General features: G+C 41.9%; 53 protein-coding genes (1 of these 53 running past the window's edge). 47 read left to right on the top strand and 6 right to left on the bottom strand.

Features of this window, described 5'->3' with window-relative positions; all coding sequences use genetic code 11:
• The first annotated feature begins 88 nt into the window (after positions 1-88).
• The 34 genes from AABW11_RS07400 to AABW11_RS07560 all read left to right on the top strand — a co-directional run bounded on the left by AABW11_RS07400 (position 89) and on the right by AABW11_RS07560 (position 28,427).
• Positions 89-844: a hypothetical protein gene (locus AABW11_RS07400; RefSeq protein WP_340104168.1), complete on the top strand. Its 756-nt coding sequence runs from the start codon at positions 89-91 to the stop codon at positions 842-844.
• A gap of 307 nt (positions 845-1,151) precedes the next feature.
• Entirely contained in the window at positions 1,152-2,543 is a 1,392-nt protein-coding gene (locus AABW11_RS07405; protein WP_340104170.1) for a T9SS type A sorting domain-containing protein, read from the top strand.
• Positions 2,544-2,763: 220 nt separating this feature from the next.
• Complete coding sequence (locus AABW11_RS07410) at positions 2,764-3,699, top strand: TlpA family protein disulfide reductase (protein ID WP_340104171.1); 936 nt, start codon at positions 2,764-2,766, stop codon at positions 3,697-3,699.
• Positions 3,700-5,894: 2,195 nt separating this feature from the next.
• Positions 5,895-6,215 (top strand): hypothetical protein, encoded by a 321-nt coding sequence (locus AABW11_RS07415; protein WP_340104173.1) that lies wholly within the window; start codon positions 5,895-5,897, stop codon positions 6,213-6,215.
• 894 nt (positions 6,216-7,109) lie between these two features.
• Complete coding sequence (locus tag AABW11_RS07420) at positions 7,110-7,733, top strand: hypothetical protein (RefSeq protein WP_340104175.1); 624 nt, start codon at positions 7,110-7,112, stop codon at positions 7,731-7,733.
• A 146-nt stretch (positions 7,734-7,879) separates the two neighbouring features.
• Positions 7,880-8,338 carry a hypothetical protein gene (locus AABW11_RS07425; protein ID WP_340104176.1) on the top strand — a complete coding sequence of 153 codons (459 nt, stop codon included), beginning with the start codon at positions 7,880-7,882 and terminating at the stop codon, positions 8,336-8,338.
• Between the two features lie 146 nt (positions 8,339-8,484).
• Positions 8,485-8,943: a hypothetical protein gene (locus tag AABW11_RS07430; protein ID WP_340104176.1), complete on the top strand. Its 459-nt coding sequence runs from the start codon at positions 8,485-8,487 to the stop codon at positions 8,941-8,943.
• A 157-nt stretch (positions 8,944-9,100) separates the two neighbouring features.
• The gene (locus AABW11_RS07435) at positions 9,101-10,189 is read left to right on the top strand and encodes a hypothetical protein (protein WP_340104177.1); all 1,089 of its coding nucleotides are present in this window, start codon (positions 9,101-9,103) and stop codon (positions 10,187-10,189) included.
• A 196-nt stretch (positions 10,190-10,385) separates the two neighbouring features.
• Positions 10,386-10,628: a FitA-like ribbon-helix-helix domain-containing protein gene (locus AABW11_RS07440; RefSeq protein WP_340104178.1), complete on the top strand. Its 243-nt coding sequence runs from the start codon at positions 10,386-10,388 to the stop codon at positions 10,626-10,628.
• A complete protein-coding gene (locus AABW11_RS07445; RefSeq protein WP_340104179.1) occupies positions 10,625-11,026 on the top strand; it encodes a type II toxin-antitoxin system VapC family toxin in 402 nt (133 codons plus the stop codon). The genes AABW11_RS07440 and AABW11_RS07445 overlap by 4 nt, the downstream gene beginning before the upstream one ends.
• Before the next feature lie 165 nt (positions 11,027-11,191).
• The gene (locus AABW11_RS07450; protein WP_340104180.1) at positions 11,192-11,896 is read left to right on the top strand and encodes a hypothetical protein; all 705 of its coding nucleotides are present in this window, start codon (positions 11,192-11,194) and stop codon (positions 11,894-11,896) included.
• 154 nt (positions 11,897-12,050) lie between these two features.
• Positions 12,051-12,644 carry a hypothetical protein gene (locus AABW11_RS07455; protein ID WP_340104181.1) on the top strand — a complete coding sequence of 198 codons (594 nt, stop codon included), beginning with the start codon at positions 12,051-12,053 and terminating at the stop codon, positions 12,642-12,644.
• Between the two features lie 51 nt (positions 12,645-12,695).
• Positions 12,696-13,280, top strand: coding sequence for a hypothetical protein (locus tag AABW11_RS07460; protein ID WP_340104182.1), 585 nt, complete (start codon positions 12,696-12,698; stop codon positions 13,278-13,280).
• A 277-nt stretch (positions 13,281-13,557) separates the two neighbouring features.
• Complete coding sequence (locus AABW11_RS07465; protein ID WP_340104183.1) at positions 13,558-13,803, top strand: hypothetical protein; 246 nt, start codon at positions 13,558-13,560, stop codon at positions 13,801-13,803.
• Entirely contained in the window at positions 13,800-14,204 is a 405-nt protein-coding gene (gene vapC, locus AABW11_RS07470; RefSeq protein ID WP_340104184.1) for a type II toxin-antitoxin system tRNA(fMet)-specific endonuclease VapC, read from the top strand. The genes AABW11_RS07465 and vapC overlap by 4 nt, the downstream gene beginning before the upstream one ends.
• 199 nt (positions 14,205-14,403) lie before the next feature.
• Complete coding sequence (locus AABW11_RS07475; RefSeq protein WP_340104185.1) at positions 14,404-15,852, top strand: T9SS type A sorting domain-containing protein; 1,449 nt, start codon at positions 14,404-14,406, stop codon at positions 15,850-15,852.
• 5 nt (positions 15,853-15,857) lie between these two features.
• Positions 15,858-16,004 carry a hypothetical protein gene (locus AABW11_RS07480; protein WP_340104187.1) on the top strand — a complete coding sequence of 49 codons (147 nt, stop codon included), beginning with the start codon at positions 15,858-15,860 and terminating at the stop codon, positions 16,002-16,004.
• A gap of 1,495 nt (positions 16,005-17,499) precedes the next feature.
• Positions 17,500-18,078, top strand: coding sequence for a hypothetical protein (locus AABW11_RS07485; protein ID WP_340104189.1), 579 nt, complete (start codon positions 17,500-17,502; stop codon positions 18,076-18,078).
• A gap of 1,818 nt (positions 18,079-19,896) precedes the next feature.
• Positions 19,897-20,835 (top strand): hypothetical protein, encoded by a 939-nt coding sequence (locus AABW11_RS07490; RefSeq protein ID WP_340104190.1) that lies wholly within the window; start codon positions 19,897-19,899, stop codon positions 20,833-20,835.
• A 193-nt stretch (positions 20,836-21,028) separates the two neighbouring features.
• On the top strand, positions 21,029-21,745 hold the full coding sequence (locus AABW11_RS07495; protein ID WP_340104191.1) for a CPBP family intramembrane glutamic endopeptidase: 717 nt from the start codon (positions 21,029-21,031) through the stop codon (positions 21,743-21,745).
• A 401-nt stretch (positions 21,746-22,146) separates the two neighbouring features.
• The gene (locus AABW11_RS07500; RefSeq protein WP_340104192.1) at positions 22,147-22,905 is read left to right on the top strand and encodes an alpha/beta hydrolase; all 759 of its coding nucleotides are present in this window, start codon (positions 22,147-22,149) and stop codon (positions 22,903-22,905) included.
• Between the two features lie 187 nt (positions 22,906-23,092).
• A complete protein-coding gene (locus AABW11_RS07505; RefSeq protein ID WP_340104193.1) occupies positions 23,093-23,374 on the top strand; it encodes a type II toxin-antitoxin system Phd/YefM family antitoxin in 282 nt (93 codons plus the stop codon).
• Positions 23,371-23,664, top strand: a complete 294-nt coding sequence (locus AABW11_RS07510; protein WP_340104194.1) for a type II toxin-antitoxin system RelE/ParE family toxin — start codon at positions 23,371-23,373, stop codon at positions 23,662-23,664. Before AABW11_RS07505 ends, AABW11_RS07510 begins: the two co-directional genes overlap by 4 nt.
• A gap of 179 nt (positions 23,665-23,843) precedes the next feature.
• Entirely contained in the window at positions 23,844-24,242 is a 399-nt protein-coding gene (locus AABW11_RS07515) for a hypothetical protein (RefSeq protein WP_340104195.1), read from the top strand.
• Between the two features lie 490 nt (positions 24,243-24,732).
• Complete coding sequence (locus tag AABW11_RS07520) at positions 24,733-24,966, top strand: addiction module protein (RefSeq protein ID WP_340104196.1); 234 nt, start codon at positions 24,733-24,735, stop codon at positions 24,964-24,966.
• Positions 24,963-25,253 carry a type II toxin-antitoxin system RelE/ParE family toxin gene (locus AABW11_RS07525; protein ID WP_340104198.1) on the top strand — a complete coding sequence of 97 codons (291 nt, stop codon included), beginning with the start codon at positions 24,963-24,965 and terminating at the stop codon, positions 25,251-25,253. Before AABW11_RS07520 ends, AABW11_RS07525 begins: the two co-directional genes overlap by 4 nt.
• Before the next feature lie 191 nt (positions 25,254-25,444).
• Positions 25,445-25,660 carry an addiction module protein gene (locus AABW11_RS07530; protein ID WP_340104200.1) on the top strand — a complete coding sequence of 72 codons (216 nt, stop codon included), beginning with the start codon at positions 25,445-25,447 and terminating at the stop codon, positions 25,658-25,660.
• A gap of 6 nt (positions 25,661-25,666) precedes the next feature.
• Entirely contained in the window at positions 25,667-25,957 is a 291-nt protein-coding gene (locus AABW11_RS07535) for a type II toxin-antitoxin system RelE/ParE family toxin (protein WP_340104202.1), read from the top strand.
• Positions 25,958-26,014: 57 nt separating this feature from the next.
• The gene (locus AABW11_RS07540) at positions 26,015-26,734 is read left to right on the top strand and encodes a hypothetical protein (RefSeq protein WP_340104205.1); all 720 of its coding nucleotides are present in this window, start codon (positions 26,015-26,017) and stop codon (positions 26,732-26,734) included.
• Between the two features lie 66 nt (positions 26,735-26,800).
• Positions 26,801-27,043 (top strand): UPF0175 family protein, encoded by a 243-nt coding sequence (locus AABW11_RS07545; RefSeq protein ID WP_340104207.1) that lies wholly within the window; start codon positions 26,801-26,803, stop codon positions 27,041-27,043.
• Positions 27,021-27,377 carry a hypothetical protein gene (locus AABW11_RS07550; RefSeq protein WP_340104208.1) on the top strand — a complete coding sequence of 119 codons (357 nt, stop codon included), beginning with the start codon at positions 27,021-27,023 and terminating at the stop codon, positions 27,375-27,377. The genes AABW11_RS07545 and AABW11_RS07550 overlap by 23 nt, the downstream gene beginning before the upstream one ends.
• A gap of 26 nt (positions 27,378-27,403) precedes the next feature.
• A complete protein-coding gene (locus tag AABW11_RS20105) occupies positions 27,404-27,475 on the top strand; it encodes a hypothetical protein (protein WP_445263747.1) in 72 nt (23 codons plus the stop codon).
• A 303-nt stretch (positions 27,476-27,778) separates the two neighbouring features.
• Positions 27,779-27,910 carry a hypothetical protein gene (locus AABW11_RS07555; protein ID WP_340104209.1) on the top strand — a complete coding sequence of 44 codons (132 nt, stop codon included), beginning with the start codon at positions 27,779-27,781 and terminating at the stop codon, positions 27,908-27,910.
• A gap of 385 nt (positions 27,911-28,295) precedes the next feature.
• Positions 28,296-28,427, top strand: a complete 132-nt coding sequence (locus tag AABW11_RS07560; RefSeq protein WP_340104210.1) for a hypothetical protein — start codon at positions 28,296-28,298, stop codon at positions 28,425-28,427.
• A gap of 151 nt (positions 28,428-28,578) precedes the next feature.
• On the opposite strand, the gene AABW11_RS07565 is transcribed toward AABW11_RS07560, so the two are convergent.
• Positions 28,579-29,853, bottom strand: coding sequence for an ATP-grasp domain-containing protein (locus AABW11_RS07565; protein WP_340104211.1), 1,275 nt, complete (start codon positions 29,851-29,853; stop codon positions 28,579-28,581).
• Positions 29,854-30,511: 658 nt separating this feature from the next.
• Between AABW11_RS07565 and AABW11_RS07570 the strand changes: the two genes are divergently transcribed.
• The 3 genes from AABW11_RS07570 (at position 30,512) to AABW11_RS07580 (ending at position 34,074) form a co-directional block, all read left to right on the top strand.
• Positions 30,512-33,223 carry a cation-translocating P-type ATPase gene (locus AABW11_RS07570; protein ID WP_340104213.1) on the top strand — a complete coding sequence of 904 codons (2,712 nt, stop codon included), beginning with the start codon at positions 30,512-30,514 and terminating at the stop codon, positions 33,221-33,223.
• Between the two features lie 238 nt (positions 33,224-33,461).
• The gene (locus AABW11_RS07575) at positions 33,462-33,881 is read left to right on the top strand and encodes a hypothetical protein (protein WP_340104215.1); all 420 of its coding nucleotides are present in this window, start codon (positions 33,462-33,464) and stop codon (positions 33,879-33,881) included.
• The gene (locus AABW11_RS07580) at positions 33,871-34,074 is read left to right on the top strand and encodes a helix-turn-helix transcriptional regulator (protein ID WP_340104217.1); all 204 of its coding nucleotides are present in this window, start codon (positions 33,871-33,873) and stop codon (positions 34,072-34,074) included. The genes AABW11_RS07575 and AABW11_RS07580 overlap by 11 nt, the downstream gene beginning before the upstream one ends.
• Positions 34,075-34,178: 104 nt before the next feature.
• Here the strand turns inward: AABW11_RS07580 and AABW11_RS07585 are convergent, their stop codons facing one another.
• The 3 genes from AABW11_RS07585 to katG form a co-directional block, all read right to left on the bottom strand.
• Positions 34,179-34,928, bottom strand: a complete 750-nt coding sequence (locus tag AABW11_RS07585; protein ID WP_340104219.1) for a carbonic anhydrase family protein — start codon at positions 34,926-34,928, stop codon at positions 34,179-34,181.
• Between the two features lie 210 nt (positions 34,929-35,138).
• A complete protein-coding gene (locus AABW11_RS07590) occupies positions 35,139-35,438 on the bottom strand; it encodes a hypothetical protein (RefSeq protein WP_340104221.1) in 300 nt (99 codons plus the stop codon).
• Positions 35,439-35,622: 184 nt separating this feature from the next.
• Positions 35,623-37,866: a catalase/peroxidase HPI gene (gene katG, locus AABW11_RS07595; protein ID WP_340104222.1), complete on the bottom strand. Its 2,244-nt coding sequence runs from the start codon at positions 37,864-37,866 to the stop codon at positions 35,623-35,625.
• Between the two features lie 435 nt (positions 37,867-38,301).
• On the opposite strand from katG, the gene AABW11_RS07600 reads away from it, so the two are divergent.
• From AABW11_RS07600 to AABW11_RS07625, 6 genes are all read left to right on the top strand, one after another.
• On the top strand, positions 38,302-39,600 hold the full coding sequence (locus AABW11_RS07600) for a M20/M25/M40 family metallo-hydrolase (RefSeq protein ID WP_340104223.1): 1,299 nt from the start codon (positions 38,302-38,304) through the stop codon (positions 39,598-39,600).
• A 343-nt stretch (positions 39,601-39,943) separates the two neighbouring features.
• Complete coding sequence (locus AABW11_RS07605) at positions 39,944-40,330, top strand: TraR/DksA family transcriptional regulator (RefSeq protein WP_340104224.1); 387 nt, start codon at positions 39,944-39,946, stop codon at positions 40,328-40,330.
• A gap of 21 nt (positions 40,331-40,351) precedes the next feature.
• The gene (gdhA, locus tag AABW11_RS07610) at positions 40,352-41,707 is read left to right on the top strand and encodes an NADP-specific glutamate dehydrogenase (protein WP_340104225.1); all 1,356 of its coding nucleotides are present in this window, start codon (positions 40,352-40,354) and stop codon (positions 41,705-41,707) included.
• 108 nt (positions 41,708-41,815) lie between these two features.
• Entirely contained in the window at positions 41,816-42,475 is a 660-nt protein-coding gene (locus AABW11_RS07615; protein WP_340104227.1) for a hypothetical protein, read from the top strand.
• Between the two features lie 98 nt (positions 42,476-42,573).
• On the top strand, positions 42,574-43,944 hold the full coding sequence (locus AABW11_RS07620) for an amidohydrolase family protein (RefSeq protein WP_340104229.1): 1,371 nt from the start codon (positions 42,574-42,576) through the stop codon (positions 43,942-43,944).
• Positions 43,945-44,138: 194 nt separating this feature from the next.
• On the top strand, positions 44,139-45,248 hold the full coding sequence (locus AABW11_RS07625; protein WP_340104231.1) for a hypothetical protein: 1,110 nt from the start codon (positions 44,139-44,141) through the stop codon (positions 45,246-45,248).
• Positions 45,249-45,355: 107 nt separating this feature from the next.
• On the opposite strand, the gene fabF is transcribed toward AABW11_RS07625, so the two are convergent.
• On the bottom strand, positions 45,356-46,597 hold the full coding sequence (gene fabF / locus AABW11_RS07630) for a beta-ketoacyl-ACP synthase II (RefSeq protein WP_340104233.1): 1,242 nt from the start codon (positions 46,595-46,597) through the stop codon (positions 45,356-45,358).
• A 381-nt stretch (positions 46,598-46,978) separates the two neighbouring features.
• On the opposite strand from fabF, the gene AABW11_RS07635 reads away from it, so the two are divergent.
• The gene (locus AABW11_RS07635; protein WP_340104235.1) at positions 46,979-50,230 is read left to right on the top strand and encodes a T9SS type A sorting domain-containing protein; all 3,252 of its coding nucleotides are present in this window, start codon (positions 46,979-46,981) and stop codon (positions 50,228-50,230) included.
• Positions 50,231-50,343: 113 nt separating this feature from the next.
• Here AABW11_RS07635 and AABW11_RS07640 read toward each other — a convergent pair whose 3' ends face one another.
• Entirely contained in the window at positions 50,344-50,541 is a 198-nt protein-coding gene (locus AABW11_RS07640; RefSeq protein WP_340104237.1) for a hypothetical protein, read from the bottom strand.
• Between the two features lie 193 nt (positions 50,542-50,734).
• On the opposite strand from AABW11_RS07640, the gene AABW11_RS07645 reads away from it, so the two are divergent.
• The 3 genes from AABW11_RS07645 to AABW11_RS07655 form a co-directional block, all read left to right on the top strand.
• Positions 50,735-51,511, top strand: a complete 777-nt coding sequence (locus tag AABW11_RS07645; RefSeq protein ID WP_340104239.1) for a DUF481 domain-containing protein — start codon at positions 50,735-50,737, stop codon at positions 51,509-51,511.
• Positions 51,512-52,525: 1,014 nt separating this feature from the next.
• The gene (locus tag AABW11_RS07650; protein WP_340104241.1) at positions 52,526-54,232 is read left to right on the top strand and encodes an SdrD B-like domain-containing protein; all 1,707 of its coding nucleotides are present in this window, start codon (positions 52,526-52,528) and stop codon (positions 54,230-54,232) included.
• A 67-nt stretch (positions 54,233-54,299) separates the two neighbouring features.
• Positions 54,300-57,671: the 5' portion of a sensor histidine kinase gene (locus tag AABW11_RS07655; protein WP_340104243.1), read on the top strand. Its footprint extends 51 nt past the window's final position; only the first 3,372 of its 3,423 coding nucleotides appear in the window; it begins with the start codon at positions 54,300-54,302; its stop codon lies beyond the right edge, outside the window.

The raw sequence follows: 57,671 nt of genomic DNA on the forward strand, positions 1-57,671 counted from the left end.
CAGCACTCCGGCCGTGTGTTTTACGCCGGATTCAAGGGGGGTCAGTATAGTCCGGAATATCCAATAATGCAGAGAAGAAATAAGAGTCATGAAAAAAAGCACACTTTATCTATTTCTTTTTGTTTTCGTAATAAGCTCACTCTACTTAGGATTACGTTTGTACGTCCAATCTCAAGAATTTGAAAAGTCACGCACTATAATTGAGAGGCAGACAGAAGAACTAGATATGCTTTTGGAATTACTGAATATCTCTGATTTAAAACTCAATGAAGTTCGTAAATATCTTAATGAGCGATATCCAGAGGAAGATTTAGGGCCTTACTCTCAGCAAATACAATGGCGAGGAATGGATTTTTATTTTCCTCGGGACAGTACTGTTTTTGCTATTTCATATACAGCAAAAGATTGGGCATGTGGCACTGTCTTTGGTTGTGTATCTAGCACTCCAAATTATTTAATCTCATATACCGATTCATTTTTGGGCCGTGTTGTGGTCTTTATAGCGCACTATCTCGCATATCCAACGATGATAGTCTTATTTGTGATTGCTTTTTGGCAATTGTACAAATCGCGTAACCTCAAATCCTCTGACTTCAAAATTATAAGCCTAATTTGGGCAATTGGATTGTTGGTGTTTACCTTTTTCATTGCATTTGGTTTTGCCACTGCTTGGTGGGATTTAGTACTCAACACAGGTGCTTCAAGAGAGCTATTGCTCGCTGGGTGGAGTGAACTTTGGTTCCGTGTAGGACTAGGTTTAATATTTTCTTTCTTTCTAACACTAATGGGTTTTTATGGTCAGCGTTTTATAGTATTTCCAAAAAACGATGCCACAGCATTATAACAAAGTGGCTCAAGCGGACGAGTAAGCGATATGGAATTTAAATAAAATTAATCGCCTCGCCGCTTAGCCACCGAACCGTTATGTTGCTTGTTTAAATCTTACCTAATACAGAACAATTAGTTTATAAGGGCTTACTTTTATGTAACTAAAGTCTGTGCTTAACTTAGGCAATAAGATGTTGATTTTAAGTTCATTATCATTTAACACATACTATGGGTAATTATCTGTTAATTATTCTACTCAGATTTAAGATGTTTTCTAAAATGAACTCATATGTAATCCAAACAACATCAAAAAAAGTCATAAAATGAACAGGCTGTTACTACTTGTACTTTTTACCGTTTGTTTGGCTCCCTTAACAACCGCCCAAACACCCCAAAAAATCCACGACCTGAAAAGTCTGACCGACAGCGTCGGAACGGTACACTTGTTCTACCGTATTTATGCTGAATATGAAGGCACAGAGTATTTCACCGATAATATTTACCACTACAATACCAATACCGGAATAGAAGAGCTTTTTTTGGAGCATTTTTATGATGTTCGCTTTGGATTTCCTTTAAGTTCAGCTGTAACAGATTATACATTTCTTGAAAATGATCCTCAGAATGTTGTGTTAACCCAGCGTTACTGTGATAATGAATGTTCGGACTTTGTGGGAAGAAAGGATAGTTCGGAGGGAATGGGTGGTTTATTTGTGACCATTAAAAATTTGAATGTTGAAGGTACCGATACTGGCCGAGTATATGTAGAGGCGTTTGGAGAGGTGGTAATTGGAAAAAATGGAGGCCGGGACTGGCCGGAACCAAATGAAGATAATGATTTTGAAGTACCCGATAGTTCCAAGCTAGACTTTCCTCTTATCTCATTAAGCCCGTACAATGATTCATTTATGTTCGGTAAGAAATTATATCATTCTGATGGTGAAAATGCTTTTTTGAGAAGCCTTGATAAAGGGAAAACTTCAGAATTTATTAGTGATACTTTGCTCCCTGCGAATGTTTCCTTTGATGTAGATTCAAAAACAGTATATATAATTGATGTACTAAGCACACCTGTGCCCGAGGTTAATTGTGAGATTAATACGTGTAACTACGGATTATTTATAAATGAATATCGTGGTATTACTGAGGATTGGGAATTGAAACAGATATTTCCAAGTAGTGTAAATACACCATCATTTCCTAAGATTTTAACACACCCCACACAATCGGGGAAGTTATATGTTTGGAATGCCGATTCGGTTTTGATGACGGAAGATTATGGGGGAAACTTTGAAGTATTAACAAATCCCACACAAGAGCTTACAGGTTTTACAGCTACTCAATTCGGTGAATATTACACAACGAACTCTACACTATATAAAAAAGAGGGGGAAAATTCGGTTGAATTGTTTTCCATCCCAGTTTCTAATGAAGCCGAAGTGGAATCCCCCGAACAGTTCGAACTATTGCAAAACTATCCAAACCCCTTTAATCCCGTTACCACTATTACCTACAGAATGCGAACGGCTGGGATAGTCAGTATAGAACTTTACACTATACAAGGGCAGCGGGTTCGAGAGTTAGTCAATGATTTTAAAACAGAAGGACAGCACAGCTTTAGACTGAATGGTTCAGACTTAGCAAGCGGCATCTACATCCTGAGAGGAAAAATGGGCGTACAAACAGAAACAAGAAAGATAACCCTGATAAAATGAAAGAAATAAAACCAGCAACATAACAACCGCATTAACGGCGGACGCAGACGTGGCTTTGTTTAAATTTCTTGCCAATGATTGTTCAAATGTGTAGCCTTTTAAAAAATCATAATCCCTGCGCCGGTTATGCGGTAGGTCGTTATGTTACTATAGTGTTAGTAACATTAAGCACATTTTTGCGTATAGCTCCCTTTACAGTTCAAAAATTCAGGTCTGTTTTATGTCTATTCACAAATCAAGTTTCTTAATATTTACCGCCTTCATTTTTTTTCTCGTTTGTAATTCTAGTCTGGCTCAGGATACATTAACTATCAAGGGAATTAAGATTGCAGATGATGATTCCCTGAAAGCTCGTTACGTGCTTAATAATGTAATTCCTCCTGATTCAGAATTTTGGATAATGCAACAGCAAAAGCCAGGTAATTATGCAGCTACAAATATGTTTTCTGATATTGCAGAAATTGCTTATCCGATGGATCCATCTAATATCAATACAGCCTATATAGATTCTATCCTGACCTTCTATGTTCAAGTTTACGATCAGCAATCTAATGAAGATTTGAGAGCTCTATTCCTCTATAAAGCAGTACAGTTATCACAACTAACTGGCAAAAAAGATCTCTTAACCAAATACTATTCGATCCTCAAATCAGAGTTTAGTGATAGCCAATATACTACCAGAGCTACAGCGTATGCACCTGAAAGAGCAATCCAAGACGGTAAGATTGTTCCAAATTTTTCAATTCCCACTTTAGAAGATACTACCCGGTCTTTCACAAATGAAGATTTCAATAATCAAATCTATTTGGTCGATTTTTGGGGTACATGGTGTGGTCCTTGTAGGGTAGAAATGCCTTATCTACATGAGGCTTTTGAAAAATATCAGGGTGAAGGATTTGAAATATTAAGCGTAGCTTTACATGATGAATACGACGCTGTAAAAACCTTTAGGGAGAACGAATGGCAAATGCCTTGGTCTCATTCCTTTATTGAAGATAACAGCGTTTTAGAAGACAATGTGGTTTCAAAATTTGAGGTTTATGCTGTTCCAAAAACATTTTTAGTCAACAAGGAAGGAATCATAATAGCTACAGATGTTGATTTGAGAGGCGAAAGACTTTTAAACACATTAGAAAATATTTTCAATAAACAGTAAACAATCAGAAACATAACCAGCGGCTCAAGCGGACGAATTGCAGTTTGGGGCTTTGGTCAATTGGTCGCCTCGCCGCTTAGCCGCCAGACCGTTAAGGCCCGGCAGGCTAGCAAAAATGTGGAAGTGTGTGGCGCGGGTGATTTGCTTCTTCTTCCCTCCTAATTTGCTCACTATTTCTAATTCGTGCTGTGGTCTGCTTCTGTTCAATCTTTCCCGATAAAAACAAGGCGCCACGTTTCCCGCGAAAAAATGATGTCCAGGTAAAATGGGCAGGCCTCGCGTTGATTTGGCCGGGTCCCAGAGTTTGAGGCATTGAGGTGTTGCAAAAAGGTGGTCACTTGTAAATTCCCGGCAGCGGCTCGTCGCCAAGAAAATCTATTCCGCAAAGTCTGGCCGCAAGTGACGTTGGGTTGGCTTTCCGTCGTTCGGAGATGTTGCTTTTGCCAACAGCTGCCACTTGTAAAATACGGGTCGGAAAAATTGTGCCTGCGAAGCTTTGGATAAACTTTCCCTGGCGCCTTGGGCTTGGTTGGCTAAAAAATCCCGTAAGATTGTTAATTTAAATCAGTCGGCGAGCGTTGGTTGTGGATCGCCTGGTCAAAGTCTTTCCAACGCCTGCCGGAGTCATGGAGAGGGGCTGGTCAAATAAGTGGTGACGGATTGGTTTAGGCGGCCGGGTCGCAAGTCACTCAAATCCTTAACAAGGCGTTTCGTGCTGACCGGTTGCGGTTTTTTCCCTACATTCAGGTAAATCGTCCGGCAGCACAAACGCAGGATCGTTAAGGCCCGGCAGGCTCGCAAAAATGTGGAAGTGTGAGTGCTGGCATTTTGCTTTTCATAAATTCCCACCCACCTATCGGTTTTAAGCTCGTTTTGTGGTTTGCTTCTGTTCAATCTATCCCAAAAAACTTGGGGCGCCACGTTTCGCGCGAAAATTTATGTCAAGGTAAAACGGGCAGGCCTCGCGTTGGTTGAGTCGGGTCCCAGAGTTCGGGGCGTCGAGGTGTTGCGAAAAGGTGAGCACTTGTAAATTCCCGGCAGCGGCTCGTTGCTAAAAAAATCTGGCCGGTAAAGTCTAGCCGCAAGTGACGTTGGGTTGGCTTTCCGTCGTTCTGAGATTTTGCTTTTGCCGACAGGTGCCACTTGTACGTTAGTTGGCAAAAGCGCTGGGCCTGCGATGTGTTTGCGAAAACTTTCCCTGGCGCCGTGGGCTTGGTTGGCTAAAAAATCTCGTAAGATTGTTCATTTAAATTAGTCGGAAAGCGTTGGTTGTGGATCGCCTGTCAGAATCCTTCCAACGCCTGCCGGAGTCATGGCGAGTGAATTGCCTGATAAATGGTTTCGAGAGGGTTTAGGCGGTCGGGTCGCAAGTCACTCAAATCCTTAACAAGGCGTTTCGTGCTGACCGGTTGCGGTTTTTTTCCTACATTCAGGTGAATCGCCCGGCAGCACAAACGCAGGACCGTTAAGGCCCGGCAGGCTCGCAAAAATGTGGACGTGTGGGTGCGGGTGATTTGCTTCTTCTTCCCTCCTGATTGGCTCATCATTTTCAGCTCGTTTTGTGGTCTGCTTCTATTCGGTCTTTCCCAAGAAAAATGGAGCGCCACGTTTCCTCTTCTAAAATTATGTCCAGGTAAAACGGGCAGGCCACGCGTTGGTTTAACCGGGTCCCAGAGTTTGAGGCGTCGAGGAGTTGCAAAAAGGTGGACACTTGAAAATTCCCGGCAGCGGCTCGTTGCTAAAAAAAAAATCTCGTAAAGTCTGGCCGCAAGTGACGTTGGGTTGGCTTTCCGTCGTTCTGGGATTTTGCTTTTGCCGACAGGTGCCACTTTTATATTAGTTGGCAAAAGCGCTGGGCCTGCGATGTGTTTGCGAAAACTTTCCCGGGCGCCATGGGCTCGGTTGACTAATATGTTCGGAAAGTTGATTCATGTAAAGCTGCTGGTCAGCGTTGTTTTTGAATCGCCTGGCAGAATTCGTCCAACGCCTGCCGGATTCATGGCGAGTGAATTGCCTGATAAACGGTTTCGAGAGGGTTTAGGCGGTCGGGTCGCAAGTCACTCAAATCCTTAACAAGCAAATCAACCGGACACCGCCTTGCTTTTTTTGAAATCTGTGGTAGATTGGGGAGTCAATGTTCATCAACAAATCATTACGGTGCCGGTTATTTGCGGAGCCGTTATGCAACAAGTCATATGGAAAAAACTAAATCACTCAGAGTAAGTACTTTGTTGTCAGTTCAACGGGCTTTGGTCGGAGAAATAATTCCGGCTTTTCGGTTAATTTCTGTCGAGTATTCTGAAGCTGAAATAAAGATTTGGGTTTATCACGACGGGAAAATCAATGCCAATGAAATTGAGGAATTCGACAGTTCAGTAATCACCGAAGTTGTTGCCGATTTTCCATATCCAGATGATTCAGATCCGAAAGTTGAACTCGAATTTGTACGGTTAGATTATCCAGAGAAAATTAAACCCGAAGGCTGGCCCGTTTATGGTAGGCGTGAAAGAGCTTAGTTGTTGCATAACAAGCGCATTAACTGGTTGACGCGGACGAGGCTTCGGTTTTAAAAGTTGCTTGTTTTGAATTTTTAGCCGTTAATTAACTGATAATCCCCGCGCCCGTTATGCGCTGAGCCGTTAAGGCCCGGCAGGCTCGCATAAATGTGGAAGTGTGAGTGCGGGTGTTTTGCTTCTCTTTAAATCCCACCAATTTTATCGGATTCGGACTTGGTTTGTGGTCTGCTTCTGTTCAGTCTTTCCCAATAAAAATCAGGCGCCACGTTTCCCGTGAAAAAATGATGTCCAGGTAAAACGGGCAGGCCTCGCGTTGGTTGGGCTGGGTCCCAGAGTTTGAGGCGTCGAGGTGTTGCAAAAAGGCGGGCACTTGTAAATTCCCGGCAGCGGCTCGTTGCTAAAAAAATTTATCTCTTAAAGGTTGGCCGCAAGTGGCGTTGGCCACACTTTCCGTCGTTCAACGATTTTGCTTTTGCCGGCAGGAGCCACTTTTAAAATGTGGGCTGAAACGGTGGGCCTGCGATGTGTTTGCAGAAGTTTTCCCTGGCGTCTTGGGCACGGCTGGTTAATAAATCCGGTAAGTTGGTTCAAGTAAATCAGCTGATTGGCGCTGTTTCTGAATCGCCTGGCAGAATTCGTCCAACGCCTGCCGGGGTCATGGCGAGGAACTTGCCTGATAATTGGTTTCGAATGGGTTTAGGCGGTGAGGTCGCAAGTCATTTTTGGTCTTAACAAGCGCATCAACTGGGGACGCGGACGGGGTTTCGGCAATTTCCGTTGGCTTTACTCGTGGTTTTGGCTTTTATTAAACGTATAATTTCCGCGCCCGTTATGCGCAGAGCCGTTATAGAGCTTCCACTAAACTCAAATATACCATTAACAAACTTCATCATTATGAAAAAGGTACTATTGGCACTATCCGTTATCTTACTTCTTCCATTAATTTTGATTGGACAACCGAAGTCTGATGGGATGATAACACTTACTAGTCAGGTTTCAGATGTATCATCCGATCTTCAGAATATTTTAGATTTTAAGGAAATAGCTTATAAGAAGATTAAATTAGATGGAGACGGTATTGAAGGTAAAAAATATCGAATATCTGCAATTGACATTTGGAATGGAGAAGTTCAAGATACTACTACTATCATAACATCTAGTGAACTGCCTTATGGTAGATTGCAAACTATACAAAGTGAACCATTTCAATTTGATGTCATTGCGGAACATAACGTTGATAATAAATTGAAAATCATGTTCAATTTTCCGGGGTTTAGGACAACTAAGGAATTTGATGCGATTGATTCAGAATATTATAGCCTGCGCGATGCAAACTTGGAACCATTGACGAATATTAAATCGGGCAAAGCCTTCTATATTTTACATTATATACTGCCATACGAGGAGGATGGTACAAAGCAATATTGTACAGTAGCCCAAAGTGGTAATGATGTATTAGGTTGGGGGAAACAATTTGATCTTGAGCATTATCTCGTATTTACAATGACTATAGAATAAGCTCTATAACCAGCGCTTCAACTCGGACGCACCTCGCCTGTTCCCAGCTCGTTTTGTTTTCTTACTGCCAAATAGTAAACTGCAATCGCATTCACACTAATTCGTGCGCCGGTTAAGCGCAATGTCGTTAGTAGGCTTAATCGCTTATGAAAAAAATAATCCTCTTTTTCCTTCTAGCACTATTCTCAACTGAAATAGCCGAAGCATGTATTTGTGAACGGCAAACACTTGAGGAGAGAATAGAAGAACACCAATTTATATTTGTCGGTAAAGTTCTGTCAGTCAAAGATATTTATACTGACAGCACAACTAAATGGCCAGATAGACAGAGAATCGTTTTAGAGATAGAAAACAAATTCAAGGGAAATAAAAATGAAAAACTGGCAGTCCATTCAGTATTATCATCATGTGCCTCATATTTTGAAAAAGGGAAAAAATATCTGGTGTTTGCCGACCACAAGATTGACAACGATACGGTTGTCAATGAAAAATTCGTAGCCACAAACGACAAAATCGTTACGGGAAAATGCTACGGGACCAAAGAGGTAAAGTATTTGGAAGAGGAAACAAGAAAACTGGAAAAAATATTTAAGTCGAAAAACTAATCAGCCTACTAACAAACCGCATCAAGGGGACAGGACTCGGACTTGGGTTACTTCCTCTGCTCTTGCGGTTCCGGTTTAGCGTGTTAAATTACAATCATAATCTTCCTGCCCCTTATGCGGTGGGTCGTTAGTAGGCTTAATCGCTTATGAAAAAAATAATCCTCTTTTTCCTTCTAGCACTATTCTCAACTGAAATAGCCGAAGCATGTATTTGTGAACGGCAAACACTTGAGGAGAGAATAGAAGAACACCAATTTATATTTGTCGGTAAAGTTCTGTCAGTCAAAGATATTTATACTGACAGCACAACTAAATGGCCAGATAGACAGAGAATCGTTTTAGAGATAGAAAACAAATTCAAGGGAAATAAAAATGAAAAACTGGCAGTCCATTCAGTATTATCATCATGTGCCTCATATTTTGAAAAAGGGAAAAAATATCTGGTGTTTGCCGACCACAAGATTGACAACGATACGGTTGTCAATGAAAAATTCGTAGCCACAAACGACAAAATCGTTACGGGAAAATGCTACGGGACCAAAGAGGTAAAGTATTTGGAAGAGGAAACAAGAAAACTGGAAAAAATATTTAAGTCGAAAAACTAATCAGCCTACTAACAAACCGCATCAAGGGGACAGGACTCGGACTTGGGTTACTTCCTCTGCTCTTGCGGTTCCGGTTTAGCGTGTTAAATTACAATCATAATCTTCCTGCCCCTTATGCGGTGGGTCGTTAGGTACACAATAATTCAATTTCTTCATCATGAGTAAAATTTGGATAGAAGAACCAACTGAGAGTGACGAAAGTTGGGCTCAAATTGGAGAACATACTTTAGATTGGTTGTCGAGATCTACCCTTACTCGTGCTAAAGAAATGAGATTATTTCTAAATCATAATCTATCCCAATTACCTTCATCTTTTGCCGACAAACTGAAAATTGATCTTAGAGATCATTGGAAATCTGCTTTTTTTGAACTTATCGTTGGTCGAATACTTCAAGAGATAGGATATCAATTTAAGCATGAAGCGGTTTTGGCTGGTGGTAGTAAACCTGACTTTTTAATAGATACTTCTATTGGTGAGATTGTAATTGAAGCGACTTCTCCCATTATCAATTCTGAAGTAGGAGCCTTTTACAAAAAAGTAAATCCTCTTATCAAAATATTAAAAGAGAATGTACCGGAAAATTGGGTTATAAACATCAATAAACTACCTGACATCGGATTTAATGATTCAAAGAAACCCTTCAAAGCATTTGTGAAAAGAAAATTCAATGATATTCCTAAGAATGGTTCAAAAGAAGAGATACCGATTATAGAAAATTTTCCAGAAGGTAAACTTGAACTTTCACTTATTTATAAACCCAATTATTCTAATCCAATCGGCTTTTACCCCTCTGTTGGTTATGCCGAAAATTCTAAGTACCGAATCAAACACATTATTGATGAAAAAAGAACCCAAGTCAGAGAAATTGATAAACCAGTAATTTTGGCAATTCAAGGATCAAACACTGGCACAGACTTAGATGACTTTGATCAAGTTTTATTTGGACAAACTTTCACAAGAATGAATCGAGATAGGGAAATTGTTGAAAAGGGTTTTAATCCAAATGGACTATTTATAAGTAAGAATGAAAACCCTACCTATCAAGCAATTTTAGCATTTCATGAGGTTGGTTTTAAACATGTCAAAATTCCAACTCTATATTTACATCAAAAAGCTAATCCAAAACTCGAAAAAATATTTGATCTATTTCACATTCGATACTATGAAGAATCAAATAATTGTATTGGAAGTATTGAATCACAGAGAAATGATTACTTCAATAATTTCAAATTCGTAACTGCATAGCTGTGTACCTAACAAAGCGCATTAACTGGGGACGCGGACGAGCTTCGGTTTCCAATGTTGCTTGTTTTAACTTTTTAGCCGTTTATTAACTCATAATCCCCGCGCCCGTTATGCGCTGAGCCGTTATACCGCTTTAGTTGCAATAATCGTCTTTTCTTCATAGTTTCATTTTGAAACTAAATTAATTTCATTCTTTATGGCTACAAATATTACAATCCGAGATATCCCCGATGAAGTGTATGCGAAAATTAAAAAACAGGCCGATCTACATCACAGAAGTATTAATAGTGAAGTGATTGTTTATTTAAAAAAGTTAGTACAGAGTCATCGTCGGGATCCTGAACAAGTTATAAGTCGTGCCAAAAAACTTAAACAAAAAGCAAATGGCACTCTTTCTATGGATGAAATTCAACAAGCCATTGATCAAGGCCGTCCATGATTGTTGTCGATACTAATGTAATTGCCAGCATGTGGGTACCAAACGATATGGACGAATGGGTTTATAAGGTACTTAAGAAAGATGATGATTGGGTTGCTCCTCTTCTCTGGCGATCTGAATTTAGAAATGTATTATCGATATATCTCCGAAAGAATATTTTAGAGTTCTCGGTTATCTTACAGGCAACAGAAGAAGCCGAGCAACTAATGGGTACCAATGAATTCGAAGTAAACTCAACCCAGGTAATGAGTCTTGTTTCAGATTCTTCATGTTCGGCATATGATTGTGAATTCGTAGCATTAGCTGACGATTTAAATGTGCCATTAGTAACATTTGACAAAAAGATTCTTCGCGAATTTCCTGACATCGCTATCCATCCTAAAGAGTTTGCTCTATAAACTTATAGAAGCAGTATAACAAGCAAATCAAGCGGACTTGTACGATATCTGCTCGTTGGTTATTGTTTTTGTTGTTTTAAAATTTGTGTTCGTAAAGTAATTTTTAGTCGGTAACTACAAACCGCTTATTTGCCAAACCGTTATATGGCAATTCATCCAAACTAAATGAATAAGAAAATAAAAGACTTTCCGGCACTTATTGGCTCAGTCTCCTTTGGTATTGCTTCATGGGGTTCGGCTTTTATTTTTGTTGCGCAAAATGATTGGTTCGGTTCTGGAGATTTGAGCGGATTTGCATTTTTGGTTGTGCTTTTCTCTGCTCTGACGTATCCACTCCTTCATTTTTTGCATAAAAAGACAACGGACAAAAGTCTTCTTATTTCCTACGGTTCTGCTTTACTAACAAGTATAATTCTTACCATCTTTTTTATTCTTTTATTAGTCCTTTTATTAGGGCCATGGATTGGAGCATTTAGTTTTCCTGTACTTTTTTGCTTACTCATTGGATCTTCAATTGCTTCGATTCTGACTGTTTACATTGGTCGACCTACAACGTGGTTTCCGGCAGTAATTTCATCACTCATTCTGCCAGTTACATTCTATCTACTCGTTTCAGTTTTTTTGGCCGAACCAAATCAACTTCGAGTTACCTTCAGTGAACAAATTACTTATGAAGAATTGAGCACTTTTACTGATTCTGTAACCAAGATTGATGGTGTAAATGGGTTTCGAAGAGTAGATGGAAACGGTGAAACTCGAATTCAAATTTGGTTTGATTCAGGATTAAGTGATAGAAAAAGAAGCGAGATAGTTTCAGAATTCGAATCCAAGTCTTTTATAATCAAATTAACTGACATCGAGGGTGAGTAATCAAAAAAGCGTTTGCCACATAACAAGGCGTTTTAAATCGGACGCGGACGGGGTTCGTTGGAACTTGATTGCAAGGAATTAATTTCGCTACTTCAAACAAATCATAATCCCCGCGCCGTTTAAACGCTGGGCCGTTATAACACTTTAGTAATTCATGGATATTTTTGAAGAAGCAAAGAAAGTTGATTGGAACAATACTGAATCAGCTATCGAATATTATGAATCCCATAAACTCTTTTTCCAAAATGATCAGCATTTTAACGATGATCATACCAATAGGGACTTGGCTTCCATGAATCTCATGTATGGCAATGCTTTACTGAAGCGATCACACTACAAAAAAGCACTTCCTGTAGTTGAGCAAACAAAAAGCTTATTAGAGAGATTAAGTAAAGACTTTATTGGTTATGAGCATCTTTTTGAAAAAGTATTGTTTCTTGAAGCGAGAACATTGCACGGCTTAAAAAAATATTTTCAATCAGTAAAAATATTCAAAGAGTTAACTGAAATGGATTCGGAAAATTATTCTTACCGGAATTGGTATTTTAGTTCAATTGTCCAGATATCTGATTCAACTCTCATTGCTGTGTGTATTATTGCAGCCATATTTTTTGCTTTGGATATCTACACAGCCATTCATGCAATGAATAGTGTAAACTTTAACCTATTTGGAGTGTCCATCATTATTGTAAGTTTAACTATCCACCACTCCCTAAAATATCTTCTCAAAAAGAAGCTAAAGTTATAAACTGCCAACGTTCAGCTGCTACTGCAGCACTAAGTAAATTGTACCATTTATATGATGAATCTTGATGAAGAAGCAAAAAAAGTCAATTGGAATAATGGTTCTGAAATAATTGACTTTTATGAATCTCATAAACTTTATTTCTATAATACCGATCATATAACCGATAAAGAGACTCTCTATACAATTCTAAAAATTAAATATCATTATGCAAACTCACTATTTATAAAGACTTATTTCGATAAAGTCTTTCCAGCTATTGATAAAGCAAGAGAACTTTTAGATAAGTTTCCTAAAGAGTCGAAAAAATATGATGATCTTTCCCAATCTTTTCTATTCTTGGAGGCTCGCACATTAAACAACAAAAAAGAATACAGAAAAGCTCAGAATATTCTTGAAAAGCTCTTGAAGATTGAGCCGGATAATCAAAGCTACAGAGACTGGTACCTAAATAATAAACTCGGACTTTACGACAACTATTTTAACGTATTTCTTTCAATTGCAGTAATAATGATTCTATTAGATCTTGCTTTTTCTTTTAGCATAGATTTTGGATTAATTGGAATAGGCTTAGTAGCTATAGTGTACTTTGTACATAAGGGTTTGCAAAGAAGAATTAAATCAAAATTAAGTCCATAAATCGGTGTTATAACAAGCGCATTAACGAGGGACGCGGACGCGTTGGTTCTGGATTCTAATGGCAATATTTACAATTTTCGACTTTATTAAACTCATAATCCCCGCGCCCGTTATGCGCAGGACCGTTATGGAGCCACGCAAAATTTTAGTATCCATTTCCCAAAAATTCTTTCAGTCCTGAATTTTCATTACATTTCATAAGCAATTGTAATCAAGCTCGTTTATAGTAATGAGTTTATCTTAAAGGACAAGCAGGTAATAACAGTAAGGTGTTGCCATGAATACAGCAGACATAAATACAAAACTTATCGACAGCTACATCTCTTTGTTGAAGAACATGAGTGCGCAAAACAAGCTTGACCTAATTTCAAGGCTTACTAGTACTGTAAAGAAAGATTTAGAACAAGAGAAGACTGATTTTTATAAAGCTTTTGGTGGTTGGGATAAAAATGAGAGTGCTGAAGATCTAATTGAGACCGTAAAGGGCTCCAGAACATTCAACAGAACGATTGAAGAGTTTTGAATCAATATCTGCTGGACACAAATATCTGCATTTATTACATCAAGGGATTGCACGATCTGAAAACAAAGTTTGAGGAGGTCGGCCCGGAAAATTGTTTTATTTCAGAAATTACTTTGGCAGAATTAAAATTTGGAGTCGCTAAAAGCGAGGCAAAAAAGAAGAATCAAAAAGCCCTTGAAAACTTTTTAAGTGGTATTCAAATACTTCCAATTTTTCCGGCACTTGATATCTATGCTGAAGAAAAGGCACGTCTGCAAAAATCAGGGAAAATTATTGACGATTTTGATTTATTAATTGGTGCTACTGCTGTTTCATTTGACTTAGGGATGGTCACGAATAACACGAATCATTTCAATCGGATTAAGGATATTAAACTGGAAGATTGGACCATTGAGGCTTAACTACGTATTGGCTCCATAACCAGCAATTCCTGCTGACGGGTTCGTGTTGCTTGCCTTACTTCTTAGTTGATAGATCCGCAGCAGAATTGCCAAACCGTTAGCCACTGTAAATTTACACTTTAGAGTTGTTCTCCAACATTCATTACTACCGCTTGTAGGCTGTAGTTCAAATTTTCACACGTAAAATGAAGGTGGTGAAATGAGAAAATTATTCTTAGTACTGTTATTCATATCACTTTCTATTCCAGCGATAGCGCAGGAAAGGCATGAAGATGCTTATTTTTATGAACTGGTAGGAATAGAAGATTCAACAGGGGGGACACATCTTTACTACAGATTGTATGAATCCAGAATCGGAACATGTACTTTCAGCGACGGAGTTGGAGGATATGAAAGCACCGATCTCACACTCTACGATAACCACATCTACCATTTCGATACTATATCATCCCAAGACTCTCTCTATCTGGAAGATTACTTTAGGGTTCAAGGCCAGTGTGGAACATCTGTAGTGTCTGTAGAGGGATTTGTTTTCAGAAACAACAACCCGGGTGAAGTCTATTCGATTCAACTAAAGAATTTTGGACAGGTTGAACCTTCCACCTATCTCTACAACCCTGAAGGTGACCAATTAGATATTTCATCATTAACTGATTTCTACCGCAGAATAGCTTTTGACAATTCGGCTAATACACTCTTATTTACTTACATTGATGTATTCAGCTCTGAGTATGAAGAGATCACCGTAAGGATTTCAGATGAAGACTCAGTCTGGGAAGAAGGGCACCTTCATCAAGATTATATAAACAGTTCCAACACCCTTCCCTTTCAGTTACTTGCCATAAATCCATTTAATAACCAATACGTAGGATTTAAGGACGATTCTCTAACTGTCTCTACCGATAACGGCACGACTTTTAATAATTTGTTTCCTTTTCAAACACCGGCAGGGATTCAAAATTTAAAGAAACCTTTATTTGACCTTGACTCGACATCGCTCTATTTGAAGAGAAAGGTGACACATTCAGTAATGAACCTTGATAATGATTTTCTTTTCAGATTAAATTTACAGAACGACAACTCTACTATTGACACCCTCTGGATCGATAAAAAACCGTTCTTCGCTACTACGGACGATTCAAATACGGGACATCTTTATGTTTCAGATTCAACCGATGTACTCTTTTCTGATAATTTCGGAGAGTCGTTTTCTACCCTTTTCACTACTGAACACGAGATCACTGGCCTCTATAAAAAACCCGATTCAATTATCCTCTATGTTCTCACCAGGGAGGAACTGCTGGAAGTGGATGTGGAAACCGGCGAATCCACATCACTGAAACAACTCCCAGTCTCCAATGAACAGGAACCGGTGGAACTTCCAGCTGAAATAACTCTACATCAAAACTATCCCAATCCATTCAATCCTTCTACAAATATACAGTTTACACTTCCGCAAAGCAGTCACGTAAAATTAGAAGTCTTCAATTCTACCGGACAATTGGTTTCTACTCTGCTCGATCAGACAAAGACAACCGGTAAACACTCAGTACAATTTGATGCAAGCAATTTATCTAGTGGCTTATACTTTTACAGATTAACTACGTCAAGTAAACAATTGACTCGAAAGTTTATCTTTGTAAAATAAAATAGATGGCTAACAAAACGGCTCAACCGGACGGGTTCTGGATTTCAGGCATAAGTGAGTTTCTCGCCCCGCCGTTTAGCCGCCAAACCGTTAAGGCCCGGCAGGCTCGTAAAAATGTGGAAGTTTGGGTGCGGGGTATTCGCTTTTGCTGAGTTTCCAATCCATTCGTTGTTTCCAGCTCGTTTTGTAGTCTGCTTCTTTTAAATCTTTCCCAAGAAATCAGGGGCGCTATGTTGCGCGTGCAAAGATTGTCCCAGTAAACTGTGGCAGGCCTGTCGTTGGTTTGGTCGGGTCCCAGAGTTTGAGGCGTCGAAGTTTTCCAGAAAAGGTGGGCACTCGTGAGCTGGTCGGGTGCGGCTCATCGCTATAAATATTTTGCCCATAAATTACGGCCGCAAGTGGCGTTGGTTTGGCTTTCCGTCGTTCAGAGATTTTGCTTTTGCAGAAAGGTGCCACTTTTAAAATCGGGCCAAGAACGCTGGGCCTGCGATGTGTTTGCGACATCTTTCCCTGGCGCCATGGGCTTGGTTGGCTAATAAATCCGGAAAGTTCGTTCGAGTAAATTAGCTGATAACCGCTGTTTTTGAATCGCCTAGCGAAATCCTTCCAACGCCTGCCGGGGTCATGGCGGGGCTGGTGGCAAATAAATGGTGTCGATTTGGTTAAGGTGAAGGTGTCGCAAGTCAATCCCAGCCTTAACAAGGCGTTTCATACGGACGGGGCAGCACGTGATGGGTTTTCGTGGTTTCTGATCTGGTCAGGTTTTTACTACATTGCAGGGCGGCGGAACGCCCCGCCGCATAAACGCAGGATCGTTAAGTCCCGGCAGGCTCGCAAAAATGTGGAAGTTTGGGTGCGGGTTTTTTGCTTCTGTAAATTTCCAATCCATTCGTTGTTTCCAGCTCGTTTTGTGGTCTGCTTCTGTTCGGTCTTTCCCAATAAAAACAAGGCACCACGTTTCACGCGAAAAATGTTTATCTAAGTAAAATGGGCAGGCCTTTCGTTGGTTGGGCCGGGCCCAGAGTTCGAGGCGTCAAAAAGTTTCCAAAAAGGCGAGCTCCTATAAGTTTTTGGTTGCGGCTCATCGCTATAAAAATCTGTTCTGTAAAGTACGGCCGCCAATGGCGTTGGTCTGGCTTTCTGTCGTTCAACGATCTTGTTTTTGCCAAAAGCTGCCATTTTTAAAATCTGGGCCGAAAATGTTGGGCCTGCAATTCTTTAGTAAAAACGTTCCCTGGCGCCTTGGGCTTGGTTGGCTAATAAATCTCGAAAAAATGTTCAATTTGATGAGCTTGATAACGCTGGTTGAGGATCGCTTGGTCGACATCTTTCCAACGCCTGCCGGGGTCATGGCGAGTGAATTGCCTGATAAATAATCTCGAATGGGTTTAGGCGGTCGGGTCGAAAGTCATTTTTGGTCTTAACAAGCGCATCAACTTGGGACGCGGACGCGAGTGTGGCAATTTCCGTTGGCTTTACTCGTGGTTTTGGCTTTTATTAAACTCATAATTCCCGCGCCCGTTATGCGCTGGGCCGTTATAGGGCTAATACAAACCCAAAAATTTGAGTACCAAGCAAGGATAACATCAATAGCATTTCTTTTATGCCAAAATTGAGCACATTTTATAGACAACTGACGGAGTAAACATGGAGTCTTTCTTAGGATTCTGGTCTTTTATAATTTTTCTGACAATAATCATTATCGGTGTACCGATATTCCTTGCTTATTGGATTCCAAAAAGATATGGTAACCGAAAATTAGGGGTTGGGCTTGCCATTGTTGTTGCCTTGATTTTTGCGACGCCTATCTTATCATTTGTCTTAGAAGACTATCTATTTTTTAAATCTGATGCAGCTGAAAGTTTAAAAGAACACGGAATAATACTTCAAGACGATTTCTACCTTGAATCAAATAAAATGACGGGAATCGGAGACTTCTACCACCGATTTGTATTGGAAATCTCAAAAAATGATAAAAATCGATTGTCTGGAAATATTTTGAACTCAGTGAATTACAAAGACAGCATTTCCGATACGTTTGACATAAGGTCGGGCAAGCCAAGGTATTCAGATACAACACAGGACTTTATTGTGACTTATCAAGATAAATGGAGTTATGTCTACGAATATTACGAACTGAATAAGAAAGGAAAAACGCCAACTTGGGATAGGATTTCAATTTCCAAGAAAGAAAATGAATTGATCTATGAAAGAATATTGGATTGAAAGTAAAAAAACTGTGCACAAAACTGGCTATTCATAATGCGAGCCAATATGCTGACATCAGAGTAATTATATTAAACTAAGAAACTGGTAAAAGGAAAGTGAGGCCGTGAAAACCCGAACTAGGCTTAGCCGAGGCCATTATGACAATTTCTAAATTTATCCTAAAAGTCGCCCTATAACAATGGCTTCGTGCAGACCAGTTATAGCTACGGAGTCGAAATAAAAAAATAACAGGCTGGCAGCACAAGCCAAGAGCCGTTAAGGCCCGGCAGGCTCGCAACAATGTGGAAGTTTGGGTGAGGGCGATTAGCTTCTTCTTCTTTCCTAATTTGCTCATCATGTCCAGCTCGTTTCGTGGGTTGCTTCTCTTATAGCTTTCCTAAGAATAACAGGGCGCCATGTCGCATGTACAAATATAGTCCAGGTAAACTGTGGCAGGCCTCGCGTTGGTTGGGCCGGCCCCCAGAGTTTGAGGCGTCGGGGAGTTGCGAAAAGGCGGGCACTTGTAAATTACCGGCAGCGGCTCGTCGCTATAAAAATCTATCACGTAAAGTACGGCCGCCAGAGGCGTTGGTCTGGCTTTCCGTCATTCTGAGATTTTGCTTTTGTAGAAAGGTGCCACTTTTAAAATGTGGGTTGTAAATATTGAGCCTGCGATGTGTTTGCAGAAGTTTTCCCTGGCGCCTAGGGCTTGGTTGGCTGGTAAATCTGGAAAGTTAGTTCAAATAAATCAGCTGATTGGCGCTGTTTTTGAATCGCCTGGCAGAATTCATCCAACGCCTGCCGGGGTCATGGCGAGTAACGAGTCTGATAAATAATGTCGAATGGGTTTAGGCGGTCGGGTTGCAAGCCACTCAAATCCTTAACAAGCAAATCAACCGGACACCGACTTGCTTTTTCGATATTCTGTGGTAGTTTTGGAAGACGCTATTTTTCAACAAACCGAAACGGTGCCGGTTATTTGCAGTGCCGTTAAGGCCCGGCAGGCTCGCAAAAATGTGGAATTGTGAGTGCGGGTGTTTTGCTTCTTTTTAAATCCCACCAATTTTATCGGATTCGGACTTGGTTTGTGGTCTGCTTCTGTTCAGTCTTTCCCAATAAAAATCAGGCGCCACGTTTCCCGCAAAAAATGTTTATCCAAGTAAAATGGGCAGGCCTCGCGTTGGTTGGGGCGGGTCCCAGAGTTCGAGGCGTCGAGGTGTTGCGAAAAGGCGGGCACGTGTAAATTCCCGGCAGCGGCTCGTCGCTATTCAAAATTTTCCTGTAAAGTCTGGCCGCAAGTGGCGTTGGTTTGGTCGTCCGTCGTTCAATGATCTTGCTTTTGCTGGCAGGTGCCACTTTTAAAATGTGGGTTGGAAATATTGGGCCTACGATGTGTTTGCAGAAGTTTTCCCAGGCGCCTCGGGCATGGTTTGCTAATACGTCCGGAAAGTTAGTTCGAGTAAATCAGCTGATCGGCGCTGTTTGTGAATCATCGAATTAACGTGTTTCCAACGCCTGCCGGGGTCATGGCTGGGCTGGTGGCAAATAAATGGTGTCGATTTGGTTATGGCGAAGGTGTTGCAAGTAAATCCCAGCCTTAACAAGGCGTTTCATACGGACGGGGCAGCGCGTGATGGGTTTTCCGAGGTTTCTGATCTGGTCAGGTTTTTACTACATTGCAGGGCGGCGGAACGCCCCGCCGCATAAACGCAGGACCGTTATTGCACTAAAAACTAATTCATCATGAAATTTAAGTTCATATTATCTCTCATATTTTTCATCTCATGCACTTCATCGGGGTTAGATACTGAAGGGTCAGAACTATACTCAGGAAAAATGCTCTACGAAGCATCTCACATCCCTAACCACCCTGAGTTTGATCCAGATAAAATGCCTTATCTTTTTTTACACGACTTTGAAACCGGTGTATCTACTCAATTAACAGAAGGTATACATCAAGACCGTGACCCTATTTTTTTAAGTCAAGATGAGATTCTTTTTGCCTCCAAACGTCCATGCACTGGATTCGCCGCCGATGATTGCCCGTCCAGGCTTTTCAAAATGACAATTAGTTCCGAATCCATAGAGGAGTTTGATTTAGAAATATCAGATTTTTTAAATGACTTAAAAGCTCAAATTGCAGATGAAGGTATCTATAGTATTCCTGGCTTGTTAGAAAATGCAGAATTTGAACTAGATCGACCAAAATTGAATAATGAATCAAACTTGTTGGCTTTCAGAGTGAGTATACTTGCCACCATGTATTTGGTAGTATTTGATCTAAATGAAAGAATACCTTTACTAACAAAAGAAATTGGCTTAGCAGGATCCAACTATTATTGGTCTCGGACTGAAAACAAACTCGCACGATTAGGCAACTTTACAGAGACTAATCGATCGGTAAAAATTATTGATTTTAGTGATGACTCAACTTCAGTGATTCAATTACCTGATCAAGCCAGCTCATTTAGTGGGTGGCAGAATGATGGTAGTACATTTTTATTAAGTAAATCAGCTCCAATGCCTAATCAAGGTGCATTTGTTTTCAACCATAACTCAGGTGATATAATATTTGAAAGTGATGAAAGTATGCCAGATGTTCGCAATTGGTTTTACTACACATTAAATCAGGATTTCTTAGTTCAGATGGTTGACCCTGAAACTGAGGGTGCATTAGATATTTGGTTCATTGATTCCAGTGGTAATCTTATTGAAAGGGTAACAAGAAATGGATATCAAAAAAAGGTCACAGATATAAGCTTGTCAATGCAATAACAAGTGGCTCAAGCGGACGAGTTAGCATTTTGATTTTTGAAATGACTTAAAGCCTCGCCGCTTAGCCACCAAACCGTTATTGACCATCACACGCATCCATTTCCAATTTTTCTATTTGCATAAATCGCAACCTCTTTATAGTTGATCCGTACAGGCTTCCAATTAAAAAATAATTAATTGTTAAACGGATTAAATGAGTTCAACTGATAGAATAGTAAGCAAGAAAAAAACACTTGTTATTTTTGTATGTACAATTATTATTGGTTTCATCTTATTCGCTTTGCCAAATATATTTTTTGGAATTACAAATATTAACGGAGGTCTTTCAGGAGTAAATTTATTCCTAATTGCACTCTTCCAATTGATCACTGTTTGCACATTAATTTATCTATCACTGAAATTATTAAAAAAAGATTTTCGATATATCAGTTGGTCATGGAAGAATTGGCGAAGAGATAGCTTATTAGGGTTATTTACTGGGTTAACATGGGCAGTTTTGCAATTCGGATTAATCATTCCGAATACAGGCGGAGCCGAAAGGTCCGATATTATTCAAATGGTCTCAATGTTTGACGGTACAGTTTTAGGAGTATTTTCTTTCATTGCTTTAGGTGTAATTGGCGGAGGTATTACGGAAGAAATTTATAACAGAGGCTATTTTATTAATGTATTAAAAGACATATTTAATGATCCAAAAACAGGAATGTGGACTGCTGGAATATTATCAATAGTATTCTTTTCTATGGGTCATTTACCAGGGGATGCATTAGATTGGTTTGATATATTAGTACCAACCATCGCTTACACAGCATTATTTCTGTACACAAAAAGATTAACAGCATCGATTATAGCTCATGGAATTTATAACCTAACAGCTATAATGATGACCTACTATATTTATTATAACTGAAACCAGTTAAGCTGGGCTATTTAATTTCAATTTTCGAACCTTTAATCTTGTATCAACTTTAAACAAGAACATTATTAAAATCGAATCAAATCAAACACGTATGTGTGTGAAGGACAATAACAAGTGGCCCAAGCGGACGATTTAGCGATATGGAGCTTAAGCAAAATTGATCGCCTCGCCGCTTAGCCACCAAACCGTTAGGTGCAACCTTCACGATTGGATCTCGTCTACTCTTAAAAACAAAAATGAAACTCAGTGATACAATGATTCATAATGTCCATTTTCTACAAAAACGATTTTCAAATCAGTCAAAAAAATTGCTTACAACATTAACAGTATATTTTATTACTGCTCTTGTTATAGCTGTTGGATTGCTATTTTTATAATAAGGCTACGTTTAAATGGCAACAAAAAAACGGAAATATATACGTATTGGATTAGGATTATTCTGGTTGGTAGTTTTTTCCTGGTTATTCTACAATATGCAATCTCAAGGTGTGGAATCATCAGTTTTGGAGAGTAATAACAAAGTACATGTTCAAAATTTATCACACGCATTTGTATTTACACCCGCAGTTGATAAAATGGGCTCAGCTCTAATTTTCTATCCGGGAGCACTTGTTGATCCCAAAGCTTATGCCCCGATGGCGAAAACGATTGCAGAAATCGGATTCAAAACCATTATTGTAAAATTGCCGTATCGATTGGCACTTTTTGAATCAGAGGAAGTAAGTGTATTTCAACAGACATTGGGATACATGAACAGTGATTCACTAGATCGAAATTGGATCCTTGGTGGTCACTCAAGAGGAGGGAAACTTGCTACAATATTTACACATAACCATAGAAAATCCCTTAGTGGATTATTACTTATTGGTACTTCTCATCCCAAAGAGTTGGATCTTTCTGATTTAACTATCGATGTAACTAAAATTTTCGGTTCCAATGATGGGTTGGCCAGCAATGAGGAAATAGACAAGTTTGCTAAAAACCTCCCATCAAATATGCACCGAGTAAGAATAGCCGGTGGGAATCATCAACAATTTGCATATTACGGGTATCAATTGGGTGGTGGTTCAGCTGATATTTCGCGCCAAAAGCAACAAGAAATTATGATTGATGCTATAGTTAGACAACTTGAAAGAGTTCAAGCCAACTAGTTACTATTAGTTACACCTAACAAAGCATTTCGTGCAGTCGGGTAAACATATGTTGCTTATACTTTTAGCTGGTCGCCCCGCCGCACAAATGCCAAACCGTTAACCACCTAATCTTAGAGAGAAATTCCAGACTATTTTGTTCTAAATTACGTACATTTAATAGAACGTAAATTAACACAATTGAATCATGTCGCAAATTCAACTTGACCAAGATATTCGATCACTCTCAGATTTTCGAGCTAATGCAGCCTCTTATATAGAGCGTGTTAAATCAAAACGACGGCCACTTGTTCTTACCCAACATGGTAAAAGCTCTGCAGTATTAATTGATGTAGAAGATTATCAAAAACTACTCGATAAGATTCAATTATTGGAAGAAGTATCCACTGCCCGAAAGGAATTAGAAAATGGCGAAGGTATTAACCAGAAAGATTTTTTTAGTGAACTGAGAGCCAAATACACCTCATGAAAATTATATGGTCGCCAACCGCCAAAACCAAAATTAATGAAATTCTCGAGTACATTGCTGAGGATAATCCAGAAGCGGCTTTATCTCTTATCGATCAGTTCGAAGCAAAAGTTGAAAAATTAAAAGAAAATCCAGAATCAGGAAGAGTTTTGCCAGAATTAAAAGATGACAAAATCCGGGAGTTAGTTGTTCATAAAAACTATGGAGTCATTTATGAAATAAATCCTGATATAATTGAAATCTTGACAATACGCCATTTTCGGCAAAATTTCTCTTCTTCAAAACTTTAGTTATCCTCGGTGATTAACAAGCGGCTCAAGCGGTTGAGTTTGTGTTACGGGGCATTGGAAAATTGGTTGCCTCGCCGCTTAGCCGCAAAACCGTTAATTGTCTAAAACGAAGCCGAAGTCAAGGGTTCATAAAATGACAATTCGCTCCATATTATGTGTCGAAATCTGTACTTTCCGTCATGAGCAAAAAAGAGATAGACATTGAAATTGACCGGTTAACCAACTCTATCGAAAACAGTGTCACGGGTGAGGTTTTTGATACGAAGGTTGTTCGACTTGGTAAAACCGACAAGAAGGAGATCAAGCCTGCAGAATGGCTTTTCGAATGGGAAGAAGAAATAAGTTTATCAGACCGGGAAGTTTACAAATTAGTTACCGTCAACAATCCTAAAATCATTCATGGGATGTTATGCTTGGAAGACAAGAGTGACCATATTTTTATTCACCTTGTTGAAAGTGCAAATTTCAATAAAGGAACCAACAAGATATATTTTGGTGTAGCCGGGAATCTATTTGCTTTTGCGTGTAAAGTCTCTTTTGAGAAAGGAAATGAGGGATATGTTGCCTTTGACTCCTAGTCTGCGTTAATTGAACACTATAAGAAAAAACTGGGTGCAACGCATTTCAAGGGACAACGAATGTACATTGAAACCGTTAATGCATTGAAGCTTGTGAAAAAATATTTTCAGGATTAAAACCATGTCTATAGTTAAAGAACCCAAAGGAGTCGATTTCGTTGTTAAGTCAGAGCCCTGGACCGATAAGGAGTTGAAGGAGTTTAGGAAACTGATGGAAAAACAGAAGTCTGAGCTTGGTGAAAAAAAGCGATCTAAGATCAAAGAGAAATATAAGAAAGTTTCTAAGCAACCAGCGTAGCTTCCTCTCACCTTTTCTGTGCTACACCAAATAACCAGCGGCTCAAACGGACGAGTTTATGTTTCGGATCTTTGGATAGTTGTTCGCCTCGCCGGTTAGCCGCCAAACCGTTGAGGCCCACTCTCAAAAAATCTAATTTCTTCCGGTTTTAATCGTTAATAAGTACATTCAGGTAAACAAAACACTTTTCCTATGATCACCGATTTAAAAGAGATTGAAAATTCAGCCCTGAATCTAAACAAAAAAGATAAAGTCCGTTTGGCTGATAAATTACTGCAAAGCATTCATGGCAAAATAGATCCTGAAATTGAACAGGCCTGGATTGATGAAGTCCAAAAGAGAAAAGGGTCACTTAAATCAGGCGAAGCTTACCTTCATTCTGCATCGGATGTCATTAATGAAGCAAGAAAACGTCTTCAAAAGTGACAATTAAATTTCATTCGGAAGCCAGAAAAGAATTTTTTGAAGCAGCTGATCATTACGAAGAACAGGTAGTTGGCTTAGGTGATGTTTTTATTTATGAGTTAGAAAAAGTATTGGATGTAATCGAGCAGCAGCCTGCATCGGGGACAAAAATCACAAAAACTGAAAGAAGATTTTTAGTGTCGCGCTTTCCCTACGGAATGATCTACTCAGTTGAAGAAGATCAGATTACAATATTTGCTGTAATGAATTTAAAGCGTAAACCGGGGTATTGGAAAACTCGAACTTAAAACCTGTGGGTATAACCAGCGGTTCGTGCGGACGAGTTTGCAGTTCATGTCTTAAGAAAAGTTGATTGCCTCGCCGCTTAAACGCCAAACCGTTAAGTTCCTTTTCAACCTCTTCAGTTTTCTCAACTCAATGAATTGCTTTCCACCACGTTTTTAATAAACTTAGGAAATAAAAATTAATAAACGCCATAATGATGGAAAAGGCACTACTTGACGAACTTTCACAACTTAATAAAAGCGAAAAATTGATTTTGGTCGAAGCTTTGTGGGATTCGATTGCATCAGACCCATCGGAAGTGGAAGTTCCAGAACATCACAAAGTCATTATTGAAGAACGGCTTAAAACACTTGAGCAAGATAAACAAACGGGGTCTAGCTGGGAAAAAGTCCGTCAAAAATATCTCTAAGCCACCGTGCCAATATCATTAATACTTACCGAAAAGGCACAGGAAGATTTAGATGATTCCTACCAATGGTATGAAGATCAAGAGCCAGGATTAGGCAAAGAATTTATTCGATGTATTGATGCCAAAATTAAACGCAATCCATTTCATCATCAAGTTGTACAAAGTGACCGGGTTCGTCGAGCTCTAACTAACAGATTTCCTTTTTCCATCTATTTCGTAGATGAAGAAAAAATCATTGTTATTTTTGCAATTCTTCATCAAAAAAGAAGTCCTGATTTCTGGAAGTCGAGATTATAGCCCTGGAAACTTAACAAGCGTTAAACGCCACACCGTTATACCCAATTAAAGTCGATCATGAAATTACAAATATTCCTATTTGCTACTCTATTCATAATTAGTACAAGTTGTTCAGTAACCAATTCCGATACTAACTCAAGCGAAATTCATGGAAAGGTAATTGATCAAAATGGAAACCCGATCAATAATATATCTATTGGCGTAGTCTATACTTTTTCTGAATCTGAAGTTGATCCCAACCTTAAACAGTATCCAAATCCTTTTACCGGTGCAACAACCATTGAATTTGATCTGGAAACAGGTGTAGATTATAAACTTACAGCTGAAAATTTAGAAACAGGACAAAAAATTACAATTACCGATGATGCCTTTTCAGCTGGACAGCATCAAGCAACTTTTTTTCCAAGTGAAAACACAGATGTAGGCTTAATTAAAATCTCAGATAATTTGGGCAATGAAGTAATAGCTTTCAATGCCCCTGGCTTCCCCATACGGCTTTCAAATACTGTTAATACATTAGAAGTTGCCGGGAAAATCTTAGGAGATGTTTATACAACTACAAGTGAAGATGGGACTTTTAGTTTTGACATTGATCGGATACTTAAAAGTCAGGAGAGTTTTCTTATCACAGATCCGACCGGGACGAGTTATGGATCGTTTATGTTAGATACTAATCTTTATTTAGTCGCTTATATAGATGATGAAATTTATGACGTTGAATTTATTGATTACGAGGAGCTTACGAATAGTTTTGAATTTATTTTAAATACGAATTAGGTATAACAAATAAAGGCAGGAACTCGGCAAGCTTCGTTCCATGCCTTTATTTGTTACATTTGACATATGAAGACGTTAACGATAAACATACCGAATACAGCAGATATTGATGACAGGGAGGCAAGAATGTCATTGGCGTCTAAATTGTATGAAAGAGGGAAGCTCACACTGGGACAAGCGGCTGAACTGGCCGGCTATTCGAAAAAAACCTTCATGGAGCTGCTTGCTGAGTACAACGTTTCTCTGATCAACTATCCTGCAGACGAACTTGACGAAGATATAGAAAATGCCCAGCGTCATAGTATCTGACACAAGTTGCCTTATTCTATTCTACAAAATCGGAGAGATTGATCTTCTGAATAAACTTTATGGCAAACTTCATATCACAGATACAGTTTTAAAAGAGTTCAATCGACCGGTTCCAAATTGGATTGAAATTGTACAACTGAAAACAGATGTAGATAAAGGATTGCCTGGTTATCTTGACGCTGGTAAAGCAACAAGAATTGCATTTGCCTTAGAGCATGAAGGATCGCTGTTAATCAATGATGAAATCAAAGGGAGAAAAGCAGCGAAAGAAATGGGTATTCCGGTAACCGGCTCGCTTGGTGTGTTAATAGCAGCAAAAATAAGGGCCATCTGAAAGCTGTAAAACCTATTATTGAGAAAATCCAGAAAACGAATTTTCGGATTTCGGAGAATTTGATTGAACGAGTACTTGATAAGGTGGGCGAGACTTAATAAAAGGTCGTTCGCATCCATAACCAGCGCTTTAACTCGGACTTGGCCACTCTTAACAGGTAAGAAATATTTTCATAGTTGTAGCATATCCGGTTTTTTATCACTTTAATAGCTGTCAAAGGCAAAACCGGTTAAATACCAGACCGTTGTAGAGCCACGTAAAATTAAAGTGCCTATTTCTTCAAAATTCTTTCAGTCCTGAATTTTCATTGCATTTCATTTAATGGGCAATTGAAAACAGGCTCATTTATAGAAAATGAAATTATTTCGAAGCTTAAGAAGCTTCAAACAAGAGGTGTTGTCATGAATACAGCAGACATAAATACAAAACTTATCGACGGCTACATGTCTTTGATGAAGAAGTTGAGTGCGCAAAACAAGCTTGATCTGATGTCAAAGCCCACCAATACTGTAAAAACAGATTTAAAACAATAGAAGACTGATTGTTATAATGCTTTTGGTGGTTGGGGTAAAAATTATGGTGCAGAAGATCTGATTGAGATCATAAGGGGATCCAGGACATTCAACAGAACCATTGAAGAGTTTTGAATCAATACCTGCTGGACACAAATATCTGCATTTATTACATCAAGGGCTTGCACGATCTTAAATCAAAGTTTGAGGAGGTCGGCCTGAAAAATTGTTTTATATCCGAAATTACGTAGGCCGTATTAAAATTTGGAGTCGCTAAAAGTCAGGCTAAGGAGAAAAATCAAAAAGCCTTCGAAAACTTTTTAACTGGAATTCAGATACTGTCCATTTTTCCGGCACTTGATATCTATGCTGAAGAAAAGGCACGAGTGCAAAAATCAGGAAAATCATGGAGAATTTTGACCTTCTGATTGAATCTACGCTTGTTTCATTCGACATAGTGTTGATCACAAATAACACGAATCATTTCAATCGGATCAAGGATATAAAACTGGAAGATTGGACCATTGAGGCTCTGTGATTTATGAGTGATTAATTATAACCGTTATTCCTAAAAACGCATTGCGATGGGTATTTGGTTATGACAGCGATCGGTACGGTTATTTAAGGCGAATCGTTATTAGATTTACGCCGTTGATCATGTAAAGTCTCGGTGCCTGTTAAGCGAAATGTCATTTAAGGATGGTTTGTTCTAAAGGGGTTGTTTTTGGCGATTTCTCAGGTTGTAGAAGGAGCTTTTCCCTTATTTCCTTTGCTTTGTGATAGATCTCGTTGAACGAATCGCCATATAAATTGAATCTGGCCAGCCAATATCCGCTGGTTCCGGATTGAACGATCTCAGTGCCCTCAGGTGCTAAAACTTCAATATCAGTACCTTCTATTTCATTGATTAAGACTAAGAATTCCTCTGATTTACCTTCCCCATAGGTAATAACGTGAAATTGTCCGCCCACCTTATTGGCAACTGACTTATTTGAAGATTCCTTAAGACACTTTTCATCTTCTCCGCAACATAAATACGCCATAGCTTTATATAGTGAGACATCATACGTTCCATCATAAAGATCTTTCCAAACTGAAGCAGAGCGGCCATTAACTTCTGTTGCAGTGAACCAGTCGCCCCTACGCCATATTTCTACATTCCAGAACCCACGGTCGATCTTATGATTTTTAACGATTTCCAGGGAATACTCTTTGAGTTTATCCAGTACATCTTGTGGCAGCAAAGAAGGAGTTGTATAAACATCGATAGATTTTCTGTCTCCCGGATAATAAATTTCATCAGACTCTGCCCAAAAATAGGGATTGCCATTGCTATCGAACCATCCTTCAATACAGTGTTGCTCAGAATCCTCCACCAATTGTTCAACCACCATGATATTTTTGGTGGCCAAAGGATATTTATCAAGATCAACATACCTTTCAAAAAAACTGTTATATACCTGTAACAGAGGCGGAAGCTCCGCTCTTAATTTTTCCACTATATCGTCCATTTCTTTTTGGGAATCAACTCTGTACTGATAAAGTGTCATCGTTAATGTTGGGGGTTTAATATAGCAAGGATAGACGGGATCCAGCTCTCCCCATTTTCCTGTATCTAAATCAATATAATCCGACCAAATAGATGACGTTTCTTTACGGCGGGAGTAATATTTATGGTTGGTTAAAAACATGGATTCAAGAGTGGGACCCAAAATATCGTGACGATCACATAAGACCCCGGCTACGAGATTAGCGAGATCGTGGGTATAGATAATTCCATCAATATGGTTTTCCTCTATATACCGGGAGCACTGTTCGGTATATTTTACTAAATCAAATTCAGCCCCGGGATAGGGATAATTAAAATCCTTGTCCTCCATCCAATGGATTTTATAATCATTACCAAGAGACTTTAGCCCCTCTCTGTCACGAAGTGTAGGTAATATGACTTGAATATTTTTCATATTCTGAACCTCTCTTTCTTATTTATTTTTTTATCTATAAATGTGATGTGCTTTATCATAGCCACAATAATTATAGTGGCTTTTGAACATCGTCATAGATATTTCCATTGGTTTATTCTACAGCCAGATCCTAAGGGCTCTGTCTATAGAGATGAAAATTGAGCAATTGCTTTTACACTATCAATCAACGAGTACCCAACAGGTTTATAGGCAATACACATCTATTACTGTAGTAGTTTTGCCTACAGTATCAAACATTTTACGCTGCCCAAGCCGGTACAAGGCAATATCGCTCGAAAGAAAGTGGATGAATTATATCATCAAAAAAATCGTGCAATGAGTCTAATTGTTTCAGAATGTTGCACTTAGAATTTTGCCGACTTAACGTGTCCCGGCGTAAGGTTTTACCGACTTGCAAAAATTTTCGTTGAAATTTATTCGGATTATAAAAGAAACCGGTCTGAGAGAAATCCTGATTAAACCACTTTTATAAGAGCATCCATCAGCCGGCCCCGAGGGGATGCCTTGGCGCAAAACTCTAAGGGGTGAGGCGGGAGACAGATGGGTATTTAAAAGCTCTCTTTTATACAATTATCAAATAGATTACATACTTTTGGTAATGTCAGAGAATTTAACATGAAACGTCAAATTGCTATTCATGGGTGAAAGGAGTCAAGACAAAAAAAAATTATATGCTGAACCTTCAGGTGATGTACTTCAGCATTTTGAAACATCTGCAGAATCCGGGCTGAGCGACAAGCAAGCGAAGCAAAGAATAGAGACTTACGGAGAGAACCGATTAAGGGAAACAAAACAAAAGAATCCCTGGCGAATCCTTCTCGAGCAATTTCTGAGTGTAGTTATAGCAGTGTTACTTACGGCGGCTCTTGTTGCTTTTCTGTTTCAACACTGGACTGAGGGGATTGCGATTAGTGCTGTAATCATTGTAAATACCCTCATCGGTTTTTTTTCGGAATGGAAGGCTGTCCGTTCGATGGAGGCTTTGCATGAAATTAATGTCGATAAAATAAGAGTCAGGCGTGATGGCGATGAACAGGAGATTGAGTCCACATCACTTGTTCCCGGCGATATTGTTATCATCGAAAGCGGAGATCTTGTACCCGCCGATGTGCGCCTCATCGAAGCCAATAGTTTGAGGGTTAATGAGTCTGCACTGACGGGTGAATCAGTTCCCGTTCTAAAATCATCGGATAAAACAGAGAAAGATATAGCTCTGTCTGACCGAACCTCCATGTTGTTTAAGGGAACAGTGGTTACAGATGGCTCCGGTAAAGGCGTGGTAACTGCAACCGGAATGGATACCGAGCTGGGTAACATATCCAGTCTTGCCGCAGAGGCAGAAAAAGAGGCTACTCCTCTTCAAAAAAAGCTTGATAATTTGGGTCGCCGACTTGCCTGGATAACCATCATTATTGCTGTATTGATTGCCGTCACCGGGTTACTCGTGGGGCAGGATACGCTGGAAATGATTGAAACAGCTATTGCTCTGGGAGTGGCAGCAATTCCTGAAGGCTTGCCCATTGTGGCTACCATTGCACTGGCACGAGGCATGTATGTGATGTCAAAAAAGAATGTTCTTATAAATAAGCTGCAGGCTGTTGAAACACTGGGAGCCACGGGTGTCATTTTTACGGATAAAACCGGTACTCTGACCGAGAATAAAATGACACTGCGAGCGGTGACAACTGCAGATGGCGAAGATATCCATCTTGAAGAAAATGAAGGCGATTCATCCGGCAGACTTTCTGAATCTAAAAAAGAATCATCTGCGCCTAAGCAGCTGTTGAAAGCATCAATTCTTTGCAATAACGCATCGGTTACAGATGAAGATGATGACCAGGTTGCAGAAGATGAGCAGGGCGATCCTACTGAAACGGCTCTCCTTCGGGCAGGTCTTAAGTATAAATTAAACCGGCAGGATCTGTTGGCGGAATACCCGGAAGTGCGTGAGGTGTCGTTCGATTCCTCCACTATGATGATGGCAACCATTCATGAATCTGGAGATCAGTACTACGTGGCAGTTAAGGGTGCACCGGAAAAGGTTTTGCAAGCCTGCACCCGCCAGGTTAAAGAAGATGACGACTCTGAAAAAGAGTTGACCGATGACGATATTGAACACTGGCTGAATCGATCTGATGAGCTTGCCCGGGAAGGCCTTCGATTGCTGGCTGTGGCTGACAAATACGCTTCCGACAGTGAGGAGGAACCATACGAAGGTCTGCGATTTCTTGGACTTGCGAGTTTGTTGGATCCGGCGCGCGAAGACGTAAAAGGCGCTATAGAACAGTGCCATTCAGCCGGAATTCGGGTGATTATGGTGACCGGTGATCAGGGGCCAACAGCGTCAGCAATAGCGTATGAAACTGGTATATCAGAAGAGGAGAATCCTGAGTATATCCACAGTGAAGATTTTAAAGATCCTGATGACCTGAGTGACGAGGAAAGAAAAAAGATTCTTGAGACCGATATTTTTGCCCGAGTGAGTCCTGAGCAAAAGCTGCAGCTGGTAACTATGATGCAGAAAAACGGGTACACGGTTGCCATGATAGGTGATGGAATTAATGATACACCGGCATTAAAGAAAGCTGATATTGGAGTTGCCATGGGACAGCGCGGTACCGACGCCGCTCGCCAGATTGCTGATATGGTTCTGCTTGATGATGCATTTACGTCTATCGTTTCTGCTGTAAAATATGGGCGGGTCATATTCGGAAATATTCGGAAGGCGGTCATGTTTATGTTGTGCACAAACGTAGCCGAAGTCCTTGCGGTGACCATTGCCACTATTATTGGTGGATTTTATTTTTTTCCGCTTCCCCTGCTTCCTCTGCAAATACTCTATCTAAACGTCGTTACTGATGTGTTTCCGGCCCTGGCGCTGGGATTTGGTAGTGGAGAGAAACATATTATGGAAAAGAAACCGCGTCCTAAAGAAGAAGCCGTCCTGACAAACGCCCACTGGAAAGCAATCGGGGGCTGGTCGTTACTTATATCAGCTTCTGTGTTGGCGTCACTCGCTTTTGCGGTCTATCAATTTGGGTTCGAGACGGAGCGGGCAGTCACTATTTCTTTTCTGACACTAGGTTTCAGCAAACTCTGGTTTACGTATAACTTGAGAAGCTCCGAATCAACTTTCCTATCAAACGATATCATAAGGAATCCATATGTGGCTGGTTCTATCGTTCTCTGCATATTTCTGTTACTTGCCACGGTGTATTTACCCGGACTGTCCGATGTACTTAGAACACAGGAGCCCGGCATGAACGGCTGGTACTTATTGCTGGGGATGAGTTTAATACCTTTTATATGGGGTCAATTGTTGAGAACATTCGCTGCAAAGAATGGATGATTAAAAGTCTTAGCTGCGTGTGTTTTTATCTTGAGAAAATAACCCGCCCTGCAGTTGTTCTGCCTCAGTCTAACTATCAATTCTGTAACCATTCAGGTTTCCACCAGCAAGGCCTTCAAAGATGTAATGTAAAGCAGGCTATACTTGTGTGCGTATATTTCAGTGCTTTAGAAAAGTTTACTTAACATAAAGACAAGTGACATGACATGACAGAAGATCAACAAACAGTTTCCAGTGATTGGCCCGGGCAGACCAAAATTCGGCCACCCGGTTGGCCGAGTGGACTTTTTTATGGGTTCTGACAGTTGCAGTGCCCGCTTTTGGACCTGAGATAATCTGGGGAAAGAATGACTTGATTAATTTGATGGCGATCTTAATCAGCGTAGGCGTTGGTATCGGAATGATCATCGCAAACATCCGGCATATAAAGAGACAGGATGAAATGATGCAGAAAGTTCAGCTTGAAGCGATGGGAATTTCATTAGGCGTGGCCGTTGTAGGCGGTATTGCATACTCAATGCTTGATGCAACCACCATGATCCCGATGGATGCTGAGATCAGTTTCCTGGTGATGCTCATAGGGATTTCATACCTGGTGGCACTGTTCACTAACCTGAGGAGATACAAGCGAAAACAGATAGAAAGTTTTGCGGGCTGAACGAGACTGGACCCATGCAGATCTTGCAAAAGCACTTGACGTATCCCGCCAGACCGTGAATGCGATAGAGACGGGAAAATATGATCCAAGCCTACCGCTCGCGTTTAAAATATCTGACCTGTTTGGGATGTCTATTGAAGAGATATTCGAAAATGATAAAGATGGCCGATTAGATACATCGGATTATAGCTAAATAGAAGATAATCCAAAAAAACGCTGACAGATTATATTAAAAAATGTACCCCTGACAGAGCCTCCTTTCTTGAGGTATCAGGGGCACATAATCTGTTCACTTAATTAATCAAGAAACGTTACTTCTCCGGTATCCAGGTCATAAAATGCACCTGCGATGACCACATCGCCATTTTGCTCCAGATTCGCAATGATCGGGCTTCTTTCTCTCATCTGTGCTATGGTGTAACGCACATTATTATTTACGACTGATGTCACGTAATCACTGTTTGAGGATGTTTTATCACCATCATACTCCTCTTCGGTAATTTCTACCGCCGGCTTTATCTTGGAAAGCATCGCCGTAATGTTACCAAGTTCCACATCATCGATAGCTGATTTTATAGCACCGCAATGCTCGTGCCCCATCACTACTACAACTTTTGAACCGGCTACTGCCGTGCCAAATTCCGTACTCCCGAGGATATCCTCATTCACGAAATTCCCGGCAACCCGCGCCACAAAAATATCTCCCACACCTTTATCGAAGATTGCCTCAACCGGAACACGGCTGTCTATGCAGGCAATAATTACGGCTTCAGGATACTGGCCCGAGGCTGTCTTATTAACCTGGGCCTGGTAATCCCTTGGAGTAAGGTCGTTATTCACAAAACGCTGATTGCCTTCTCTGAGGCCCTGCAAAATTTCATCAGGTGTTAGCTCAGCCTGGGCTTCAGACGTTAAAACAGTACCCACCATTTCGGACCCGGAACTGTTTGAAGCGACTTGGTTATTATTTGTCCCGTTTGTACATGCAGTGAGTACCAAAATAGCAAATAGGCTTAAAGTTGTTACAAAAGGAAATCTTAAATCCATGATATTTATAAATTAGATTGATTTAGAATGTGGTAAATCTCCGGCGCTACACTATCATTTAAATAATAGCTGCAGGACGCAATCTATTTTTTAATAACAGGTTGTAATAAGCAACTGAGCAAATGAGATAGAATCTTCTCTTACTCAGACTGTTGTACCTTTATCAAGGTTGTAGAGCCGGGGTAATAATTAGGTTTGATAAGGAATAGGTCAGGAATGGTCGGGCGGGGGAGTGGGGACAGACCGGTTAATTTTGGCGTACTCTTTTTTCAGGTAATTAGAGTCCGATATTCCATTTAATGTAAATAAAGAAGGTAGAAGAGTTGAATGAATATCGTCTTCAGAGCTGAGTTCTTCGAGAACTTCAGCGAATGAATTTCCCGCACTTGATGTCTGCTCTACAGGAAGCCAAGTGTCCAGATCAACTGAATGCTGCACTGTTGTACCGAAGAAAAATATCGGCACCGCTAAAATGATCAGGCTGCTGTATGTTCTGAAGTAAATAATCAAAGGAGCTAAGGATATATTGTTTGAATTAGCAGATAACTGAAAGCTATATAAAAAAATTCAGCCTTATCTGTTTTTTCTCAATATTCTTAAATAAAAAAAAGGCAGCCCGAAAACAGGCCGCCTTTTAAAATACGGGTGACAAGCTGCCATTGACCACTAACGATCAAAAAGGCAGCGGCATGAACTATTTGAGATCGAATCGATCAAGATTCATCACTTTGCCCCATGCCTTTACGAAATCTTTCAGGAACTTCTCTTCGCTGTCTGCACTTCCATACACTTCAGCGATAGCCCGTAATTCGGAGTTGGAACCGAAAATCAGGTCAGAACGAGTAGCTGTCCATTTTACTTCTTTGGAATCCCGGTCGAGCCCTTCAAATATTCGGCGGTCTTCTGAGACAGCCTTCCATTCGTTGCTCAGATCGAGAAGGTTCAGGAAGAAATCGTTGGTGAGTGTTCCCGGCCTGTCGGTGAATACACCGTGCTCAGACCCGTCCCAGTTGGTGTCAAGCACACGCATTCCGCCGAGCAGCACCGTCATTTCTGGAGCCGTAAGGGTCATCAGTTGTGACCGGTCTACCAGCATCTCTTCTTCCATAGCATCGCTTATGGTGTTGAAGTAGTTACGGAATCCATCCGCATGCGGTTTAAGCCACCCAAACGATTCTTCGTCGGTTTGTTCGTCAGAAGCATCTGTACGGCCCGGTGTAAACGGAACGGTAATCTCATGGCCGGCCTTTTCAGCTGCTTTTTCAATAGCAGCACATCCACCCAAAACGATCATGTCGGCGATCGAAACTTTTTTATCATCAGATTGTGCATCGTTGAAATCCACCTGAATTTTTTCAAGAGTATTCAACACTTTCGAAAGCTGGTCAGGCCTGTTCACTTCCCAGTCTTTCTGCGGGGCGAGCCGGATGCGTGCGCCGTTGGCACCGCCGCGTTTGTCGGTCCCGCGGAATGTTGAAGCTGAAGCCCAGGCAGCAGAAACCAATTCTGAAACTGTTAATCCTGAATCAAGAATTGTGGTTTTCAGGCCGGTTATATCTTCATCATTAATCAATGCATGATCAACCTCAGGAACCGGATCTTGCCAAAGTAGTTCTTCTTCAGGCACTTCAGGTCCCAGAAGCAGATTTTTAGGTCCCATATCCCTGTGGGTCAACTTGTACCATGCGCGAGCAAAAGCATCTGCGAATTCGTCCGGGTTCTCAAGAAAACGGCGCGATACTTTTTCGTAGGCCGGATCTTCTTTGAGGGCCAGGTCTGTGGTGAGCATGAAAGGAGTTGTTTTTTTCTCCGGGTCGTGGGCGTCAGGTATGGTGTTCTGAGCCTCCTCATTCGTCGCTCTCCATTGCCACTTGCCACCGGGTCCTTTTTCGAGTTCCCAGTCGTAATTAAACAGGTTCTCAAGGTAAAGCATGCTCCATTCAGTCGGCTTCTGTGTCCATGTACCTTCCAGGCCACTGGTTATTGTATCCGCTCCTTTTCCGGAGCGGTAGCTGTTTTGCCAGCCGAAGCCCTGCATTTCAATCGGAGCTTTTTCGGGATCATCTGCAAGATGTTCCTCGGGAGCAGCGCCGTGAACTTTTCCGAAGGTGTGCCCACCGGCAATTAGAGCAACGGTTTCCTCGTCGTTCATTGCCATTCGTTTAAACGATTGTCGAATATATTTTGCTGATTTTTTCGGATCTGGCACTCCGTTCGGGCCTTCGGGATTCACGTAGATCAGTCCCATGTGATCGGCTGCAAGCCGTCCCTGGAGATTCCCATCGTCACTATGGCGTTCATCTCCCAGCCATTCGTGTTCCGGACCCCAGTTGATATCCACTTCCGGCTGCCATACATCTTTGCGGCCGGCGCCAAAACCAAAGGTTTCAAAACCCATCGATTCGAGCGCTACATTGCCTGCTAAAATCATGAGGTCTGCCCAGGAAATTTTCTTTCCATATTTCTGCTTGATCGGCCAGAGCAACCGGCGCGCTTTGTCAAGACTCACATTATCAGGCCAGCTGTTAAGAGGCGCATAGCGCTGATTACCGGTAGAACCACCGCCACGGCCGTCAGCCACGCGGTAGGTACCTGCACTGTGCCACGCCATCCGGATAAAGAGCGGTCCGTAATGGCCCCAATCTGCCGGCCACCAGTCTTGAGAATCGGTCATCAGGTTGGTAAGATCTTTTTTTACAGAATCCAGATCCAAAGAATTGAATTCTTCCGCATAGTCAAAATCCTCATCCATCGGATTAGACAGTTCGGAGTGCTGCCGTAGAATGTCTAAAGATAGTTTGTTGGGCCACCAGTCGCGGTTTTGGGTACCGCCCCCGGCACTTTTCATTGTGTCGCCATTATGAAACGGGCATCCGCTTGATTCATTTGCTTCGTACGTCGTTGCTTTTTTCGACGGTTTTCCATTCGTATCAGACATATAAATTGATTTAGCTTATAGATTTGTTCTAAAATATAAACTAATAAATCCTTGACTCATTATTGATAGATTGTTGCTATTGGACTGTTCAGAGATTACAAACACAGCCGAGTAATAATCCACGTTTATTGGTCTGATTAATTTTTTCGAAATCCCACATCATGCCTATATCCATCAAAGAATCGCATTAACACAGATCGCGACCAGATTTCTTGTAGCGCAACTGCTCATGAAGGTCGCAAATTACGGGAGCTGGCAGATACGGTCTATTTTGAATTGAACCGCATAAATGCTGGTCATGGTGTTCTGCAATTGTAAAAAGTTCGTAGATCGTGCTGACTAACTACCGCTGGCTATGCCTTCATCGTGCAAAAAAGTATATTCTTCTGATTCAAAGGTTTTCTTATTCAATGATCCGTCAAATAAACCAGCGTTATGACCAATCGAGTTCTATCAAGTTTGATTATTGTATTTGCCGCTCTGTTGATAACCAGTTGTTCCGGAAATCCATACGACATAAATGAAGCGCAAGCATCCCGGCTTATTGAAACACTCAGTTCTGATGAGATGCGCGGTCGCCGGGCATTTACTCCAGATATTGATCGTGCAGCTGAATTTATCTCAGATGAGTTTAAAGAGGCCGGGTTAAGTTACTTTACCGGGCTTAACAGCTACAAGCAGGACTTTTCGATTCGCGAGTATACTGTGACTGAACGAACCGTTTCCGTCAGCGGCAACATCATACCGGAAAGCAGGCATTTTGGTCTTGTGAACGGAACAGATATCAGCTGGGAGCCAGGCTCAGTTTCCACCGAAACTATCGGTGTGTCTGATGAATTCACGGCCAGGTTTAATGAGCTTAGGAGTGTAAATATAAATCTATTGGTTTTCGTTGATGAAGCCCACAGAGACATTTTTAACCGATATCAATCTTATTTCAGTAACAGGAACTCACGAGTGATGGAGGGCGATACAGGATCCACAGTATATTTTGCTCTTGGGAACCCGTCAGATGAATTTGAAGTGACCATTTCTGCAGACGAGAGAGATATGGGACTGTCGAATGTAATCGGAAGAATTGACGGAAACCGGAAGGATGAAATCGTTCTTTTTTCAGCTCACTATGACCATCTCGGAATACAGAATGCTGTTGAGGGCGACTCCGTTGCAAATGGCGCCAATGACAACGCCTCGGGGGTAACGGCAGTTATTGAACTGGCAAGATATTTTGAAAGCCTGGGCCGCCCCGAGCGGACACTTCTTTTTGTAGGATTTACGGCTGAAGAGATGGGCGGCTACGGATCGCAATATTTCTCACGGCAGCTCAACCCCGACAATATAGTTGCAATGTTCAATATCGAGATGATCGGTAAACCTGCTGTTTCCGGGGCCAACACAGCGTGGATCACCGGCTACGAGCGATCCAGTTTCGGCCAGCTTCTCTCAAAAAGCGCCGAAGGTACTGTGTACGAATTCTATCCTGATCCCTACCCGGATCAAAATTTGTTTTACCGGTCTGATAACGCCACACTTGCACGGCTCGGCGTGCCGGCGCACACCATTAGCACAACGCCGATTGATGTGGACCCGGACTACCACCGAGTTACTGATGAGTTTGATACCATCAACATTTCTCATTTGACAAACACCATCAAGGCGATAGCAAAAGCCGCCGAAGGCATTATTTCCGGCGAAGATACGCCAACACGGGTTGATGCGAGCCAGGTAGATTGATGGAGCCGGCCGGGGAAATGGGGGAAAGTCACGGTGTTTCATTATCATCATCACCATCAGAGAAAACAACCGGGATCGGTACTCAGTGCGGAACAGCCTAAGGAGTGGCGGGTTTTGTGAGATTTAAATTTAATTTTATTCCGTATTTAATAGTCCAAACACCATATAATTAGCGCTTGGGGCTTTTCAATTACCTGCTGTAGGCCGTATTTCAAGTCATAAATCTTTAGAAGGTAGACAGTTATAGCTGAGCGGGTTACCTCTGTTTTGATATTTGACCTGAACTCTAACCGGTTTAAATAAGTTATTCAAATGAACAATATTTAACATCAAACCTACAATTATGTCCGAGCAAAAAGAGAAATACCGAACGCCCTTGTCTGATGAAGAGCTCGAGCACTTCAGAACCAAACTCGAAAAAGAGAAAGCGGAAACTGAACAAGAAATAGAACGTTTAAAATCATCGGCAGAATCAATTGATAAAAATGCAGATGACAGGCAATCGGGTCAGGATCACCATCCAGGTGATGTGGCGTCCGATACGCAAATGAAAAAGACAAGCTTTACTCTCCTGGAAAAACAGAGGGATAAACTTCAAAAAATCGAAGCAGCGCTCGAACGCATCGACATGGAGACATATGGTGTCTGCCTGATAACCGGCAAGCCCATCCAGAAAGAGCGTCTTGAAGCGATGCCATATGCCATGCACTCTGTAGACGCCAAACCCTAATTTCAATTTTAAAACTGCCTGATGACTACTTCCATTGATCCCGGTGACGAGATTAAACAAGCCATCACATCCATAAAAAACCTGAACGAAGGACAGAATGAATTCCTGCAGGCTGTAAGAGAAGTATTTGGCTCTCTTGAAGCTGTTGTGGAGGAAACACCAACCTATATTACTCAAAAAATTCTGGAGCGAATCAGTGAGCCCGAACGCCAGATTGTGTTTCGCGTACCATGGCAAGACGATAATGGAAACATTCATGTCAATCGCGGCTACAGGGTAGAGTTTAATAGCGCTCTTGGACCGTATAAAGGTGGTTTAAGATTTCACCCGACAGTAAATATCAGCATCATTAAGTTTCTCGGGTTCGAGCAGATCTTTAAAAATGCACTGACCGGAAAACCGATAGGCGGCGGAAAAGGAGGAGCCAACTTCAATCCAAAAGGTCGCTCTAATGATGAAATCATGCGGTTCTGCCAAAGTTTCATGACAGAACTCTACCGGCATCTTGGAGAAACGCGCGATATTCCGGCCGGCGATATTGGTGTGGGTACCCGTGAAATCGGGTACTTGTTTGGCCAGTACAAAAGAATTGCCAATAAATACGAGTCAGGTATGATTACGGGTAAAGATCCGGAATGGGGCGGAACACTCGTTCGTAACGAAGCCACGGGCTACGGACTGGCATACTTTGTTCGCGAAATGCTGGGCGAATCTGATTCAGATATTGAAGGAAAAACTTTTTTAGTGTCCGGTTCAGGGAACGTCGCGACATACACTATCGAAAAAATTCAACAGCTTGGGGGCGAAGTTGTTGCCTGTTCAGACTCAGATGGTTTTGTTCATGATCCCAGCGGGATAGATCTTGACCTTGTGAAGCAAATTAAGCAAGTGGAGAGGGGGCGAATTTACGAATATGCCGATCGTAAACAGGGGGTAAACTATTACGATGATAAATCAATTTGGAGCCTCGAATGCGATGTAGCTCTGCCGTGTGCGACGCAGAATGAGCTTTTGAAAGAAGATGCAAAAATGCTTATAGAAAATGGATGTATGGTTGTCGCAGAAGGCGCAAATATGCCTGCAACCACTGAGGCAATCGAGCTATTCCAGGAGTCAGGAGTGCTTTTTGGACCTGGTAAGGCAGCGAACGCGGGCGGCGTAGCCGTATCTGCGCTCGAGATGCATCAAAACGCAAGTTTACATTCGCTTACGTTTGAAGAGACGGATAAACAGCTACAGAATATTATGAAGGAAATTCATTCAACCTGTCGTGATACGGCCGAAGAGTACGGTACTCCGGGTAACTATTTGAATGGAGCCAATATAGCCGGGTTTAAAAAAGTAGCAAACTCAATGCTTGCGCTGGGTTTGATATGAGTATTACACATCAACGTAAAAAAGCCCTTTTTTACCAGCCATACGCAATTTAAACTTGGATGCAATCGTTTTACTTGATACAATAGCAAGTGAACAAACACTCCTCCTATGAAGTATTCAAAAAAAATATTGTATCCACTTCTCATCCTCTTCTTTGCCGCAGGATGTTCCCTGTTTCGCACCCAGCCGGCCGGAACACTTTTCACGTTTACTTATGAAGGGAAGACATACGAAATTGCGGGTTATTCGAATGAATCCGGAGAATCTTTAAATTATCTTACATTTCGAGATAATGGAGACGTGGTGTTTCGTGCAGTAGACCGAAACCAATCGGGGTTAATTGACCAAGTTATTCATGGCTCAATATCAGTGCTTGAAGCTAATGAAATCTATCGGGCCGGCATTCAATTAGCACTAGAGAATGATCAGTTCAAAAGAATCGATAGAAATCGAATATTTGAACAGGAATATGGTGATTACCAGCTTATGGTTGAATCATATCTTAAGAAAGAGGATCAGTTTCACAACAGGTTTGTCTTGTTTAATTTAAACTGGGATCTGGTGGGAATCTACTGGGATGAGGATAGTGATGGCACCATTGACAGAAAAGATGCGGGGGATCTTGATATGGAGCTTGTTCAGGAGCTATATTCAATCGCAATTAGTAGCGCCGATAAACAAAAAAGGCTGGAAAAAACGGATAACGATCAGTTAATTATAAACGCCAACACGAAGCGTCAGAGAGAATTGGCGGGTTCTTATGATTAATAGTTTATTTATTTGAAATGCTGTTTTGTTGATAATCGATTATTTTTATAAGATGGGAGATATCTTCAATGCAATTCTTTTAATAAAATTTAAGTAACATGGCTTTTCGGTTTCTTCTCTTCATTATCGCCACGGTCTCTTGTTTCAGCGTGCAATTATCCCCATCAGTGGCGCAGTCACTTGTAATCCGTGATGCCAGTATTCTGACGATGGTAAATGATGACATTCAGGATAACCAAACTGTTATTATTGAGGAGGGTATAATTCAGTGGCTGGGAAACGCTGATGATGCAGAAATACCTGAAAACGCCATCGTTGTTGAAGAAAGCTATTATGTGATCCCGGGACTATCTGAAATGCACGCACATATTCCGCAGCCGGGACAAGGTGAACAGGTAATGAAGGATGCGCTGATGCTTTATCTGTCTCAGGGTATTACCACAATCCGAGGTATGCTGGGGCATCCGGCACATCTGGAGCTACGGGAAAAGGCAGCTGCAGGAGGAATTGTCAGCCCGCGAATTTTTACATCAGGCCCATCATTTAGTGGCGGGTCAGTAGATAGTCCCGAACAGGCCCGCCGGATGGTAAGACAGCAGGCCGAAACCGGATACGATCTTTTGAAATTTCATCCCGGCCTTACGGTTGATCAATTTAATGCAATCACAGAAGAAGCCAATCGATTGGGCATTAAGTTTTCAGGTCATATATCTCATGATGTGGGACTTGAAAGAAGCCTTAATGCCGGCCAGGGCACCATAGATCATTTGGATAGATACATGGAGTTTTTAGCCGGTAACCCAGAGGAACGCGACGATCCCTCCATTATATTTTTCGGGTATGATTTGGCATATGATGTGAATGAAGACAGGATCGCTGAAGCCGCACGAATGACTGAGGAAGCCGGTGTATGGAATGTTCCCACACACACTTTGCTGGATAATGTGTTTAATCCTGATTTGTCTGTTGAGATGATGAGAGAATGGCCGGGTATGGAGTACGTCTCAGGGGCTACACGGGACAACTGGTCAGAGTTCATACGGAATTTGAGAACCGGCAATGATTTTGATGCCGATAAAGCCCGTCGATTTCTTGAGGTGCGAGATCAACTGTTGATTGCACTTCATGAAGCCGGTGCCGGGCTCATGCTTGGGGCCGATGCACCGCAAATCTTTAATCCAGCCGGATTTTCAGCTCACCGTGAACTACTGCTTTACGTTGATGCGGGATTGACACCGTTTGAAGCCCTGAAGACGGGCACAGTTAACGTAGCCAGCTATTTGGGCGAGTCCGGAAGCTCAGGAGTCATAGCGCCGGGCAGCAGGGCTGATCTTGTTTTACTGAGCAGTAACCCCCTGGAATCTATTCCATTTCACGACCAGATTGAAGGCGTTATTTCTGACGGAAAATATTATGACCGTGAAGAGCTTGACCAGATGTTACTTGACATCAAGAGCCGAATTAATTAAGCATTTACAGTACTTCAAAATTCTCATCAAGATTGTATGTACACACTTATTCATACCGTTATATTTTTCAAACATTGTTCGGTATCGTTGCACGGTTTATTATATTTGTAACGGCTTTACGGGATCACCAAAGGAGTGATAAACATCGTGGGGCAGACTGCGTCTGATTGATTTTAACAGAGACGATTATCTCCATGAAAAAACTAATGATAGGCATTGTAGCTATTCTATTGGCAGCTACGGCCTGGTATTTATTACGTGATAACACTGTACCAGCACCGGTTACAGATTCGGAAAACCTAAACGCGCTCTTTCTCGGAGCTCCCATAAACAGCGTTAATCTGACCGGGAACACGCCCGATACACTAGTCATACCCCCAGAACGGATTCTAACACCCAAGATTGAATCAGATGAAATGCTCAAGTCATTTTCATCAACACAGGCGATTAGTTTTGGGGAATACCTGGTCGTAATGGAATTTCTGACTGATAACGTTGCTGCATATACCAAAAGCGGCCGTTACGTTCAAAAGATAACTGATGGCGAGCTGGTTCAGGCCGCTTCAATTACCAGTAACAGCGATAGCCTGTATGTATATGACTACGGAACAAAACAGATACATGTTTATGACTCAGCTCTTACCTATCAACGTTCATTTCCATTTCATGCTCCCTACTATGCGCAGGGGAGTTTAAAAATTAACAGCGATCACATCGCCTATCAGAACGAAGACGCGTCGGGATTCAGGATGGCTGATTCCGAAGTTGACCGTCTCCTATCTATTGCTCCGCTAGAACAGCCTGGTTCTGCAATTGCCAATTTAATACCCCGGATAGTTCCAACTGGTAAACATCCCGGAGGGTTTAACAACCTGCTGTTTTCAATGAATAGCAGAAGCGATATTGTTTCATCTTATCCAGCCCTGCCCTACTTATTTGTATATCGAAACTTCGAACACTATAGAAATATTTTGCTGATATCACCTTCATTTGAAGAGATTGAAAATCCGGGTCTGACACCGTTCCAGCCCGTGATGGGCGAGGCGGTTAGAATAAGCGACCTGATGGACGATCTGTACCTTATGGACAACGGAGATATACTTCTTTTCAGTTTTGGTCAGCTACACCATATTCAATTACGGCGAAATGGCGACTACGAATATAACAACAGCCATATTCTGTTACGTGGCGATACCGGCAGTGTTATTCAGTCAGTCAGCAGTATAGATGGATCAAGGAAAGACCCGCGAACGGTTTACATTGTGAGCTCCGGTACATTGTTTGAAGTTGAGCTTCCGGAGTAAACGGGTCAAATAAGATTATGTATCATTAGCTGGGGAGTTAACCCGATCGGGTACTCTTGGTTTTCGAATACCAATTCAGCCGCTCTACCTGCCTTTCTGCTTTGCAGCTACACCTTTTTAAATACCACAATACCATTATGGCCACCAAAGCCAAATGTATTGCTCATCACGACATTTACGTCGCTTTCGATTGAATCACCGAATATAATATTCATACCATCCGGAAGCTCCGGATCTATGTTTTCAGTGTTAATTGTACCGGGAATCACACCGTCGGTTAATGATTTGATGGATGCAATTGCTTCTGCTGCTCCGGCAGCGCCCATGAGGTGTCCGGTTACAGACTTGGTCGCTGAGATCTTTAAGTTTTTGTTAGACTCGCCAAATACATTCTTGATTGCCTTTAGTTCACTGATGTCTCCAACGGGAGTGGAGGTAGCATGCATATTCATGTAGTCCACATCTTCGGGATTCAGTTCACCATCTTTCAGGGCGCGCCTCATCCCTTCTGCCGCACCAAGTCCCTCCGGATGTGTTGCTGTAATATGATAGGCATCGGCCGTCATTGCAGCTCCTGATACCTCAGCATAAATAGTTGCCCCTCTCGCTTTGGCGTGCTCGTATTCTTCAAGGATCAGCGTACCGGCGCCTTCTGCCATTACAAAGCCATCGCGGTCAATATCGAACGGTCGGGAGGCTGTTGCAGGGTCATCATTTCTGGTGCTCATCGCTTTCATCGCAGAAAAACCTCCGAATGATGCTTCAGTGATTGGTGCTTCCGAACCACCGGTGATAATCACTTTAGCTTTGCCCCAGCGAATGTAGTTAAAGGCATCCATGATAGCCGTATTTGAAGTGGCACAAGCTGAAACGGTAGCGTAATTAATACCCATCAGGTTATACTTCATAGAGATCATGCCCGACGCCATATTCATAATCAGCTTGGGAACGAAAAAAGGACTAAATCTCGGATTATAGTCGTTCTCGGCATATTCGCGAACCTGCTCTTCAAATGTAAGCATGCCCCCCTGCCCGGTTCCCCAGATCACGCCGGTGTCGAACGGGTCCATATTGTCAAAATCGAGACCTGAATCTTTTACTGCCTCTTCAGTTGCCACAAGTGCGTACTGCGTGAAGGGATCTGTTCGCTTAATTTCGTTTCTGTCGAGATGATCTTTTGGGTTAAAGTTTTTCAGTTCAGCAGCGAAATGGGTTCGAAACTGGGATGGATCAAATTTCATAATTCGTGCAGCACCGCTTTTCCCGGCGGTCAAAGCGTCCCAAAAATCGGTTACTGTATTGCCGACCGGCGTGAGTGCACCAAGTCCTGTTACAACTACTCGTTTCATACTGATAAATTCGTTTTGTTAGTACTGAAAAGATTTATTTCAATCCGGCTTCTTGCCAAAGTTATTAGCGCATCCGGTGTTTCTGCGTTGATTGGTACTATTTTTTTAAACGGATACCTGTCCGGGGGATTATATAAATTGAATCCGGGCACGAAAGATAAGGGAGTTATTGGCGTAAAAGAAATCACATTCCTGTCTCAAATACCATCGTTTGTTTAAAAATGATTTTTATTTTTATGGTTTTATCACCAATATCATAACTAAACGCAATCTCAAAAAAATCAGGTTGGGAGTATTTCAAATAAAATGTCGCCGATTCCCCCATGAATCTGCGCGTATAGTTACAGAAGTATTTAATTCCAAATTAAGCGGGGTCCCACTATGAATGCCTTTATACGATTCGCCTTCACAATCATGTTCACTTTCTTTTTATCCGCGGCGATAAGCTTGCTCTGCCCGCTGACAGCCCAGGTAAATTCTGAAGATCCTTTCCGGGGCAACTATATGCTTGGGGAAAACTCAGAAATAGCCGCTTTGGATTTTGGAAATTGGGATAGTTTGGCCTCGGTCACATTTACCTTCATTGATGCAAACGGCGATATTGCCACAGGAGGCCTGAACAAGCTGAACTCACAGTCAGTTGAGCAGGACTGGGATATTCACGGGGACTGGGACAAACTTCAGGCAGATCTGGCAACCGGCGATTTTGATGCCGACGGTTTAGATGATGTGATAGGTGTTTGGAACCGGCCAGACAGCACGATTGTATTGTATGTCCCGGAAATCGATCGCAACTCATATAGCTGGGTAAACGCCACGCGAATGAGCGTTCAGGACGACGGTTTCCCTAAGGTTTATGAAACAGATGAAGATAATCTGAGAGGCTGGATACGAATGATGCCCGGCCAGTTTGATGAAGATGCCGAACCTGAATTCGTGCTGGCATACTGGGCAAATACCGGCGATAAAAGCGGCGGACCCATTCAAATTATATTGTATGATACTGACGGAACACTGATTCCAAGGCCAAAAGCCTCCGTTGCCAATAAGGAACTCTCCCCTTTTATAGAAAATGCAAACTACGAGCTGATAAATGGAAGCCGTTTTGATATAGCCACCGGCGATTTTGATCGTGATGGTACGGACGAGATCGTACTATTAAGTGTAGAGCCTGGCCCGGAAGTTAATGGTACTGTCCGCGGAAAACTGGTAAGTACAATCTACGACTTTGAAAATGCGCAAATTGTAGAAAAGGTCAGTTTAACCATATCAGAACATGAGAGCTATGAAGGGCTGGCTGTGACCACAGGAGATTTCAACGGCGATTTATTTGATGAGGTAGCCCTGGGATTTGAGAGAACCGGCTATATCCTTTCAGTTAGTTCAGACCTCGATTCCATTAATATTAATAGTGCCAAAGATTTACAAATTTTCGGCTCAATATCGATAACAAGCGGCGATGTAAACCTCGACGGCCGAGAGGAAATTATTGTCGCCGGCCCAAATCAGCTGTTTGTAATTGAACCGGATGATAATCTGAATTTGGACAATGTAGTTGAGTCGGCAAGAACGGGTTATTCTTCTAATAAAAGTTCTCACCGATTGATAGCGCTAACGGATATGGATTTATCAGACAGCGATACCTTGCAAACGGAGTTTATTACTGCCGGTTTCTATGAAATGCTTGTGTATCAAAATACAAGGGACGGCGATGAGTATAATATTGGCGGTGATGAAGGGAGGGACGAGACGGCTTCAATTGAACCTGAAGCTCCTGTAGAGTATGGATCTTTTTATGCATTGGCTGCGGGAGATTTTGATGGTGATGCCGTACGGCTTGGGCCTCCAACACGCCAGACCGTGACCAATATCACACAGCCGCTGGTTGTTCTGAACGCCCCGCCGATTCATTACGATATTGTTGATGGGGAAATTTACGACATCAACAAATGCTTCGATGCAGATTTCAGAATCAACTGTGAACACCGCTCGATCTACGAAAATGCCAGTAGTTCCAAAATGGAGGTTTCTACTCAGGTAAATGCCGACTGGGGCGTGTCTGAATCTATAGAGGCAGGGGCCGGCGCCGATTTCGGGTTTATAAAGGCAAGTGTGGAGGGATCGCTGGGCCGGAAATATGGCGGAGGATTTTCGAATATTGAAGGATCAGCGGAAACAGTGACAGTGAAGGTGACCTCAGATGCCATTGAAGACGACCGTATTTACGCCACTATTTCAAACTATGATATTCTCGAATACCCGGTCTATGCTAAAGAAGCAACCCGCCAGGGTAGCGTAATCGCAGTAGTGCCAAAATTAAAGGGCCTTGAGAGCCTCCGAAATACATGGATGGGCAGCAAAAGCGGGAATGCCCGGGATTATATTTCCGATCACGAAGTCGGCAACATTTTATCATATCGGTCTGAAGTGACTCTTCCGGACTCGGCAGAATTTTTTGATAGTGGAAATACCGAAGGTGGCGGCGGTGATTCCTGGGTGCTGTCAGGAAATGCCACACATACATGGGAGCTTCGCTTTAGTAAACAAAGCATTCTTCAACGCGAGCGATCAGTGTTTCAGCAGGTTTCAAGTTCGGCTGAGGCATCAGTTGGTGGCGGGTTCGGCCCATTCCGGACGAACCTGACAGGCAAAGTGTCGGATCGGTATGACAACGAACAGATATCGACCCACAGAACAACAGTGCGGGAAGAGAGTGCTCTGATGGTGGAGTTCGGGACAATTGACGCGACCATACTCGGCTCAAAAACATACACTGTATCTCCCTACGTATATTGGGCATCTAACGGAGCTCTTGTGCTCGACTATGCCGTTAATCCAGATGTGAGTGCGGGCGTTCCGTCGTGGTGGGAGGAAGTCTATGGAGCTAATCCAGACCTGACGATGAACCTTCCTTGGAAATATGATCAGCAAAAAGGGATAGGCAGTACAAATCCTGCCGTACAGAAAGAAGAGACGCGCGATATCATCTTTAACCCGCAGCGGCCTGTGGCAGGTGATAAAGTGACGATCTCGGCGAGAATTCAGAACTACAGCCTTACAGATAATATTACGCCGCTGAACGTTCGGTTTTACCTGGGTGATCCGCGGAATGGCGGAGAGCTTTTGGCTGATGAAAACGGCAACAGCGTGATTAATATTTCTCAGATCCAGTCGAGAGAGAGCCGGGTTGCAAAACTGAGCGGCTGGATTATGCCGGACGGACTCAACAGAGACTCCAAGATCTACGTGGTGATCGATGAAGAGGATAGCATCGGGGAAGTTCATGAAGATAATAACATCGCGTGGGCATTGGTAAATCCTGAGCTTGGTATGGCCACATCAAACGAGGATAAAATCGCGGAAACGCCGCAGCAGCATCGTCTGTATCAAAATTATCCTAACCCATTCAATCCATCCACAACGATTGGATTTGAACTCGGTGAATCTGGCCGGGTGGCTCTTGATGTCTTTGATATTGCCGGCCGAAAGGTGGCGGAATTGATCGATGGACCGATGGCAAAAGGCTATCACACCGTAAGGTTTGACGGTTCCGTACTTTCCAGCGGTGTCTATTTTTACAGGTTATCAACCAGTGGATTTGTGCAAACCCGGAAATTGGTGCTGGTGAAATAAGATGTGAACCTTATTATAGGAGATCAGCGAACGTCCGGCGATACTTTACTTAACTTCAGTTCAGTAGCCGGACGATTTTTTTTGATTCAGCCAAGCCTGATATTTACCAGGTGTTACTTGCCCCGGGTCAGTAGAATCCCCACCACCATCACCAGTGCCGATATCACAATGGGAACCCAGTTTCCGGTGCTTATGGCAACATCTGCGCCGAGTGCACTGAATGATTCTGAATCCTGCATATATTGATATGTATAATAGATGACGCCTACCAAACCGCCAATACTCAAAATTCCGCCAATAGCTTTCTTCATAATCGTTTGGTTTGATTTAAGATTAACCTCAAATAAAGTATAAGTTATTCTCTGATAATAAGTTTCACAGGCTTCAAATCCAAGATTGGCGTTTTGAAAGTAGAAAGTTAGAATTTAGAACTGAAAGTCCAGGTTCGTACCTTTTCAGCCTGTTTAAAATGACCAAAATCTGAATGTAATCAACATCTGACAAATGGTAACTCGACTTAGTGTAACGGTACTGCTTCTTACTCTTTTGTTTTCGAAATCTATTCACGGACAAGTTCTTAATGTAGAAAGCTTCCGAACCGAGGCTTCAATTGACACCACTGCGGCCTGGGCCGGTGAAACAGCTTTTGATGTGTCGCTTAGTAAATTCACTGAAAGTGTATTTAAGCTCGGCAATGAAACGAACGCCTCATATTTTTCCGGTAAACACCGATACCTGTTTTTGACGAGCGTAGAGCTCATCGATGTTGATGGAGCAAGCGTTATCAGCAATGGTTACTTTCACTTGAGAAGTACATTTATTGAGAATAAAACGGTGTCACCGGAGATATTCACGCAGTATCAATACAATGAAAACCTGGGCCTGAACGAGCGATACCTTGCAGGTGCCTCTGTTAGATACCGATTCCTGGACAATCAGAATATTCGTGGCAGTCTGGTTACCGGTGCTATGTTTGAGCATGAGCAATGGGTACTTGAAGATGAATCAACAGTGGAAAATAATCTTTTGAAATCCACATCAAATATAGCGGTTCGCGGGCAGCTCACAGAAACGACTCAGCTTTTGCTGATCGGATACTACCAGGCACGCCCCGACCAGTTTTTTAAGCCACGTGTAACGTCAGAAAATCAGCTAAATATGGAAATCTCTAAATACCTGACCTACCGCGTAAAATTCACCCTCACCTACGAATCTGAGCCAATTGGTGATACACCCGATTTGATTTATACGCTGAAAAACGGCCTTGTTTTTTCGTTTTAAAAGGAGTGGCGGGTCACTTTTTTCCATTATTTAGCCATCGTAATAATCGTGCATTTTTAGACATTTTGAAAATGCTTTACCCTTAACTCTTTTTATGAACAAATGTGTGGTTTTGCATCTATTTACTATTCGTGGAGATCTTACTGGAGTATTATCGGTCATGCTTTATCCAAATCCATCTGAGTGGGCTGGCTCTGGATGTTGAAAAATACTGCCCTTTTAAATTCCGAAGCAATTCAAATGACAGGAAGTGGTAGAAAAAGCCAGTTTAGGAAGTCCTGTCAATCTGAAAGTTTCTCCGTTTTTTATACAGATGGTCCCTAAAACTGGCGACCCTATAAAAATGATCACGAGCCAAACATTTAGAGTGCGCATATTACTCTCAATAATTCCGAAATATATTCTTATTTCATCTACTGATCAGGCGGGGGTTGTACCTGTTGATTTAAGCATTTAAAAATTTTTACCGGAAAATATATTTTTTTGTTTATCGAATGCATGGAATCTGCCTTGTTCAGAGTATCTAAAATTCAGGACCCATCCTTTCGGGCGGAAAAACAGGGTAGAATACAAATGTCTACTTCAAATCAGACAGCCAAGCTCCATTTGTAAAGATTGATCGCATTAATTAGGTAAGTATCATTTGGGATATTATGCAGCTGCAAGGCAGATATGTCATAATCTTATACGAATTTTAGTCGCTGAAATTTCTCAAGTCATGGAATTTGTCATGCTTTCAGATGAGTATCGATAACTATAAAAAAAACTGAAAGATGAGTAAATCTTAAAGTTATATCGGGTTGATATTTGCTATGTTCCAAGACCGCGTAATTTATAAGGTCAGAAGCACCGATTGTTGTTAGTTGCTGGAAATGTATTCTAAAAGCTAAAATAATTATTGAACGACGGTTTAATCTGAATGGGACAGTCTCTTGTCAAAAAATTTGGGTTTGATAAGCGGGAGAGTAAAAGCTGAAAACAGGATTTATTTAACTTTAAGAATAAGGTGTTACTATGAAAACAAGACTTATCATTCCAATTACTACACTGTTGCTGATGTTGTTTGCTGTGTCATCCTGCGATAACAGCATAAATACAGACCTGGAGGAAACCTTGGCACCTTATCTTGAGCTTGAGGCAATCGATGAGGCATCGAATACAACCCTTACGATTCGCCGGGGAACGGCAGCAGGGCTCGACAGCTATTTTGCCTTTGATGTCAGCAATATTGAAACCAACGGAATAATTTCAGAAGGACTGGTTGAGGGCTGGTGCCTTGAGTGGGACAAACCTATTGCTCAAAATAACGACCGTCACGACGGCGTTGAGGCCTACTCCACTTTTGGCAGTGAAAAATGGAAACCTGTCAACTACCTGATGTCTATCAAAAATAAGTTAAAAAGAGAAGATCCAAGCCTGACGTACAAGGAAATCCAGGTCGCGATCTGGTCTTTAATTGATGTACCGCGTTTTAACGTAGATGAGGTGCTTGCCGCCGGTCGAATGCCGTCACGCATGATGACCAATGGACAGCCAAATTTTAGCGTCTCTAAGGTGAAAGACATTGTAGATCGTGTTCGAAGCAATGCTGATGCCTACACGTATACTGAAACGACTCCCTTTATGGTGTTTGCCCGAACAGAGAATAATAGTCAGAATGGTGGATTTGTGCCATGCGAGAGTGGCGATGCAGATCAGTGTGAAGGATATGTTTCCATTTCAGGTTCTGTTTATGTGGATGCAAACGGAAATGAAACCTTAAATTCAAGTGAATCCGGAATACAAAATGTGACTGTGACCCTCACCGACGAATACGGCAATGAGCATGTTACACAAACCGAGACCGACGGTTTTTATTCTTTTGTAGTATTTACCGGAGATGAAGAAACATCTTTCTCGCTTGAAATAGAACAGGAAACTGATAATACAGAAGATTTTAATGAAGGTCTATTTGATACATACCTGCCCACTACGCCAATTTCAGGAATCTCTGTTTCGATAGCTGAGGATAACGTGTCAGGAATTAATTTTGGTTTTGAACCTGACATTGACGGAATAATCATTGCACTTCTTGGCGGCGATGGAGTCGAGCCCACCATAGTAACAAATACAGAAACCAAGATGTTTTGGACCAAGCAGCTTGTATATGGCCTACTGTCCGAATTAGGGTTAGCAACCGGGATTTTGACGGAAGAAATACCGTCCGAGGTGCCTTTGAGTTTATTGACTGAGCATCTTGAGGATATCGAGAACTTACTAAAGGAAAATCCGTTTCAGTTCGGCGAAAATAAAGTATATGCCGCACTTCTTACTATTTTGAGAAATAGCTCAGATCTTGAAAGGCTGCTCGCAGAACTGCTTACGGCCGAGCTGAACGTGGTAAGCGGAAGGGGATCAGGATCTATTGAATTCGATCTGGCTCTTATGGCATTTGGAGAGTCGTCTGCAATAGAACTCAGCGGAAGCCTACCGGGACTGCGTGCTGCAACGAGAGTCGAAACAACGAATGCTGATGGCATGCCGGATTTCAAATCCATGAGAACTGTTGAAGATGCTGAAGAGATTTTGCACCAGATAAGAACATCTCAAATTGGAACGGCATCTGTGACCACCGGTATAATGCCACTTACATCCTCAGCTGAATTGGATGATGCAGAGCCGCTGTTACAGTCATATAACTTGTCAGGTGGCGGTGGCGGATCTGTAGGGCCAGCCGAATAAGCCAGTTGACTAATTTTGTGAAGGGTAAGATATGAGAATTTGTTTTTTAGCTATCCTGTGCCTTTCTATGATACAGGTATTTACAGCAGAGGCTCAAACACTACCTTTCACCCACTACACACCCGAGCGTGAAATTAATCCTCTGCCCTCTGCAGAGGTTCACTATGTTTACCAGGATACAATAGGTTACGTGTGGTTTGCCATATACTCCTCAGGATTGGTGCGCTACAACGGTACATCTATGGATGTTTACGGGGTTGAAGATGGGCTCCGTGATCTCACCGTTTGGGAAGTTACCGAAGATTCAAAAGGCAGATTATGGGCCACATCTAACGCTGGTCTGGTGGTATCTGAGAAACCACTTACTGACTACAGCACTGGTGAGCCTGTTCGGTTTGTAACCGAAATTGATGGAGTTGAGCTTCTTGATCGATCAGTGAACCATAACCGAATGGTTCTCGATAGTCGCGACCGACTGTGGGTGGGAACTGACAATATTGGCATCGTTCGGTACCACTATGACGGGGCGGGTGTTTTTGCAGCAGATACAGTTGATACCGGGGTAAATGATGAGGGGCTCCAAACACCTGTACGCGCTGTTGAAGCAACCGGCGACGGCTTTGTCTGGGCAGCTCTTGTCCAGGGCAATCTTCTGCGCTATGATCCGGATGACAGGATTGCTTCTTTTAACTCAGGAAACAATCTAAGTACCAATTCATTGTTCACAGATGCAAGCGGAACGCTTTGGGGCGGTGATCAGGGCGGACGTGTCTGGCAAATGAAAGATGATGACGATCAGCCTGTGTTTGTGACGATTGATCAAACATTGAAAAGCAACATTTCAGATATTATTTCCGATTCCCGCGGGAATCTATGGGTTTCAAGTGAAGGCGAAGGCATTTTGAAAATACCGTTTAAGAGTAGTGATTCAGAAACAAAAGAGGCGATTGAGCAGACAAACGGCCTGCTTGGTAACATCGTCTTTAATGTATTTGAAGATCGCGAAAAAAATATCTGGATTGCTCAATCCGGCGGTGTGTCTAAGCTTAGGTACAACTATCCTGCTTTTAAAAATTTAACGGCGGTTTCTTACTCAGGTGAGCAACCACTTCTCCCGGGGGCATCGGTTGGCAGTGTGCACTATGCAGCAAACAGCCTGTTTCCATGCAACTCGCTGGCGGGAACGTCTCAGGGAGGTGTTGCATGTATTTCGGATCAGTTTGAGTCTGAAAGCATAACCCAGAATGATGGGCTACAGAATAACTGGATTAATGGAGTTGAGTCTGACAAATCCGGCAGGATCTGGATTGGAACGCTCAGAGGCCTCAGCAGTATATCATTTGGTAAACCGGCCCCTGTCAATGGTGTCGAATCATCAAAAGGCATTAATCTATATGGAGAATCAGGAGTATTATCACAGTACGGGAATACAGCAAGTATTCTTGCGGCTGAAAATTTAATGATCGATTTAGACTCCTCGCAAACGCGCTCAGTAGAAAGTCAGTGGTTTCCCGCGTATCACGAAGTATATGTAGTAGCAGATGACAGGTTTTACAACATGAACGATAGATTTGGATTACCTGCCGTAATTTACCATTCTGCTGCATTCGATGGTGACGGCCATCTGTGGCTTGGCACCCGTGACCGGGGCATTTATCGTTCAACAGAACCATTTTCACTTCAAACCCTACAGGAGGTAACTGAGTCGGGCGAAAATGTTGATCTTTTTGAGCAATGGTGGTCAACCGGGAACGGAGCTCCATCAAACCAGATAGAAAAAATGCTGTGGACGCATGGGCTGATGTGGGTGGGAACACAAGCCGGCCTGTACGCGCTGGATGCTGCGACACTTGACAAACGACATGTGATAACAACTGAAGATGGATTTCTTGCAGACAATGCAACAAGTTTTGATCTGTCACCTGTTACAAAAACGTTGTGGGTGGGAACAAACCAGGGACTTGCCGAGGTAAATCCTGAAACAGGAAAGGTACTTAAAACAGTGACCCGCCTGGATGGTCTTGTTGATAATGAAGTCTGGTATTACGGATCTGTAGATATAGGGCCGGATGGAAAAATTTATTACGGAACAGCCAAGGGCGTGTCGATTTATGATCCGGCCAAAGACTATCAAAATGAGGAGCCGCCGATTGTGGTTATTGAGTCGGTTTTAACGGAAGAGGAACAAGGAGAAAGAAATCAATTTACATTTGAATATTCAGCGCTAAGTTTTGGAAATGAACGAGGTTTGCAGTATCAAACCCGTTTAACCGGGTTCAACGATGAATGGTCGCGGCTTAAGGCCGATACACGCATCAACTATACAAACTTACCGGCAGTCTTTTTTCCAAAAGAGTATACGTTTGAAGTTCGTGCCATTAACGAAAGCAATATCTCATCCGGTGAACCGGCCCGATATTCCTTTTTTGTTTCACCGCCGTTGCTGCTGGAGTGGTGGGCGTTTTTGGGGTACTTGTTTATTTTGGGGTTAGGTATTTTTTCGGTTGATCGCTTTCAGCGCGCGCGCCTTCTGAAAAAAGAGCGTGAAGCTGCCCACCTCCGGGAAACAGAGCTAAAAGCAGAAGCAGCGATTGCGCGGTCGAAAGTTGCCGAAGTCCAGGCAAAGGCACTGCAGGCAGAGAATGATTTAAAAGTTGCGGAGCTGGAGAAAGCCAGGGAGCTCGAGTCCGCGTATCATGAGCTTAAAAATACCCAAAACAGGCTAATTCAGGCAGAGAAAATGGCGTCTCTGGGCCGTTTGTCAACGGGTATTGCCCATGAAATAAAGAACCCTCTCAATTTTATTAACAACTTTGCAGAAGTCTCGAACGAGCTGGTAGGTGAGCTGAAGGACGCCATTAAAGCAAACGATACGGACGAAATTACCTTTATCCTGTCAAGCCTCAGTTTCAACACTGAAAAAATTGAGGAGCATGGTAAACGCGCCGATTCAATTGTTCGCTCAATGATGCAGCACTCAAGAAGCGGTAGCTCCGATATGGAAAAAACAGACTTGAATCGCCTTATAAAGAAGTATGCAGAACTTGCCTACCAAGGCAGGAAAGTTCAAAATAAAGAGATTGACGTAAGTGTATCTACAGAATTGGATCCATCACTTCAGCCGTTTGACCTAATGGCGCAGAAAATAGGCCAGGTTCTGCAAAACCTTATTGAAAACGCGATTGATTCAGTCTGGTCGTATTCAAAAGAAAAAGGCGATGAATTTAAACCAGCCATTGTAATTGAATCTGTTCGGTTTGATGACCGTGTGGAAGTGCACATCGCTGATAACGGGCCGGGCATTCCGAAAGAAAATCGAGAGCGAATTTTTGAGCCATTCTTTACTACAAAACCTACCGGCGAGGGAACTGGCCTGGGACTCAGCATCAGCTATGATATCATTACCCAAATGCATAACGGCAAGCTCGAAATTGATGAG

This window comes from Rhodohalobacter sp. 8-1, from assembly GCF_038150125.1.
In the GTDB taxonomy this organism is placed as follows: Bacteria; Bacteroidota; Rhodothermia; order Balneolales; family Balneolaceae; genus SW132.

Bases quoted from the DNA above. Each gene is read 5' to 3' on its own strand.
- AABW11_RS07400 (WP_340104168.1), top strand. From the start codon at position 89: ATGAAAAAAAGCACACTTTATCTATTTCTTTTTGTTTTCGTAATAAGC.
- AABW11_RS07405 (WP_340104170.1), top strand. From the start codon at position 1,152: ATGAACAGGCTGTTACTACTTGTACTTTTTACCGTTTGTTTGGCTCCC.
- AABW11_RS07410 (WP_340104171.1), top strand. From the start codon at position 2,764: ATGTCTATTCACAAATCAAGTTTCTTAATATTTACCGCCTTCATTTTT.
- AABW11_RS07415 (WP_340104173.1), top strand. From the start codon at position 5,895: ATGGAAAAAACTAAATCACTCAGAGTAAGTACTTTGTTGTCAGTTCAA.
- AABW11_RS07420 (WP_340104175.1), top strand. From the start codon at position 7,110: ATGAAAAAGGTACTATTGGCACTATCCGTTATCTTACTTCTTCCATTA.
- AABW11_RS07425 (WP_340104176.1), top strand. From the start codon at position 7,880: ATGAAAAAAATAATCCTCTTTTTCCTTCTAGCACTATTCTCAACTGAA.
- AABW11_RS07430 (WP_340104176.1), top strand. From the start codon at position 8,485: ATGAAAAAAATAATCCTCTTTTTCCTTCTAGCACTATTCTCAACTGAA.
- AABW11_RS07435 (WP_340104177.1), top strand. From the start codon at position 9,101: ATGAGTAAAATTTGGATAGAAGAACCAACTGAGAGTGACGAAAGTTGG.
- AABW11_RS07440 (WP_340104178.1), top strand. From the start codon at position 10,386: ATGGCTACAAATATTACAATCCGAGATATCCCCGATGAAGTGTATGCG.
- AABW11_RS07445 (WP_340104179.1), top strand. From the start codon at position 10,625: ATGATTGTTGTCGATACTAATGTAATTGCCAGCATGTGGGTACCAAAC.
- AABW11_RS07450 (WP_340104180.1), top strand. From the start codon at position 11,192: ATGAATAAGAAAATAAAAGACTTTCCGGCACTTATTGGCTCAGTCTCC.
- AABW11_RS07455 (WP_340104181.1), top strand. From the start codon at position 12,051: ATGGATATTTTTGAAGAAGCAAAGAAAGTTGATTGGAACAATACTGAA.
- AABW11_RS07460 (WP_340104182.1), top strand. From the start codon at position 12,696: ATGATGAATCTTGATGAAGAAGCAAAAAAAGTCAATTGGAATAATGGT.
- AABW11_RS07465 (WP_340104183.1), top strand. From the start codon at position 13,558: ATGAATACAGCAGACATAAATACAAAACTTATCGACAGCTACATCTCT.
- AABW11_RS07475 (WP_340104185.1), top strand. From the start codon at position 14,404: ATGAGAAAATTATTCTTAGTACTGTTATTCATATCACTTTCTATTCCA.
- AABW11_RS07480 (WP_340104187.1), top strand. From the start codon at position 15,858: ATGGCTAACAAAACGGCTCAACCGGACGGGTTCTGGATTTCAGGCATA.
- AABW11_RS07485 (WP_340104189.1), top strand. From the start codon at position 17,500: ATGGAGTCTTTCTTAGGATTCTGGTCTTTTATAATTTTTCTGACAATA.
- AABW11_RS07490 (WP_340104190.1), top strand. From the start codon at position 19,897: ATGCTCTACGAAGCATCTCACATCCCTAACCACCCTGAGTTTGATCCA.
- AABW11_RS07495 (WP_340104191.1), top strand. From the start codon at position 21,029: ATGAGTTCAACTGATAGAATAGTAAGCAAGAAAAAAACACTTGTTATT.
- AABW11_RS07500 (WP_340104192.1), top strand. From the start codon at position 22,147: ATGGCAACAAAAAAACGGAAATATATACGTATTGGATTAGGATTATTC.
- AABW11_RS07505 (WP_340104193.1), top strand. From the start codon at position 23,093: ATGTCGCAAATTCAACTTGACCAAGATATTCGATCACTCTCAGATTTT.
- AABW11_RS07510 (WP_340104194.1), top strand. From the start codon at position 23,371: ATGAAAATTATATGGTCGCCAACCGCCAAAACCAAAATTAATGAAATT.
- AABW11_RS07515 (WP_340104195.1), top strand. From the start codon at position 23,844: ATGAGCAAAAAAGAGATAGACATTGAAATTGACCGGTTAACCAACTCT.
- AABW11_RS07520 (WP_340104196.1), top strand. From the start codon at position 24,733: ATGATCACCGATTTAAAAGAGATTGAAAATTCAGCCCTGAATCTAAAC.
- AABW11_RS07530 (WP_340104200.1), top strand. From the start codon at position 25,445: ATGATGGAAAAGGCACTACTTGACGAACTTTCACAACTTAATAAAAGC.
- AABW11_RS07540 (WP_340104205.1), top strand. From the start codon at position 26,015: ATGAAATTACAAATATTCCTATTTGCTACTCTATTCATAATTAGTACA.
- AABW11_RS07545 (WP_340104207.1), top strand. From the start codon at position 26,801: ATGAAGACGTTAACGATAAACATACCGAATACAGCAGATATTGATGAC.
- AABW11_RS07550 (WP_340104208.1), top strand. From the start codon at position 27,021: ATGCCCAGCGTCATAGTATCTGACACAAGTTGCCTTATTCTATTCTAC.
- AABW11_RS07555 (WP_340104209.1), top strand. From the start codon at position 27,779: ATGAATACAGCAGACATAAATACAAAACTTATCGACGGCTACATGTCT.
- AABW11_RS07560 (WP_340104210.1), top strand. From the start codon at position 28,296: ATGGAGAATTTTGACCTTCTGATTGAATCTACGCTTGTTTCATTCGAC.
- AABW11_RS07565 (WP_340104211.1), bottom strand. From the start codon at position 29,853: ATGAAAAATATTCAAGTCATATTACCTACACTTCGTGACAGAGAGGGG.
- AABW11_RS07570 (WP_340104213.1), top strand. From the start codon at position 30,512: ATGGGTGAAAGGAGTCAAGACAAAAAAAAATTATATGCTGAACCTTCA.
- AABW11_RS07585 (WP_340104219.1), bottom strand. From the start codon at position 34,928: ATGGATTTAAGATTTCCTTTTGTAACAACTTTAAGCCTATTTGCTATT.
- katG (WP_340104222.1), bottom strand. From the start codon at position 37,866: ATGTCTGATACGAATGGAAAACCGTCGAAAAAAGCAACGACGTACGAA.
- AABW11_RS07600 (WP_340104223.1), top strand. From the start codon at position 38,302: ATGACCAATCGAGTTCTATCAAGTTTGATTATTGTATTTGCCGCTCTG.
- AABW11_RS07605 (WP_340104224.1), top strand. From the start codon at position 39,944: ATGTCCGAGCAAAAAGAGAAATACCGAACGCCCTTGTCTGATGAAGAG.
- gdhA (WP_340104225.1), top strand. From the start codon at position 40,352: ATGACTACTTCCATTGATCCCGGTGACGAGATTAAACAAGCCATCACA.
- AABW11_RS07615 (WP_340104227.1), top strand. From the start codon at position 41,816: ATGAAGTATTCAAAAAAAATATTGTATCCACTTCTCATCCTCTTCTTT.
- AABW11_RS07620 (WP_340104229.1), top strand. From the start codon at position 42,574: ATGGCTTTTCGGTTTCTTCTCTTCATTATCGCCACGGTCTCTTGTTTC.
- AABW11_RS07625 (WP_340104231.1), top strand. From the start codon at position 44,139: ATGAAAAAACTAATGATAGGCATTGTAGCTATTCTATTGGCAGCTACG.
- fabF (WP_340104233.1), bottom strand. From the start codon at position 46,597: ATGAAACGAGTAGTTGTAACAGGACTTGGTGCACTCACGCCGGTCGGC.
- AABW11_RS07635 (WP_340104235.1), top strand. From the start codon at position 46,979: ATGAATGCCTTTATACGATTCGCCTTCACAATCATGTTCACTTTCTTT.
- AABW11_RS07640 (WP_340104237.1), bottom strand. From the start codon at position 50,541: ATGAAGAAAGCTATTGGCGGAATTTTGAGTATTGGCGGTTTGGTAGGC.
- AABW11_RS07645 (WP_340104239.1), top strand. From the start codon at position 50,735: ATGGTAACTCGACTTAGTGTAACGGTACTGCTTCTTACTCTTTTGTTT.
- AABW11_RS07650 (WP_340104241.1), top strand. From the start codon at position 52,526: ATGAAAACAAGACTTATCATTCCAATTACTACACTGTTGCTGATGTTG.